Origin of the sequence: Methylobacterium sp. Leaf93 (genome assembly GCF_001422345.1) — a bacterium.
Taxonomy (GTDB): Bacteria; Pseudomonadota; Alphaproteobacteria; order Rhizobiales; family Beijerinckiaceae; genus Methylobacterium; species Methylobacterium bullatum.
In genome coordinates this window covers 1-56,961 of sequence record NZ_LMMS01000028.1, presented here as the reverse complement: position 1 = coordinate 56,961, position 56,961 = coordinate 1, and the positions used below count along the sequence as shown (strand labels likewise).

Here is a 56,961-nt window from a genome sequence, read left to right as displayed (position 1 = left end):
AGCGGATCGAGCCCGCTCCCCTCCGTGGGGCCATGCGCTTCAAGGGCGCGGCGCATCTTCGGCGTCCAGAACGCGACGATGTGCTTGTGAATGCCGGCGACCGCCTCGTCGTCCGGATAGGATCGGAAGAAGCCGGAGATCTGGTTCGCCATGCGGACGAGCTTATCGTTGGTGGTCAGGGCGCTCATGGGACTGGCTCTGGTCGACGGGTGAAGGGGGCCGCGCGCCTCTAGCGCTCGGCGGCAAGGAGAAGGCGTTCCCGGCCGGTGAAGACCGTGAGGGTGTCCGACCGGGCGATGGCGCAGAGCGTCATGTCGTGCAGGCGCGCCCGTTCGATGGCCAGCGATGTCGGGGCCGAGATCGCCACCAGGACCGCAGCACCGAAGGTCGCGGCCTTCTCGACCATCTCGAACGAACAGCGGCTGGTGATGACGACGAACCCCTCGCGCGGGTCGGTCCGCTCCCGCATCAGCGCGCCGATCAGCTTGTCGAGCCCGTTATGCCGGCCGACATCCTCGCGCACGGCGAGAAGGTTGCCCCCGGGATCCGCCCAAGCCGCCGCATGGACGGCGCGGGTCGTGTGGTTGAGAAGCTGCGCATCGCCCATTTCGAGCAGGGCGCGCTGGATCGATTCGATCCCGACCGCCTGCATAGCATGAGCACGCGGCTCCGCCTTGGGCAGGGCCGCAAGGTCGTCGATCCCGCAGACACCGCATCCGGTACGCCCGGAAATGGCGCGTTTCCGGGCAAGGTGCTCGCGCAACCGCCCCGGTGCGAGATCGACCATCAGACGCAATCCCCCGTCTCCGTCCTCGACCTGGACGGACCTGATCTCGTCGGCGGACTCGACGATTCCCTCGGTGAGGCTGAAACCGTAGGCGAAATCCACGAGGTCGGACGGGGTCGTCATCATGACCGCGTAGGGCACGCTGCCATAGACGAGGTTGACGGGCATCTCGACGGCAAGATCGCGATGCCCTTCGCGGGCCATGGGATCGTCGTAGGCCACGACCAGGGTCGGTACACGCCGGCTCGTCGGAGCCGGCGTGTCGCTATCGTTCAGATCGTTCCGTTCACTCGGCAGCATTCAATTGCGTCGCGATTCTCGTGAGCGAGAAGTCCTCCTCGAAGAACTTAGCTTGCCAATCCGACGGACGGTTGGTCCGCCGCACCTGCACCGCCGTCACCTTATACTCAGGGCAGTTGGTGGCCCAGTCCGAGAAGTCGGTGGTGATGACGTTGGCGCCGGTCTTGGCGTGGTGGAAGGTGGTGTAGACCACGCCCGGCTGCATGCGCTCGGAGACGATCGCTTTGAGGGCGATGTCGCCGGAACGGCTCTCCAGGGCCACCAGATCGCCGTGGACGATGCCGCGCACCTCCGCGTCGAACGGGTGGATCTCCAGCACGTCCTCCTCGTGCCAGCGCGAGTTCTCCGTGCGGCGGGTCTGTGCGCCGACATTGTACTGCGACAGGATGCGGCCGGTGGTGAGGATGAGCGGGAAGCGCGGGCCGGTGCGCTCCTCGGTGGCCACGTACTCGGTGATCATGAACTTGCCGAGACCGCGCACGAACCGGTCCACGTGCATCATCGGCGTGCCGTTGGGAGCGGCGTCGTTGCACGGCCACTGGATCGAGCCGAGCTCGTCGAGCTTGGCGAAGCTCACGCCCTTGAAGCTCGGGGTGAGCGAGGCGATCTCGTCCATGATCTCGCTGGGATGCGAGTAGTTCATCGGGTAGCCCAGCGCGTTGGAGAGCAGGATCGTGCCCTCCCAATCGCCGTAGCCGGCCAGCGGCGGCATCACCTTGCGGACGCGGCTGATGCGCCGCTCGGCATTGGTGAAGGTGCCGTCCTTCTCGAGGAACGACGCGCCCGGCAGGAAAACGTGGGCGTATTTCGCAGTCTCGTTCAGGAAGATGTCCTGGACGACAATGCATTCCATCGCCATCAGGCCGGCGGTGACGTGGTGCGTGTCGGGGTCGGACTGAGCGATGTCCTCGCCCTGGATGTACATGCCCTTGAAGGCGCCATCGACGGCTTCGTCGAGCATGTTGGTGATGCGCAGGCCCGGATCCTTGTCGAGCTGGACGCCCCACAGGGATTCGAAGGTCTCGCGGGTAGCATCGTCCGACACGTGGCGGTAGCCCGGCAGCTCGTGCGGGAACGAGCCCATGTCACAGGAGCCCTGGACGTTGTTCTGGCCGCGCAGCGGATTCACGCCTGCGCCCAGCATGCCGATATTGCCGGTGGCCATGGCGATGTTGGCCATGCCCATGACCATGGTCGAGCCCTGGCTGTGCTCGGTGACGCCCAGACCGTAATAGATGCCGGCTGCTCCGCCGGTGGCGTAGAGGCGGGCGGCACCCCGGATGTCCTCGGGGTTCACGCCGATCTTGTCGGCCTGTGCCTCCGGCGAATGACGCTCCTCGGCGATGAATCGAGCCCAGGATTCGAAGTCGCCGAGATCGCAGCGCTCGCGGACATAGGCCTCGTCGATGAGCCCTTCGGTGACGATGACGTGCGCCATCGCGTTGATGAAGGCGACGTTGGAGCCGGGCTTCAGCGGCAGGTGGTAATCGGCCTCGATATGGGGCGACTTCACCAGGTCGATCTTGCGCGGATCGGCGACGATGAGCTTGGCGCCCTCACGCAGGCGCTTCTTCATCCGCGAGCCGAAGACCGGGTGACCATCCGTCGGGTTCGCGCCGATGACGAGGATCACGTCGGAATGCGCCACCGAGGCGAAGTCCTGCGTGCCGGCGGAGGTGCCGAGCGTCGACATCAGGCCGTAGCCCGTGGGCGAATGGCAGACGCGGGCGCAGGTATCGACGTTGTTGTTGCCGAAGGCGGCGCGCACGAGCTTCTGGACGAGGTAGGCCTCCTCGTTGGTGCAGCGTGACGAGGTGATGCCGCCCACCGAATCCTTGCCGTACTTGGCTTGGATGCGCTTGAACTCAGACGCGGCGCGATCGATCGCGACCTCCCACGACACTTCCTGCCAGGGGTCCGTGATCTTGTCGCGGATCATCGGCTTGGTGATGCGGTCTTTGTGGGTGGCGTAACCGTAGGCGAAGCGGCCCTTGACGCAGCTATGGCCCTCGTTGGCCTTGCCGTCCTTGTATGGGACCATCCGGACGATGCGGGTACCCTGCATCTCGGCCTTGAACGAGCAACCGACGCCGCAATAGGCGCAGGTGGTGACCTCGGAATGGTCCGGCTGACCATGCTCGATGATCGACTTCTCCTGAAGCGTCGCCGTGGGGCAGGCCTGGACGCAGGCGCCACAGGACACGCATTCGGAATTGAAGAAATCGGTGGGGCCGGCAGCCACGCGGCTGTCGAAGCCACGGCCCGAAATCGTGAGCGCGAAGGTGCCCTGCGTCTCCTCGCAAGCGCGGACGCAGCGATTGCAGACGATGCACTTCGACGGATCGTAGGTGAAATACGGGTTCGACGTATCCTTGGCCAGGTACTGGTCCGAGGAGGGTTTGACGTGGTTGGCGCCGTCATAGCCGTAGCGCACGTCGCGCAGGCCGACCGCGCCGGCCATGTCCTGCAACTCGCAATCGCCGTTGGCGGCACAGGTCAGGCAGTCGAGGGGGTGATCGGAGATGTAGAGCTCCATCACGCCCTTGCGGAGCTTGGCGAGCTTGTCCGTCTGGGTCGAGACGACCATGCCGTTCTCGGCCGGGGTGGTGCAGGAGGCGGGTGTTCCGCGTCGCCCCTCGATCTCCACGAGGCAGAGGCGGCAGGAGCCGAAGGCTTCCAGCGAATCGGTGGCGCAGAGCTTGGGGATCGCCGTGCCGGCATGCATCGCCGCCGCCATCACCGAAGTGCCGGCCGGAACGGTGACGCTCATGCCGTCGATAGTGAGGGTGACGGTCTGCTCCGATATGCGGATCGGGGTGCCGTAATCGATCTCTTTGATGAGGGCCATGGGTCGCGCCTCCTTATTCAGCGGCCACGGACATCGGTCCGCGCTGCTGGAAATCCTCGGGGAAATGGGTGATCGCGCTCATGACGGGCATCGGTGTGAGGCCCCCCATGGCGCAGAGCGACCCATCGGTCATGACGTCGCAAAGGTCGGCCACGACGGCGAGATTCTCGGTGGGACGGATGCCGGCGATGACCTTGTCCATGGTCTCGACGCCGCGCGTCGCGCCGATGCGGCAGGGGGTGCACTTGCCGCAGGATTCCACCGCGCAGAACTCGAAGGCGAAGCGGGCCTGCTTGGCCATGTCCACGGTGTCGTCGAACACGACGATGCCGCCATGGCCGACGAGGCCCTTCTTGGCCGCCATCGCCTCGTAATCGAGGGGCGTGTCGAGGAGATGGTCGGGGAAGTAGGCCCCGAGCGGGCCGCCGACCTGTACGGCCCGCACCGGACGGCCGCTCTGCGTTCCGCCGCCGAAATCCTCGATGATCTCGCGCAGGGTGATGCCGAAGGCGAACTCGATGAGGCCGCCATGCTTGATGTTACCGGCGAGCTGGATCGCCAGCGTGCCGAGCGAACGGCCCATGCCGTAATCGGCATAGGCCTTGGCGCCGTGCTCCAGGATGTAGGGCACGGCGGTGAATGTCATCACGTTGTTGACGAGGGTCGGCTGACCGAGGAAGCCCTTGAGTGCCGGGATCGGCGGCTTGGCGCGGACGATGCCGCGACGACCCTCCAGGCTCTCCAGCAGAGAGGTTTCCTCGCCGCAGATATAGGCGCCGGCGCCCAAGCGCACTTCAAGATGGAAGGCCTTGCCCGAGCCCGCCACGTTCTCGCCGAGATAGCCGGCGGCCCGGGCGTTGACGATCGCTTCCTTGAGCGTCGCGAAGGCCTGGGGATATTCGGACCGCAGATAGATGTAGCCGCGCGTGGCGCCCGTCGCGATGCCCGCGATGGTCATGCCCTCGATGAGGTTGAAGGGGTCGCCCTCCATCATCATCCGGTCTGCGAAGGTGCCGGAATCGCCCTCGTCGGCATTGCAGACGACGTATTTCTGCTCGGACTGGGCGAGCATCACCGTGTTCCACTTGATGCCGGCGGGGAAGCCGGCACCACCGCGTCCGCGCAGGCCGGAATCGCGCACCTGCGCCACGATGCCGGCGGCATCGAGCTTCAGCGCGGCATCCAGCCCGTTATAGCCGCCATGCGCCCGGTAATCCTCCACCGAGACGGGATTGATCACACCGCAGCGATGGAAGGTGAGGCGCTGCTGACGGGCGAGATAGGGCATCTCCTCGGGCTTGCCGAGGCGAAGGGCATGCTCGCCGCCATTCACCAGGCCGGCATCGAGAAGGCTGTCGACATCGCCGGGCGTGACGGGACCGTAGGCGATGCGGCCCTCCGGAGTCGCGACCTCGACCATGGGCTCCAGCCACAGCATCCCGCGCGAGCCCGTGCGGACGATGGTGACGTCGAGGCCGCGGCGCTCGGCGCCGGCGAAGATCGCGCGGGCGACACGGTTGGCGCCGAGACCGAGGGCGACGGCGTCGCGCGGGACATAGATGGTGATGCTCACGACTTCATCTCCGTGAGGGCCGATTCCAGGGAATCGGCGGTGAGGCGCGCGAGCGGTTCGTCGTCAACCAACGCGCCCGGACCGTTGGCACAGAGCCCGAGGCAATAGACCGGCTCCACAGTGATCTGACCGTCCGAAGTCGTCCCGTGCCAATCGATGCCGAGGCGGGCGAGGATGTCGGCGTGGAGGGCGTCCGATCCCATGGCCTGGCAGGCCTCGGCGCGGCACAGCTTCACCTGGTGCTTGCCCGAGGGCGCGCGGCGGAAGTCGTGATAGAACGTGATGCAGCCGTGAACCTCGGCCCGGGACAGGTTCAGCGCATCCGCGATCAGCGGCACCGCGCCCTCGTCCACGTAACCGAAGGTCTCCTGCAAGGCGTGAAGAATGGGGAGCGTGGCGCCTTCGAGATGCGTATGGTCGGCGATGATGCCGGCCGCACGCTGCGCGCTCCAGGGCTCGTGCTGCAGCATTGTTCCTACCTAGTGAACTTGTTGTCGTTCCAAGGTGGTATATCTCCGAACGTGAATCAATCGCGCGGTTCGGTCGGTCGACAATGCTTTTTTGTTATAATTCTATTGTGCGCTGCAAAAGGACAGCGTGACGAGGGAGATGAGAATGCGCGTTAGAGCGAAGCGATGTCGTCGGCGACTGTGGGAGCGATCGCCTGGGCCTCGACGATGAGCGCCGCGCAAAGGGGCGTCATCGGGTCCCGTTCCGGCACCACCAGCCCGATCATATGGCTGACATCGGGCTCACCGATCGGAACGGAGCGGACGCGCTCACTGAGGCGAAAGCTGTCGGCGAGGACAGCGGGCATGACGCTCGCCCATTTCGCCGTGCGGACATGGGTGAGCAGCACGATCATGGAGTTCGACTGGAGCAGCGGCGCGGCATCCCGCCCGGCATTGTGCAAGTGCCCGTCGATGATGCGGCGGTTCTGCATGTCCGGCGTGAGCAGACACAGGGGCAGACGACCGACCTCCTCCCAGCTGACCGAATCCCTCTTGCCGTAGACGCCGTCGATGGCCGTGAGCAGGCGGTAGCGCTCGCGGTAGAGCGGCACCGCGATGACTTTCCCGAGGGGCTCGTTCTCCAGATAGGTGATTCCGGCATCGATCTCGTGGTCGGCGATCAATCGGCCGATCTCGCCGGAGGTCGTCGAGTGGACGGAGAACCGCACGTCGGGATGGCGGGCACGGAAGGGCGTCGTCAACGAGGCGACGATGGGCGTCGCGGTGGGAACCGCCGCGAGCCGCAGGGTGCCCGACAAACCCCGGCGCAAGCTGGCCACTTCTTCTCGCATGGCGCGCGCGTCGCCGACGATCCGGCGTGCCCAATCGAGGACGCGCTCACCTTCGGGGGTGAACCCCTGGAAGCGGGACCCGCGCTCCACCAATAGGACGCCGAGCCGCTCCTCGAGCTGCTTTACCCCGGCCGAGAGGGTCTGCTGAGACACGTTGCAGAATTGCGCCGCTCGGCCGAAATGCCGCTCGCGGGCCAAGGCAAGGAGGAATTCGAGACGCTCGATCACCGCCGGGACCTAATCGTGTTCATCCCCGTTCCGGCCTCCGGCGCGCTCGAAACCTGGACGAGCACACGCATCCTCGCATGGGATCAGGCCCCCTCCATAGCGGGAACGGCGCTATACTGGCGATGGATTCACCCCCGAAGACCGCCGTAAGATAAATTTAAGTTTGCCGCCGAGCAAAATCGCTTTGAACCCCGCTCGTCATTCGGGCTCCCTTCGGCCTGCACTACGGGGAAAGCCACATCCATGCGACGCTGTTGCGGTTGCGCCGCCGACCTCCATGTGGTCTGACACCGGCAATGCCAGCCCGAAATACGTGATCGAGGCTTGCCTTTCCCGTTGAGCGAGGACTTGCGCGCGACGTCAAAAGTCGCAAGACGCTGCGGGACGACGTAGAACGATACCAAGGGGAGCCACGAGAGGCACATGCGGACCACGCAGGCGCAACACCGGTCATCATGGGGACTTGCTGCGGGCGCTTTTGCTGCGCTCGGCACCGCCCTCGTATCTACAGCCGCTCTGGCGGCGGGCATCGGCCAGCCCGAGCCGTGGCAGATGGACCGTCAGGTCGCCGTCACCGAGAACGCGCGGGACATCCACACGTTCGAGCAGGGGATGCACTGGCTCTCCTTCGGCATCTCGGCCTTCGTGCTGGGCCTGATCGTCTATTGCATCATCAAGTTCAACGCGAAGGCGAACCCGGTCCCGTCCAAGACCACCCACAACACCATGATCGAGATCGCCTGGACCATCGTCCCGGTGCTGATCCTGGTGGCGGTGGCCATCCCCTCGTTCCGCCTGCTGCGCACACAGCTCTCGGACCCCAAGGCCGACGTCATCATCAAGGTGATCGGCCATGCCTGGTACTGGTCCTACGAGTACCCGGCCGTGGAGAATGGCGGCGGCTTCACCTTCGATGCCAATATCGACGAAGAGAAGCAGCCCAAGCTGCTGGGCACCGACAACGACATGGTCGTTCCGGTGAACAAGATCGTGAAGATCCAGGTGACCGCGGCCGACGTGCTGCATTCCTGGGCGATGCCATCCTTCGGCTTCAAGATCGATGCGATCCCCGGTCGCCTGAATCAGTTCTGGTTTAAGGCCGAGCGTGAGGGCACCTATCACGGCCAGTGCTCGGAGCTCTGCGGTGCCCGTCACGCCTATATGCCCATCACCGTGCAGGTCGTGAGCGACGAGGCCTATGCCGCCTGGCTCGCCGAAGGGAAGACCAAGTTCGCCCGCCTCGACGACGGTTCGAAGTTCGCAGAAGCCAAGTAGCGGCTTTTTCCGGCGCCGCCCGACGGCACCGGCTGGACCGACTCCTGATCGGGTCGGTCCATTCGCAAATCGAGAGATTTAGAGAAACCTGAACAGGGTCTGCAACGATGGCAACCGCCACAGCACAATCAGGGCATCACGACGCCCACGCCTCCCATACGCCGTCCTTCTTCGCCCGTTGGTTCCTGTCGACCAACCATAAGGACATCGGCACCCTCTACCTCCTGTTCGCGTTCTGCGCGGGCATCATCGGCGCGTTCCTTTCCTTCGGCATCCGCATGGAGATGGAAGAGCCCGGCCTGCAGTACTTCTCGAATCCCGGCACCTACAACGTGTTCGTGACCGGCCACGGCCTCATCATGGTATTCTTCATGGTGATGCCGGCGCTGATCGGCGGCTTCGGCAACTGGTTCGTGCCCCTCATGATCGGCGCGCCCGACATGGCGTTCCCGCGCATGAACAACATCTCGTTCTGGCTCACCGTCGCCGGCTTCGCGAGCCTCGTCTGCTCGCTGTTCGTCGAAGGTGCCCCCGGAACCAGCGGTGCCGGTACGGGCTGGACCGTCTACCCGCCGCTCTCCACCTCCGGCCATCCCGGTCCCTCTGTCGATTTCGCGATCTTCGCCCTCCACCTTTCCGGTGCCGGCTCGATCCTCGGCGCCATCAACTTCATCACCACCATCCTGAACATGCGCGCGCCGGGCATGACCCTGCACAAGATGCCGCTGTTCGCCTGGGCCGAGCTGGTGACCGCGTTCCTGCTGCTTCTGTCGCTCCCGGTCCTCGCCGGCGCGATCACGATGCTGCTTACGGACCGCAACTTCGGCACGACCTTCTTCGATCCGGCCGGCGGTGGTGATCCGGTGCTCTACCAGCACCTGTTCTGGTTCTTCGGCCACCCCGAAGTGTACATCATGATCCTGCCGGCCTTCGGCATCGTCTCCCACATCATCTCGACCTTCTCGCGCAAGCCCGTGTTCGGCTACCTCGCCATGGCCTACGCCATGGTCGCCATCGGCGTCGTCGGCTTCGTCGTGTGGGCTCACCACATGTACACCGTCGGCCTGTCGCTCCAGACGCAGTCCTACTTCGTCTTCGCGACCATGGTCATCGCGGTGCCCACCGGCGTGAAGATCTTCTCGTGGATCGCGACTATGTGGGGCGGCTCGATCCGCTTCACCGCCGCCATGCACTGGGCGGTCGGCTTCATCTTCCTCTTCACGGTCGGCGGCGTCACCGGCGTCGTGCTGGCGAACTCGGCGGTCGATAAGTACCTCCACGACACCTATTATGTCGTCGCGCACTTCCACTACGTGCTGTCGCTCGGCGCCGTGTTCATCATCTTCGCCGGTGTCTACTACTGGTTCCCGAAGATGACCGGCTACGTCATCCCGGAATGGGCCGGCAAGCTGCACTTCTGGCTGGCCTTCATCGGCGCGAACGTCCTGTTCTTCCCGATGCACTTCCTGGGTCTCGCCGGCATGCCGCGTCGTTACGCCGACTACCCGGAAGCCTTCGCCGGCTGGCACAAGGTCTCCACCTGGGGCGGTCATATCTTCGCTCTCGGCATGGTGGTGTTCTTCATCGGCGTCGTCCTCGCCTTCCGTTCGAAGGTCCGCGCTGCAGACAATCCGTGGGGCGAAGGCGCCACCACCCTCGAGTGGACGCTCTCCTCACCGCCGCCCTTCCACCAGTTCGAGACGCTGCCGACCATCGTCGATGACCACGGTCACTGAGGCACTGCAGTCTTCACGATCGCGATCGGCTCCGAAATTGCGATTGTTCTAAAACGACACTAGGGATTGCGAGGATCGCGTGAGCGGTCCTCGCTCTTTACCGGATGCCCCTCTTCACCGAGCGACATCCCGCAAAGGGCGGCGCCAGAGACGGCGTGATCCGAATTCCGGCCATACCGACAACAGTATCGGGACACCATGACGAGCCTGTCGAACAGCGTCTCCGCTGCCGCCGAGCCGCACGATTTCGCGCCGACCCCGATGATGGTCGGCGGTGAGGTCGCGGATTTCTTCGCACTCCTGAAGCCGCGCGTGATGGTGCTGGTGATCTTCACCGCCCTCGTCGGCATGGTGGTCTCGCACGTTCACATCCAGCCCGTCGTAGGCGTGATCTCGCTCCTGATGATCGCGGTGGGTGCCGGCGCCTCCGGCTGCCTCAACATGTGGTGGGATGCCGATATCGACGCGGTCATGACCCGCACCGCGACCCGCCCGATTCCCGGCGGCCGCATCCAACCCGGCGAGGCCCTCGCCTTCGGCGTCGTCCTGTCGGTGGGCTCGGTGCTGGTCCTCGGCCTCGCCTCGAACTGGCTCGCCGCTTCGCTCCTGGCCTTCACGATCGTCTTCTATGCGGTCGTCTATTCCATGTGGCTGAAGCGGGCGACGCCGCAGAACATCGTCATCGGCGGCGCCGCCGGCGCCCTGCCCCCGATGATCGGTCAGGCCGCCGTGTCGGGATCGGTGGGCATCGAATCGACGATCCTGTTCCTCATCATCTTCATCTGGACGCCGCCGCATTTCTGGGCGCTCGCGCTCATCAAGGCCGGCGAATACGCCAAGGCCGGCATCCCGATGATGCCCAACGTCGCCGGACCGCAATCCACCCGCCGCCAGATCATCTACTACTCGATCCTGCTGTTCCCGGTGGGCCTCGCCCCGGTGTTCCTCGGTTTCGGCGGCTGGCTTTACGGCGTCACCGCCTTCATCGGCGGTCTCGGGATGCTGGCCTTCAGCGTCCATGTCTATCGCAACCGCGAGGGCGAGGCGGAACGCAAGGCCGCCCTCGGCATGTTCGGCTTCTCCATCCTCTACCTGTTCCTGCTGTTCTCGGCGGTCCTGGCAGAGCAGGGCCTCGGCCTCTACCGCGCGGTGCTCGCGTGACCTCGATGCCGGAGAAATCCACGCCGCCGCGGCGTCTGACGTCCGAGGAGCAGCAACGCCAGCGCAGGCGTTCCATCGCCATCGCGACGGTGTTGTTCGTCCTTGTGGCCATCTTCTACGCCCTGACCATCGCCAAGCTCGGACCGCAGATCCTCAACCGCCCGCTGTGACCTGATCGACCAGACCGTTCAGCGAAGAGAGTCGGACGTCATCATGACCGACATGCCAACCAAGCGAAGCAGCACGCCGAACCGCAAGGCTTCGGTCACCGCCCTCGCCTGCGCGGGTCTGGCTTTGAGCATGATCGGCCTCGCCTTCGCGTCGGCGCCGCTCTACGACATGTTCTGCAAGGCCACCGGCTATGACGGCACGCCGCGGGTCGGGCTCGCTCCCACTCAGGTCGCTATGGACGACAGCATGGTCGTCCATTTCGACACCAACGTCGCGTCGACCCTGCCCTGGCGCTTCGTCGCGGAGACGCCGAAGATCGAAGCGCGTCTGGGCGAGACGAAGACCGTGTTCTTCCGCGTCAAGAACACGGGGACGACCCCCTCGACGGGGATCGCGACCTACAATGTCCAGCCGGGGCTCATGGGCAGCTTCTTCGTGAAGATCCAGTGCTTCTGTTTCAACGAGCAGACGTTGCAGCCCGGCGAGACGATGGATTTCCCGGTGGTGTTCTACATTGATCCGGCCGTGCGCGCCGATTCGAACACCGCCCATCTGCAGGAACTGACGCTCTCCTACACCTACTTCGCGTCGAAGAACGGCCAGCCCTCGGCCGCCCTAGCGACGACCGACGGCAAGGGTGCGAAAACCAATTTCTGAGGCGGTCAAATTATTTGGCGGGACGCGTTTTCGACGCGCCAGATTTTTGAGGTCTCAAGCGTGACAACACTGCGCCGTCCCGATTAAGGGTTCCGGTGTAGCCGAACGTTCAGAAGGTCAAAGCCGTTCGCGGCATTGGGCCCGGGGTGAGGAGAAGAGTTAAGATGGCCGAGGCGCACGCCAAGAATCACGACTTCCATATCTTGAGCCCGAGCCCTTGGCCGCTGTTGGGTGCCTTCTCCGGCTTCCTCATGGCGTTCGGCGCCGTGTTCTGGATGAAGAGCCTGCAGATCGGCACGCTCAGCCCCGGCCCCTACATCTTCGGCGCCGGCACGATCGGCGTGCTCTACGTGATGTTCGCCTGGTGGCGTGACGTCGTTCACGAGGCGAATGCCGGCGACCATACGCGTGTCGTGCAGCTCCACCACCGCTACGGCATGATCATGTTCATCGCCTCCGAGGTGATGTTCTTCGCCGCCTGGTTCTGGGCTTATTTCGAGGCGGCGCTCTACACCGCCGACCCGATCCAGACCACGCGCCTCGATTTCACCGGAGGCACCTGGCCGCCCAAGGGCATCGAGGCGTTCGATCCCTGGCATCTGCCGCTCCTCAACACCCTGATCCTGCTGACCTCCGGCACGACGATCACCTGGGCTCACCACGCTCTGCTGCACAATGACCGCAAGGGCCTGAAGTACGGCCTGTGGCTCACGATCATCCTCGGCGTGCTGTTCACGGCCTGCCAGGCCTACGAGTACAGCCACGCGCATTTTGGCTTCTCGGGCAGCATCTACTCGGCGACCTTCTTCATGGCGACGGGCTTCCACGGCGCTCACGTCATCATCGGCACGATCTTCCTCGCGATCTGCCTCTACCGGGTCTATCTCGGCCAGTTCACGGTCCAGCAGCATCTCGGCTTCGAGTTCGCCGCCTGGTACTGGCACTTCGTCGATGTGGTCTGGCTGTTCCTGTTCGCCTCGATCTACGTCTGGGGCGCCGGCACGGCGGCTCACTGACACGGGTTCCGTCTCATCGGGGCGTTGCGACACAGGTATGAGAATCAGGGCGGCGCGAGCCGCCCTTTTTCGTGCCATGACTTCCGGGAACCCCATATGGGGCGGATGGCGGATTCTCCCGTCGCCTAGGAGCAAGCATCGTGAACTCACGTCAGCCGCTACCGCCTCCGGTCCCCACCGGATTGCGCTGCCGCTGCCCCCGCTGCGGCAAGGGCGCGATGTTCGACGGCTTCCTGACGTTCCGACCGTCCTGCGAGGTCTGCAGCCTCGACTATTCGAACTTCAATTCCGGCGACGGTCCCGCCTTCTTCGTCATGTCCATCGTCGGCATCGTCGTCGTCGGGCTGGCGCTCTGGCTCGAGATCACCTTCGAGCCGCCGATCTGGGTCCATGCCGTGGTGGCCATCACCCTGTCGGTGGGGCTGAGCCTCGCCCTCGTGCGCCCGTTGAAGGGGATGCTGGCAGCACTTCAATTCGCCAATAAAGCCGAACAGGGGCGCTTTCGCTGATGCCCAAGCCTGTTCGTCCGGGCGCCGTGCGGGCGCTGGCCGCGCCCTCCATCGCCTCGCTGATCTGCTTGGCCATCCTGTTGAGCCTCGGTGTGTGGCAGTTGCATCGCAAGGGCGAGAAGGAGGCTCTGATCGGCCGCATCGTCGCCCGCTCGCGCGCCGAGCCCCCTGCCCCCCTCCCGGGCCGAAACGATTGGGATCCGGCGCGGGACGAGTTCGAGCGCGTGCGGGTGACGGGCACGCTGCTGAACGATCAGGAGACCCTGGTCCACGGTCTCGCGGCCGGTGCCGTGCCGGGTAAGGCTCTTCAGGGCTTCTACGTTCTGACACCGTTGAAGCGGGACGATGACGGCAGCGTCGTCATCGTCAACCGGGGTTTCGTGCCCACGGAGTTGAAGGATGCGGCGCGGCGCCAGCCGGGACAGGTCGCCGGATCGGTCACGATCACCGGGATGCTGCGCGGTCCTGAGATTCGGACCATGTTTGTGCCGCCGCCGGAGCCTGCCAAGGGAGAGTGGTTCCATCGCGACATCGATGGCATCGCTGCCGCAAGGGGGCTCACCGTGATGCCCTATCTCATCGAGGCGGATGCCACGCCGAACCCCGGCGGCTGGCCCAAGGGCGGACAGCTTCGAGTCGACCTTCCCAACAACCACATGCAATACGCCTTCACATGGTTCGGCATCGCCGCCTGCCTCGTCGGCGTCTTCGGCGTCTTCGCATGGAAACGTCTGTCGGAAGAGCGGGACGGCTCGGCCAGCAACCCGGCCACATAGGGAAGCCGACAGGGCTCGGGATCCGGGCTCGCTCTTGCCGACCGCACGCGTCGCGCTATCCTGATGGTGGACGCCCCCAATCGCGGAGTGTGGTCCATGCGCACCGTCCTCTCCCTGCTGATCGCTCTCACCTGTCTCGCTTCGGAACCGGCCCAGGCCACAGACGAAGCGGCGAAGCTCGCAGCCAAGGCGACTGTGGAGCGTCAGATCGAGGCGTTCCGCAAGGATGACGCGGCCACCGCCTATGCCCAGGCCGCCCCATCAATCCAGGGGATGTTCGCCTCGCCGGACACGTTCATCGAGATGGTCCGGAAGGGATACGGTGCCGTCTACCGCGCTCGCAGCTTCAACATCGACCGTGTCGAGGAAAGCGGCGAGGATGGTCTCAGCCTGGGCATGACGCTGCAGGACGAGAACGGCATCGACTGGACAGCGCTCTACAGCCTCGAAAAGCAGAGCGACGGCACTTGGAGGATCAATGGCTGCCGCCTCGTCAAGGCGCCCGGCGACACCGCATAAGTGAGGGCCAAGGCGGATGGTCTCGATCCGGCCTTTCCAGAAACTCGATAATCCGGCGGACGCGGCCGACTCGTTGACGGTCGAGCGATCACGCGCGAACTTATGATTTACGGCGAGGTCGGGAAACCCCGACGCTTCCGGATGGCAGGGCCATGTCGCTCCGGTCGAGGGGTTGGTGCAACCTCACAGTTCAGGCGGCAATTTCTCGCTTTCGACAGCGCCATCCACTTCGTGTAGACCGGCCCCCTTCCCGGAGGCCCCTTTGCTACACGTTTCGACCCGCGGCGCCGCGGCGCCCCTCAGCTTTTCCGATGCTCTCCTCGCCGGCCTCGCCCGCGACGGCGGTCTGTACCTGCCCGAGAGTTGGCCGCAGATTTCCCGTGACGAGATCGCCGGGCTCGCGGGACAGCGCTACGCCGACGCGGCCAAGCTCGTCCTGCGGCCGCTGATCGACGGCGAGATCGCAGATGCCGATCTCGACCGGATGATCGAGGAATCCTACGCCACGTTCCGCCACCCGGCGGTGTGCCCGCTGGTGCAGCTCGACGACAACCTGTTCCTGCTGGAGCTCTTCCACGGTCCGACGCTGGCGTTCAAGGACGTGGCGATGCAGCTCCTCGGCCGGCTGATGGACCATGTCCTGCGGTCCCGCCGCTCCCGCGCCACCATCGTCGGCGCCACCTCCGGCGATACCGGCAGCGCCGCCGTCGAGGCTTTTCGCGGGCTCGATCAGGTCGACATCTTCATCCTGTTCCCGCATGGCCGCGTCTCCGAAGTGCAGCGCCGCCAGATGACGTCGGTGGGCGCGGACAACGTCCACGCCATCGCCATCGATGGCAATTTCGACGATTGCCAGAACATCGTCAAAGCGCTGTTCCAGCACGCGGATTTCGCCGATGAGCTGAGGCTCTCCGGGGTCAACTCGATCAATTGGGCACGGGTCGCGGCACAGGCGGTCTATTACTTCACCAGCGCCGTGGCCCTGGGCGCACCGCACCGCCCGGTCTCCTTCGCGGTACCGACGGGCAATTTCGGCGACATCCTCGCCGGATGGGTCGCCAAGCGCATGGGCCTGCCCATCGAGCGCCTGATGATCGGCACCAACGCCAACGACATCCTGGCCCGCACCCTGGAGCACGGCGCCTACGAGGTTCGTGGCGTCCAGCCGACCACCTCGCCGTCCATGGACATCCAGATCTCCTCGAATTTCGAGCGCCTGCTGTTCGAGGCCCTAGGCCGCGACGCATCAAGTCTTTCGCGCCTGATGGCCGGGCTCAAGCAATCGGGCGGCTTCCATCTCGACGAGGCGGTGCTCAGGACCGTCCGCGACGAGTTCGACGCCGCTTCCGTGCCGGAGGAGGCCGTCATCGCCGAGATCGCGCGGGTCCACCGCGACATCGGCATGGTCATCGACCCGCATACCGCCATCGGCGTCCATGCCGGCCGGCGCCTTCTGGAAAAGGACGGCAAGACCCCCGTCGTCGCTCTCGCCACCGCCCATCCGGCGAAGTTTCCGGATGCGGTCGCACAAGCGACGGGCGGCCTTCGCCCCGTCCTGCCGCCGCACCTCGCCGATCTGCTGGATCGGAAGGAGCGTTTCACCCGCGTCGCCAACGATCAGGCGGCGGTGGAAGCTTTCATCCGCGCACATTCACGCATCACGGCGGGGAACTGAGAACCCATGAACCAGCATTTCGCGACCCATGGCACTTCTCCCGGCCTGAAGGTGTCCCGCCTCTCGAATGGCATCACCGTCACCACGGAGACGATGCCGGGTGTCGCCACCGCGACCCTGGGCGTCTGGGTCGGCGCCGGATCGCGCCACGAGCGGCCCGACGAGGGCGGCCTCAGCCACCTCATCGAGCACATGGCGTTCAAGGGGACCGAGACCCGCTCGGCCCGACGGATCGCGGAAGATATCGAGAATGTCGGCGGCGACATCAATGCCGCCACCAGCGCCGAGGGGACCAGCTACACCGCCCGCGTCCTCGGCGAGGATGCCGGCGTCGCCCTGGACGTCATCGGCGACATCCTCACCCGCTCGGTCTTCGACGCGGGCGAACTCGCCCGCGAGAAGGGCGTGATCCTGCAGGAATACGCCGCCATCGAGGATACGCCCGATGACGTGGTCTACGAGGCCTTCACCGCGGCGGCGTTTCCGGACCAGCCGATCGGCCGTCCGATCATCGGCACGCCGCAGACCATCGCGAGCTTCGACCGCAACGCCATCGAAGCCTATCTCGCCCGCGAGTACACCCCTGACCGCATCGTCGTGGCTGCGGCGGGGGCCATCTCCCACGAGGCCATCGTCGAGGCGGCGGAGCACCATTTCGGCGGGATGCCGGCGACGGTCGCCCCGGAGATGGTCCCCGGCACCTATGTCGGCGGCGAGAAGCGGATCCAGAAAAAGCTCGAACAGGCCAATCTCGTGCTGGGCCTGCCCGGCCTCTCCTTTCGCGACGAAGGCTACTACGCCCTCCATATGTTCGCGCAGGTGCTCGGCGGCGGTCTCACCTCGCGGCTCTGGCACGAGGTGCGCGAGACCCGCGGCCTCGCCTACGAGATCCAGGCGTTCCACTGGTCCTTCGTCGATTGCGGCCTGTTCGGCATCGGCGCCGGCACGTCCGGCTCGGATCTCGCCGAACTCGTCGACGTGACCCTGGCCGCCACGGCCAAGGCGGCGCGCGATGCCGATTCCGTGGAGGTCGCCCGCGCCAAGGCACAGGTGAAGGTGGCACTTCTGTCGGCCCTGGAAACCCCCGGCGGCCGGATCGAACGCAATGCCCGCCAGATGCTCGCCTGGGGCCGGGTGATCCCGCCGCAGGAGGTCATCGCCAAGATCGATGCCGTCACGGTCGACGACGTCAGGGCGGCGGGATCGCGCCTGCTGTCCGGCGCTCCGACGCTCGCCGCGATCGGCCCGATCAAGAAGCTCCCGTCCCTGGAGAAGATGAAGGGCGTGCTTCGGGCGAATTAAGGGGCGCCACCGGCCGGGCGACTCGGCGTCAGGGATAAGGCTGCCGACGACCGACCGAATGGCCGGCACATGGTCGTGGGTATGATTTCATACCGGCGATTGTCGCTCCCCGGTAGCGTTCCGGGCGAGCCGATCCACGTTTCAGAAGTGTGTCCGGCTTGTTTTGGCCGCAAAAGGACGCGATCCAAAACGTCTCGGCGCTACGCCAAGAAGCAGTGGGTGCCGCGATTGCGGGCAAGCCGCTCGCCTTGTCCGTGGACCCCCCCGCCGGTACGACTGGGCCACAAGCTGAGCCGTATTCCTCGTCAGTGCCCGCCCGGCCGGAACACTCGCCCGTTGCGCAGATCTTTCCTCGTCCTCACCGCCTTCGTCTCGGTCCTCATCGGCTTCCTCGGAACGGCGATGCCGGCTTCGGCCGTGGAAGCCGTGCGCGTCACCCTCGACGCTCCGGCGATCGACCTGACGCCAATGATCGAGCGCTATCGCTCGGACGGCGACTTGATCCAGATCTCCACCGCCCCCGGCAAGGACGGCATCGTCCGCCGCATCGTGGTGAAAGCCCGCGACAGCGGCGCGAGGCCCGACTGGATGGTGTTCGCGCTCACCAACGACACCGACGAGCAGATCGACCGGGTCCTCGTGGCGCCTCATTTCCGTCTCGTCGGCTCGGGCGTGATCTGGCCGGATCTCGGCGGCTCGCGCATCGCGGCGATCACGGCGAGCCAGGGCATCAGGCCCGAGCGGGACGAGAACCCGGAAGCCGACCAGTTCGTGATCACCCTCGATCCCGGCGCCACCGTCACCTTCGTCGCCGAGCTGAACGGGCCGAACGTGCCGCAGGTCTATCTCTGGGACCAGGAAGCCTACCGCAAGAAATCCACCGGCCTGACGCTCTACAAGGGCATCATCATCGGCATCGCCGGCCTGCTCGCCCTGTTCCTCACGATCATCTTCGTGGTGAAGGGCGCGATCATCTTTCCCGCGGCCGCCGCCCTCGCCTGGGCGGTGCTCGCCTATGCGTGCATCGATTTCGGGTTCCTGCAGCGGGTCTTTCCCGTCACCGAAGTGGCCGAGCGGGTCTACCGGGCCTCCGCCGAGGCGGTGCTGGGGGCGACGCTCCTCGTCTTCCTGTTCGCCTATCTCAACCTGAGCCGCTGGCATGTGCGCTACGGCCATGTGGCCTTCTTCTGGCTCGCGTTCCTCGCAGGCCTCGTGGGCTTGGCGGTGTTCGATCCGCCGGTGGCGGCGGGCGTTGCCCGCATCTCCATCGCCGCCGTCGCCGGCGTCGGCCTGCTGCTGATCGTCTATCTCGCCATCCATAACGGCTACGACCGGGCGATCCTGCTGGTGCCGACCTGGTTCCTGCTCCTCGTCTGGGTCGTGGCCGCGGGCTTCGCCATCACCGGCCAGATCGGTAGCGATCTCGTTCAGCCCGCCCTCATCGGAGGCCTCGTCCTCATCGTCATGCTCATCGGCTTCACGGTGATGCAGCACGCCTTCACGGGCGGCGGGATGACCCATTCCCTGGTCTCGGACACCGAACGGCGTGCCCTGGCCCTGACGGGCGCCGGCGACGTGGTCTTCGACTGGGACGTGCCGGCCGACCGGGTCTTCGCCGGACAGGAGATCGAGAATCAGCTCGGCCTCAAGCGCGGCACCCTCGAGGGGCCGGCCTCGAACTGGCTCGGCCTCGTCCACCCCTTCGACGTGGACCGCTATTCGGCCGCCCTGGACACGGTGATCGAGGAACGGCGCGGCCGCATCGTCCACGATTTCCGCCTGCGCTCAACGGAAGGCCTCTATGTCTGGTACCGGCTGAAGGCCCGGCCGGTGATCGGACCGGACGGAGAGGTCATCCGCATCGTCGGCACCATCTCGGACGTCACCGAGGTGAAGACGGCCGAGGAGCGCCTGCTCTACGACGCGATCCACGACAGCCTCACCGGCCTGCCCAATCGCGAATTGTTCAACGACCGCCTCGACGCCGCCCTCGCCTTCGCGAGCCAAGACGCGCGCCTGAAACCGACGACGATCCTCCTCGACGTGGACCGGTTCAAGGCGATCAACGACGCCATCGGTCTTTCGGCGGGCGATTCGATCCTGCTCACCCTGTCGCGCCGTCTCGGCCGGCTGCTGCGCCCGCAGGATTCCCTGGCCCGCATCGCGGGCGATGAGTTCGGCCTGATCCTGCTCTCGGAGCGCGAGCCAGACCGCATCCTTGCCTTCACGGACATGATCCGCCGGGCCATCGCCACGCCGATCACCTATGCCGACCGCGAGATCTTCCTCACCGTCTCCATCGGCATCGTCCTGCATGAGGCCGGAGCCGCCCTGAAGCGCGAGGACGTGTTCAAGAACGCCGAGATCGCGATGATCCAGGCCAAGCGCAACGGCGGCGACCGCACGGAAGTGTTCCGCGCCTCCATGCGCAACGAACGCAGCGACCGGCTGATGCTCGAAGCCGATCTGCGCCGCGCCCTGGACCGCAACGAGATGAAGGTGCTGTTCCAGCCCGTCGTCCGCCTCGAGGACCGTACGGTGGCGGGGTTCGAGACGGTTCTACGCTGGGACCACCCCAAGCTCGGCCGCATTCCGCATTCCACCTTCATGCCCATCGCCGAGGAGAGCGGGTTCGTCGTCAATCTCGGCATCTTCGCCCTAGAGCGCACGGCCCTCGAACTCGCCGCCTGGCAGCGCTCCCTCGACGTCGATCCGCCGATCTTCGCCTGCGTGAACGTGTCCTCGCGGCAGATCCTCCGGCACGACCTGCTTCACGACGTGAAGACGATCCTGGCCCGCTCGGGGGTGCTTCCTGGTTCGCTCAAGCTCGAACTCGGCGAAGGGCTGGTGATGGAGAACCCGGAATACGCGGCCCAGATGCTGAGCCGCATCCACGATCTCGGGGCGGGCCTCTCGCTAGACGATTTCGGCACCGGTTACTCGGCCCTGTCCTATCTCCAGCGTTTCCCGTTCGACACGATCAAGATCGACCCGAGCTTCGTGCGCCAGATGGCGGCCGGACACTCGGTAATGCTGCGCTCCATCGTCAAGATGGCCCAGGAACTCGGCCTCGCGATCATCGCCGACGGCGCCGAGAACGAAACCGACGCGCAGGCCCTGGCTGAGTTCGGCTGCGAGTACGCGCAAGGTCCCGCCTTTGGCGACCCGATGTCGATGCTCCAGGCCCGCCAACTGGTCGGCGCGGCACCGGAAGCGGCCTGATCGTCAAAGCACGACGGTTGAATTAAACCTCCCTTAACCATGATCGCTCATCCTGACGGTCGAGATGGATCGAGCGGCGCGGCACGGTCTGCCGTTCGACAGGAGGCGGGCGTGATGGCCGAAGCGGCATTGCGATTAGGTGACGAATTCGGCCCGGGCGAGGATTTCGGCTCGGATATCGTGAAGCGCCTCATGGCGCGACCGATCCGCACCGGCGCCACACGTCAGCGCGTGGACATCGCACCGGTGACATTGCCGGTCGAGCCGCGGGCGGAGGTGGCCGAGGAGGCCGCACCGTCCGACGACCTGGCGCGGCTGCGCTCCGAGATCATGGTGATGAAGGCGGTCCTGCGCGCCGAGCGGGAAGAAGCCGCCAGCGTCCGTGCCAGCGTCGAGCGTCTCGCTGGGCCGGCACCGCTCTCGCCGGAAGCCTGCGCGGTGCGCGACCGCTGGGCCGCTCTCGTGGATCAGTTGCTCGACGGACACCGGTGAGGTCTCCGCCATCGGCCGGCGCGCGTCATCCGACGCCGGCTTCCTTTCGACTTCTCACACCATTCGAGGCTCGACCATGAGCGCGCGCTGCTCGCTTGTCGTCAACGGCAAGGCCGTGCGGGTCTCGACCGGCGATACGCCGCTCGAAGCCGCCCTTGCCGACGGCGTGATCGCCCCCACCACCGGCCTGCACGGGTCACATCTCCTCGGCCAGGGCGCTAGCCCGTCGTCGCGCCGCGCCCAGGCTCGCCTGCACCGGGCAGAGCCCGTCAAGCTCTCCACGCCCCGCCCGTCCAAGGCCGCCGAGAGCCTCGTCTTCGCCGAGGTTAAGCCAGCCGCCCAGGCGCGCCGGGTCGGCACCGTCACGCAGATCGTTCCCCTCGGCGCCCATGTGGTCGAGGTCGTGGTCACGATCACGCGCCGTCTCGACATCGAGCCCGGCCATCAGGTCACCGCCACGTTCGAGGGGTTCGATCCGATCGACGTGAGCCCGACCCTGCGCCTCGACGGCACGACGGAGCTCAACGAACTCGTCTTCCACCTGCGTCTCGGACATGCCTGCGACGCGGTCGCCCATGCCCTCGGCGAGGAGATCCTTCTCGGGCATCCGGTCAAGATCAAGGGTCCGGTCGGTCGCGGCTATTATCGTCCCGGCGGCGGTCGTCTTCTCCTCGTCGGCCGTGAGACCGGCTTCGCGCCGATCTGGGCGATCGCCCGGGCGGCGCGCTACATCGAGCCACAGCGCGAGATCGTGGTGGTGATCGGGGCGAGCGACCCCCTCGACCTCTACATGCGCCCGTCGCTCGACTGGCTCAGGGCCACAGGCGTCTCACGGATCACCCTCGTCGCCGACAGGACGCGGCAGCGCCCCCCGGATGTTCGTCCGGGCCCCCTCACCGCGCATCTCACCGGCCTGAAGACCACCGACGTCGTGCATGTGGCAGGCGACGCCTCCACCGTGGGCGCGGTCGAGGTCCTGGCGGCGGGTGCCGGCGCGCGGTGCTACCCGATCCTGATCCCGCCGGGACTCTGACCGCGACGGCTCATACTGAGCGGCGCCGAGGCCGGCCGCCGATCAAAATCGGCGCGTTCGGCGGACGGCCGCCGCCCTGCGGTCGAACCGGCAGACGGCGATGAGAAACCCCACCGCCGTCCGATGTCAGGCGTCGTCCTCGGCAGTTTCGGCGACGGCTCCGCGAAACCCGGTCGCCAGCACGTAGAGTTCGCTCGAATCAGCGCGGCTCGCCGAGGGCTTCACGTGGCGCACCAGGGTGAAGTCGCGTTTCAGGTCGGCGAGCAGCGTGCCCTCCGTCCCGCCCTGGAAGACCTTGGCGAGATAGGTGCCGCCCGGCGCCAACACCTCGCGGGCGAATTCGGCGGCGGTCTCGGCGAGGCCGATGATGCGCAAATGGTCCGTCTGCTTGTGGCCGGTGGTGTTGGCCGCCATGTCGGACATGACGATGTCGGCCTGCCCGCCGAGAAGATCGATCAGCCGCTTCGGGGCGTCGGGATCGAGGAAGTCGAGGGTGATGAACTCGACTCCGACCATCGGCTCGATCTCGAGCAGATCGATGCCGACGATCCGCCCGCTCGGCCCGACGATCTTGGCGGCGACCTGGGACCAGCCGCCGGGTGCGGCCCCCAGGTCGATGATCTTCTGGTTCGGCTTCAGGATTTTGAAGCGCTCGTCGATCTCGAGAAGCTTAAAGGCTGCGCGGGAACGGTATCCCTCGCGCTTGGCCCGCGCCACGTAGGGATCGTTGAGCTGCCGTTCGAGCCAGCGCTTCTGAGAGGCGGTACGGCCCCGCCCCGTCTTCACCCGCTGCTTGAGATCGCCCCGCAACCCGCCGCCCGCACCACGCCTGTCGGTCAACGGTAGCCTCCGCGGCGCCAGACGCCGTCTTCGCGCATCATGTTCATCAAAAGACCTTCGCGCAGCCCCCGGTCGGCGATGCGTAGCCGTTCGGAGGGGAATGCCCGGCGGATCGCTTCCAGGATGGCGCAACCCGCGAGCACGAGATCGGCCCGATCACGGCCGATGCAGGGATTGTCTGCCCTCTGGTCGAGGCGCGTGTCGAGCAGATCGTCGATGGCGTCGCTGACTTCGCCGTCGCTCATCCACAAGCCATCGACACGGCGGCGCTCGTAGCGTGCCAGTCGCAGATGCATGGCGGCCAGCGTCGTTACCGTTCCGGACGTGCCGAGGAGATGGAAATGCCGGGCATTGGCCGCCGGCGCGGCGCGGATGGCGAAGCGCGACAGCATGTCGGCCACCTCCTCCACCATGCCCTCGAATGTCAGGCGGGTGACATCGGCAGTTCCGTGCCGCTCGGCCAGGGTGACCACCCCGACGGGGAGCGAATCCCAGGCGCGGATCCGTAAGGTGGGATCCGCCGAAGGGTTGGTGGCCGCGCCGTCGAGCCAGGCGATCTCGGTGGAGCCGCCGCCGATATCGAAGATGACCACCGATTCCGAGTAGGGGTCGGCCAGGGCGGCGCAGCCGGTGACGGCGAGGTAGGCCTCGGTCTGGCGGTCGACGATTTCGAGATCGAGCCCCACCTCGTCGCGCACGCGCGCCACGAAATCCGCCCCGTTGACGGCAAGCCGGCACGCTTCCGTGGCGATGATCTTGGCACGGGCGACGCCGCGTGATTCCATCTTGGCGCGGCAGACGCGCAAAGCCTCCAGCGTGCGCTCCACCGCGGCCTCGCTGAGACGGTCGGACGTCCCCAGCCCTTCGCCGAGCCGGACGATGCGCGAGAAGGCATCGACCACGCGAAAGCCGTGGGACGCTGGCTCGGCGATCAGAAGACGGCAATTGTTCGTGCCGAGGTCGAGGGCGGCGTAAGCGTTGCGCCGTCCGGGCCGGTAACCCACCACGGGCGACCGGGCCGCATCCGGCAAGGCGGGAGCGCTCGGTGAAGGCTGACCGGCCATGGGGCGGGCCGGCATCATGGCGGCGCTCTCTTCCCTCATCGGCCTAGCCGGCATCCTCGATCGTGGCCCGACCGGGCAGGTCGACCATCATGCGATAAGAAGCCTACAGGCCTTGGGCGTCAGTGCAAAGCCTCGATCCGTGATCGAGTCAGAAGGCTTTGCCGGCTGCCGTCATTCTCGGTACCGGACGCAGGAGGCTCTTCACCTGGGAGAACGGCCGGGGCCGGTTGATGACTTCGTCCAGGCGCGACCACAGGGTCTTGGGCGAGAACGGTTTGGCGATGATCTCGTTGACCCCGAGGGAAATGGCGCGGTCGACGACGTTGCGGCGCGGCTGCGCCAGCATCAGGATGATCGGCACGGTGGGCGACGGCGACGTGGTGGGTGTGCGGGCGAGGCGGATGAACTCCTCGCCCGACAGAATGGCGAGGTCCCAGTCGATGATCGTGATGTCCGGCTTGCTCTCGGCCAGCACACCCAGCGCCTCGGCACCGTCCGGCGCTTCGAGGACGCGCTTGATTCCCACGCGCATCAGCATGTCGCGAACGATTCGGCGGATATAGAGGCTCTCGTCCACGACGAGGGCCGAAAGATCCGGAAATGACGGGGTTGCGATCATCTGCCAGGGGTTCCGGGCCACCGGCTTTCGCAGGCGCCTGCGCGCATCCTAGTGGCCATCGATGTGCATTTTCCTAACGCGATCAGGAAAAATTGGGAACGCGAAGTCGTTCATCCGCATGGCGTTTGCGCATCCTGTACGCAATGGCCTGCGACCGGAAAGGCTGGCAGGCGACGGAACGGAGTACATAATCTGTCGCAGGAAATCAGCGGAACCTTGCAGAGACCGGCGAGAAGCACCTTGCGAGGGAGCCAAGATTCAGTCAGGACTAAGGCGTTAGTCTTGGTCACCGCTGCTGAGAGTGATGATAGTGTGGTGAAGTGCCCGTCTGGGACGGCGCGCACCCGGTATTCAAAGACAGATGGACGGCGGACGGTTTTTGCGAGCTTTCGATGGGACGTGGTCGTGATTTCAGGGGGCCGCAGAAGCGCGGCTTCGATGAGGGTGGTGCCGAGCCTCGCTGGCCCGATCAGGCACCCCCGAGCGGTGGCTTCGGCGGTGGATATGGCGGTGGCGGCGGCGGTTTCGATCGTGGTCCGGCCCGTGCGGCAGCCGCTCCCTCTGGACCGGAGCGTGACGCGACGGTCAAGTGGTTCAACAAGGAGAAGGGCTTCGGCTTCGTCGAACTGGCTGACGGTTCCGGCGACGCGTTCCTTCACATCCGCGCAGTCGAGGCTGCGGGCCATGCCGATCTGCTTCCCGGCACGCGCCTGACCGTCCATACCGCGCAGGGCCAGAAGGGTCCGCAGGTCACGGACGTGACCAGCGTCGACACCTCGACGGCCGAGGCCGAGGCCCCGCGTCGTGCGCCCGCACCCCGCGCCGGTGGTTTCGGTGGTGGTGATCGCTTCAGCGGCGGCGGCTACGGCGGCGGCAACGATCGCTTCGGCGGTGGTGCTGGCGGCGGTGGCGGTCGTTTCGCCAGCGGTCCCTCTGTCGAGATGAGCGGCACCGTGAAGTGGTACGACCCGGCCAAGGGCTTCGGCTTCGTCTCCGTCAATGACGGCGGCAAGGACGTGTTCGTGCACCGCTCGGCCCTGTCGCGGGCCGGTCTCGAGTCCCTCGCCGAAGGCCAGCAGGTCACCCTCAGCGTGATCGACGGCCAGAAGGGCCGCGAGGCTCAGAGCATCAACGCCGATTACTGATCGGTGAGAGAGCTTTTGGGGAAGACCGCGGCGACGCGGCCTTGCCCACGGAGAGACGAATCAGCGGCGGCCTTCGGGTCGCCGTTTTTCGTATCCAGCATCGTCGGAGGAAATCCTATGGCGGTCTCCCAACGATACGATCCGAAGGGACGATACCGGGTGCCGGGAGCAGCGATGCGTACCGTCTTCATGACGATGAGCCTGTGCCTGCCGATGGCTTTCGCCGGGCCAGCGCAGGCCGAGGATTTCACCGGCTTCTATGCGGGCGTGAATGCCGGCTATGCCTTCGGACGCGACAAGTCCGCGCGAACACCGGACATGCCGTTCCTGTCCTCGACACGCGGGGCGGACGACCGGGCACTTCCGCCGAGCGCCCTCCAGGCCTCGGAAGTCATGCGGGGCGCGAGACCGAAAGCGCTTACGTCGGCGACGATCCGCTGACCGCAGGGCGAGCCGCCGACAGCACGATTCTCGCTGCCTTGCGGCTCGGCTCGTCATCGCCCGCGAGGCGCATCGAGCCGTCGATGCGTTGAAGCGAGCGCACCTGCGCGTCACGCGCCGCGCCGCCCGTAAGGAGCGGAAGCAGGGCCTCGCCCAGGCGCCCGGGGGTGCATTCGGCCTGGATGAATTCGGGCATGGCATTCTCGCCGAGGATCAGGTTCGGCAGCACGATGGTCGGCACCTGGATCAGCCGCCGCGCCACGGCCTCCTCGAGGCGCGAGACCTTGTAGGCGACGACCATCGGCACGCCGGCCAGGGCGAGTTCGAGGGTGACCGTGCCCGAGGCCGCCAGGGCCGCGCGGGACCGCCGGAAGGCCGCGTATTTCGCCGCCTCGCCATGCACGATCGTCACCGGGCGGGACCAGGAGAGGGCCAATCGCTCGATCATGGCGCGATGGCGTGTGACCGCCGGGAGTACGGCATCGATGGGCCCGTATCGCTGCACGAGAAGGTCCAGGGTGGCACCGAAGACCGGCATCAGCCGCTCGATCTCGGAGCGGCGCGAGCCCGGCAGGATCACGAGGGTCGGCGGCGTCCCCTCCCGCGCCGCAGCCTCCGCGGAATCCGGGCGCAGCTCGGCCAGACGCTCGATGAGCGGATGCCCGACATAGGTGCAGTCCGGGCCGCCGAGCCGACGATGCGCCTCCGGTTCGAAGGGCAGGAGCGCCAGGACGTGGTCGATGAACGGCCGCATCTTCGCCGCACGCCAGGGCCTCCACGCCCAGACGCTGGGAGAGACGTAATCGACGATGGGCAGATCGGGCAGGCGCTTTCGCACCCGCGAGGCGACCGCATGGGTGAAACCGGGACTGTCGATGATGACGAGGACGTCCGGGCGCGCCTCCACGATGTCCCGCACCGTCTGGCGAATGCGGCGCAGAAGGGTGCGCAGGCGTGCCGCCACGGGCAGGTAGCCCATCACCGCCACGTCATCGAGGGGAAACAGGGAGACGAAGCCCTGCGCGGCCATGGCCTCGCCGCCGACCCCACCGAACGTCACCTGCCCGCCGGAGAGGTCCGACAGCGCCCGCATCAGCTTGGCGCCGAGTTGATCGCCGGAATCCTCGCCTGCGACGAGCCAGATTCGTCTGGACAGATGCATGGTCATGCCTCGATCCGCAAACCGATGAGGAACAGGCCCGCACGGTCGGCCTCGGCCACCGTGGCGTCCCTGTCGATGATGAGGGTGTAGCCCGCCTGGATGGCGATGCCGGCGCAGCCCGCCGCCGCGGCGGCCTTCACCGTACGCGGACCGATGGCCGGCAGGTCGACCCGGAGATCCTGGCCGGTCTTGGCGAGTTTCACCAGCACGGTACCGGGCTGGGCCGTGCCCAATCCAAACGGTTTCCGCCCGAGGGCACGCGCACGGGTGAGCATCCGGTCGGTGCCCTCCGGCCCCTCCACCGCCAGCGCGCGCTGTGCCGCGACGACGATCGCCTGGCCGACATCGTAGGCGGCCAATGCCGCGAGGATGCCGCAGCCCGTGGCGATGGAGGCCCGCGCCGCGAGATCCGGCGCGAGGCGGCCAAGCTGCCCCTCTGGACTCAGCAGGTCCGGCGCCACGTCGTGGATGCCGACAACGCGGTGGCCGTTATCCTCCAGAAGGACGAGGGCGCCCCGCAGCAGCCGGTCGTCCCCTCCCCCCGAAATAGCCCGGAGGGCATCGCGATTCCGCAAGGCCGCCGCCGCGTTGAGGATGGCGGCGGGGTTGGGCCGCGAGACTCCGCCCACCGGTATGACGCAGGCCGGCCCCCAGGCCTCCAGAACCTTCAACGCGCCGGCTATGTCGAGGAGATCGACCGTGGCCTCGGCGCGTGCGCGCATCGGGCGTTCAGCGAAACCACGGATGGCGAGCACCCGGAACGAGCGTCCCGCCCTGTCGAGGGATTCGGCCACGAGTTCGGGGAGCCGCCCCGCGCCGGCGACCAGAACCAGACGCTCCTCCGGATGGGGATCGACGAGGGACGCCGGCTGAAGAGAGGCGGTCAAGCCGAGCCCGGATTCTCGCGCGGGGTGCAGATCGAGCGCTTTCCGCCCTCGCGGATGAAGGCGATGATCTCGGCAACGGCACGATGCGCCTCGAACTCCGCCGCTACGTCCTCCACACGCTCCATCAGGGTGCCCTCCTGAGCAAAGAGCAGGCGATAGGCCCTGCGCAGGGCATGGATATCCTCGCGGGCGAAGCCCCGGCGCTGCAGGCCGATGATGTTGAGGCCCGAGAGATAGGCGCGGTTGCCGAGCGCCATGCCGTAGGGAATGCAATCGTTCTCCAACCCGGAGAGGCCGCCGACGAAGGCATGGGCCCCGACGCGGGCGAACTGGATCACGGCGGCTCCACCACCGAGAATCGCATAGTCGCCGACGCTGCAATGGCCGGCGAGCATGACGTTGTTGGAGAAGACGACCTCATCGCCCACCCGGCAATCGTGCCCCACATGGGAATTGGCCAGGAAGGTGCACTTGTCGCCGACGACCGTCTCGAGGCCGCCGCCGGCCGTGCCGGGATTCATCGTGACGCCTTCGCGAATCAGGCAGTCGGCCCCGATGGTCAGCGTCGACGCCTCGCCGCGAAACTTCAGATCCTGCGGTGGATGACCGATGGACGAGAAGGGGTAGAGCTTGGTGCGGGGACCGATTCCGGTGCGTCCGGCGACGACCACATGGCTGACGAGCTCGCAGCCCTCGCCCAGGACGACCTCCGGCCCGACATGGCAGAAGGGGCCGATCCGCACGCCTTCGCCGATCATGGCCCCGTCTTCGATGACGGAACTCGGATGGATCTCGGCCAAGGCGGTCATTCCGTCACCAGCATGGCGCCGATCTCGGCCTCGGCCACGAGGGTGTCGCCCACCCGCGCCTGGCCCTTGAACCACCACATGGTCCGGCGCTGGTTCATCTTCGTCATGTGGTACCGCACCGTATCGCCAGGCACGACGGGCTTGCGGAACTTACACTTGTCGATGGTCATGAAGAACACCTGCTTGGCCCGCATCTCGTCGGTCTTGATGTGCTGGCAGCAGATGGCGCCGGCAGTCTGGGCCATGCCCTCGATCAACAGGACGCCTGGGAACACCGGCAGGCCCGGAAAATGCCCGGTGAACTGCGGCTCGTTAAACGAGACGTTCTTGATCCCGATGCAGGAGCGATCTCCGTCGATCTCGATGATGCGGTCGATCATCAGAAACGGGTAGCGATGGGGCAGAAGTTCCAGGATCTTCTGGATGTCGGCCGAGCCCAGATCTTTCGGCATGTCACTCATCGATCGCACAATCCCATGGCGCCCCGGCGCCCCTGACGCCTCGCCCCGAACCTTGGAAGAAAATCGAACGTCGTCATCGGCATAAACGCCGACGGATGCAAGTCTCGGAGAGTCGTGCAACCGGTCATCCCGTGCCAGGGCCGGTTCCGGCTCAGTCCTTGGCAGGCTCACCCGTGTCGCGGCCCGACTTTTCCGCGAGGCGGGCGAGAGCGGTGAGCTCGCGGAACCAAGTGCGCACGGGCTTGGCCGGCGTACCGCCCCAGCGGCTTCCGGGCGGAACGTCGCGGTTGACGTTCGACGATCCGGCGATCTGCGAGCCCATGCCGATCCGCAGATGCCCGACCACGCCGACCTGGCCGCCGAGGACCACGTAATCCTCCAACGTGGTCGAGCCGGAAATGCCCACGCCCGAGACGATGACGCAGTGGCGGCCGATGACCACGTTATGGGCGATCTGGACGAGGTTATCGATCTTGGTCCCCTCCCCGATCACTGTATCGCGGCCTGCACCACGATCGATCGTGGTGTTGGCACCGATCTCGACATCGTCCTGCAAGATGACGCGGCCGGTCTGGGGAACCTTGAGATGCCCGCCCGGTCCCATGGCGAAGCCGAACCCATCCTGGCCGATGCGCGCGCCAGGATGAAGGATCACGCGGTTACCGACGAGGGCATAGGCCAGGGTCGCCCCTGCCCCAATCGAACAGTCGCGGCCGATGCGGACATTGGGGCCGATGACGGCGTTGGGGCCGATGACCGTCCCCGAACCGATCTCGGCACCGGGACCGATCACGGCGCCGGGATCGACGATCACGCCGTCTTCGAGACGCGCCTTGGGATGGACATGGGCTCCGGGCGAAACGCCCTCGGTAGCGAATTGCGACTGGGGTCGCATGGCTTCCGGGTGGAAGCGCGCCAGCAGGCCGGCATAGACCCGGTACGGATCACGGGTGACCAGGGCCACCGTCGTCGGTGGCACTTTAGCCGCGAAGCGGGGCGAGACGAGGCAGGCCAACGCCTTCGTCTGCGCCAGGACATCGCCGTAGCGGGCGTTGTCCATATAGGCGAGGTCGCCGGGGCCTGCGGTCTCCAAGGGAGACGCGCCGTCGACCATCGCGGCAGGGTCCGCGCCTTCTGGGAGGGAAATGCCTGCAGCCCCGGCGATGTCGCCGAGGCTGAGGGCCGTGCTGGATGCAAAGAAGATGGGATCAGACATGATGCGACAACGCACGGGCTTTGAGAAGGAAGCCCGTGCGTCTTGGCTCAGAAGCGCGAACCGCCGGAGAAGCGGAAGGCCTGGAGCTGATCTTTGCCCACGCGGCCGAGATAACCACCGTTCGAGTCGTAGATCTTCTGGCCCTCGTCCTTGGTCAGGGCGTAGGCGTAATCGAAGCGGATCGGGCCGAGCGGCGAGTTCCACAGGATGGACGCACCGATCGAGGAGCGGATCGTCATCTTGTCGCGGACGTTCAGGCATTCCGGCTCGACGGTGATCGCTCCGGCACCCAGCGCCGTGTAGGCACAGGCCCCGCCGGGTGCGATGCCGTTGATGATCGCGTCGCCGTTCACGTTGAACTGGGTGCGGCTGTTGTAGCCGAACAGCGTACCGGCATCGGCGAAGACGGCGCCCTTCAGACCGAGATCACGCGGAATACCGTAGATCGGGAACTGAACTTCGAGCGTACCGCCGAAGTAAGTCGTACCGCCGACGGCATTCGAACGGGAGTCGGCGCTGCCGACGTCGCGCGGACCGATACCGTTGGGCGCAAAGCCGCGAACGAGCGACGGGCCGAGGAAGTACTGATCGGTGATCCGCAGCTTCTCGTCGGTGAGCGGCGAGATATGGCCGCCCTGGAAGCGGGCGAAGCCGACCACGTCCTCGTAGAACTCCTTATAGTAGCGCATGTCGCCGGCCACGCGGAAGAATTTCGAGTCGCCGCCGAGACCGGCGATTTCGGGTTTCAGTTCGGCATAGAGGCCGTTCCGCGGCTGGGCGAGATTGTCCAGCGTCGAGTAGGCGAGCGTCACACCGGCGAGCGAGGTGAGCGTATTGCCGGTCGACCCCTTCAGAGCAATCGAGGCTTCACCATTGAAAGCGCAATTGTCCGGGTAGGACGCTAGACCGCCTGTGTTGAGACGGGACACGGGATCGATCGTGCCCACCGGGTTCACGTTAGTGAAACCGGGGATCGGGTTCGAACAGTCGTTATACGGCCGCTTGGTGCTGTTCGGGATCGTCAACTCGGTGTTGTAGAGCGAGTAGCGCAAGGTGACGCCGAACTCTTCCGTAATCGGCAGGCCGACGCGGATCTGGCCACCGTAGACGGTCGTCTCGTAGCGCGAGTAGCGGGTCAGATCACTGTACTTGTAGAAGGCGTCGAAGCCGGCGGCGAGGCGGTAACCGAGGAAGTACGGCTCGGTGAAGGAGAAGTCGACGCCGCGGGAGTACTGGCCGCCGGTGCCGGCGACGCGGACATACTGGCCGCGACCGAGGAAGTTCGACTCGGAGACCGAGACTTCGCCGATGATGCCGTCCTGGGTGGAGTAACCGCCCGCCACCGAGAACGAACCCGTGGGCTGATCCTCGACGTCGATGTTGATGATCACGCGGTCGGCCGACGAGCCCGGCTCGTTGGAGAAACGGACCTTCTTGAAGAAGCCGAGACCGTTCAGGCGACGCTCGGCGCGATCGGTGAGAACGCGGTTATAGGCATCACCCTCGGTGAGATCGAGCTCGCGGCGGATGACGTAGTCGCGGGTGCGGGTGTTGCCGCGGATGTTGATGCGCTCGACATAGACGCGCGGGCCGTCCTCGACGACGAAGCCGAGGGCCACGGTGTGGGAGGCGCGGTCGCGCTGGCCGGTCGGGCGAACCTGCGCGAAGGGGAAGCCCTGGCGGGCGACCTGATTGGTCACGCCGGAGAGGGTCTTCTCCACGTCCTCGGCGTTGTAGACGTCGCCCACGGCGGCGCGGACCTCGCCGTCGAGGATCTGGGTGTCGACACCCGGCAGGCGCGAATCGATGGCCACCGCGCCGACGGTGTATTGCTGGCCCTCGTCCACGGTCACGGTGATGACCCAGCCGGCATCGCCCTCGCCTTCCACGTAGCGCGCATCGGCATTCACCACCCGGAAGTCGGCATAGCCGTTCTTCAGGTAATAGCGGCGCACGAGGTCGAGATCGTTGGTGATCCGGTCGGGATCGTAGACGTCCGAGGTCTTGATGAACGAGAGGAAGTTCATCTCCGAGGAGCTCATCAGCTCGCGCAGCTTGCTTTCGGAATAGGCGCTGTTGCCGACGAAGTTGATCGCCTTGATGCCGGTCTTGTCGCCTTCCTCGATCACGTAGATCAGGTCGATGCGGCCGTTGGGCAGATCGACGGTGCGGAAGCTCACCTTGGCGGTGCCGCGGCCGGCGCGGCGGTAGATCTCGCGGATACGCTGAAGATCGGCCTGGACGATGCCCTCGCTGAAGCCGCCGCGGGCTTTGGCCTCGACCTCGGCTTCCAGCGTCCCCTTCTCGACCTTCTTGTTCCCCTCGAACACGACCCGGTTGATGAGGTTATTCTCGCGTACCGTCACCACCGTCCCGGCACCGCTGCGCGAGACCTTGACGTCGGAGAACATGCCGCTCGCCAGCAGGTTGCGGCGGGCCTCTTCGGGAGATCCCGAGGCCGTCCCGGTCACGTAGGACCGGATCGTGTCGGCATCGACGCGCTTGTTACCCTGGACGACGATCTGCTGCGCCTGAGCCGTGCCGCCCAGAACCAGCCCTGCGGCCGCGGCAGCGACTAGGACGATGGTCCGTTCGGCCGACTTACGCCGGCGCTTCCCCGTCATCGACATCATGTAATCGCCCGTCTCTATTTATTAACAGTCCGGGTTTGCACCCGCAGACAGGCGGTCGTTATCCGACCGTCCCGTCACCTGGTCCCAAGCTCAGCTTCTACCGAGTTTCCCGAGCGAAGCAAACGCTCGGGCCTGGGCTGTAGGGGGGATTTTGGGGAGACGTGGCCTTCCGGTCACTTAACGGTTCCCGTTCATCACTCGATAAGGTGAATCAATCGTCAATTTGCAGCAAAAAGCCCGCCCCGAGAACCGGGCGGGCTTTTCGATTGTCGAGTTCGATCAGGGCGTTACGGAGAAATCCACAACCTTGCAAGAGGCGCGCTCCGCACCGCCGCAAAGACGATGGCGCCGGGTCAGGAACCCCGCCCGGACCAGGACGCGCCGAGATTCAGGATGTCGTTCCAGGCGGCGAACAGCATCAGGAACAGGACCAGGGCGAGCCCGATCCGGAAGCCGATCTCCTGGGTCTTCTCGCTCAGGGGACGGCCGCGAACGGCCTCGAACGCGTAGAACAACAGGTGCCCGCCATCGAGGAGGGGGACCGGGAAAAGGTTAAGCAGGCCGATCGAGACAGACAGGAGCGCCACGAGACCGATGAGGCCGCCGACACCGCCGACCTTGGCGACCTCGCCCGAAACGCGGGCGATCCCGATGGGACCGGAGAGCTGATCGGCGGATTCGCGCCCCGTCACCAGCTTGCCGAGGTAATTCATGGTCCGGTCGACCACGAAATAGGTCTCCGACACGCCGAGCCCGAGGGATTGGACGAGGCCGTAATGCCGGACCTGGGCGTCGGCGCCGTTCGGTCCCTTGATGCCGAGGCGGCCAAGGCGGTGCTTGCCGAACGGCGTGCGCTCCTCCACCGCGTCGGGAATCGCGGTCAGGGTCTTTGTCTCGCCGCCGCGGTCGACGGTGACGGCGAGGCTGGCGCCGGCGCTGCCGGAGACGGTGCGCTGCATGTCGAGGAAATTGGTCACCTGCGTCCCGTCGATGGACGTGACGAGGTCGCCGGGCTGGAAGCCTGCCCGCTCGGCGGCACTGCCCGGCATCACGCCGTCGATGCGCGGCGGAAGCTCGTAGCGGCCGGAGACATAGATCGCCCCGGCAAAGAGCGCGATGGCGAGGAGGAAGTTGGCGATGGGTCCGGCGGCGACGATGGCCGCGCGCTTGCCCAGGCTCTGGGCCGGGAAACTCGTGGCGCGCTCCTCCGGCGTCATCCGCGCGAGGGCGGCGGGATCGGCCACGCTGGCGCCGTTGGCGTCGCCGTGGAACTTGACGTAGCCGCCCAGCGGGATCGCCGACACCTTCCAGCGGGTGCCGTGGCGGTCGTTGAAGCCGAAGAGTTCGGGGCCGAACCCGAGGGAGAAGGCATGGACGCCGACCCCGCACCAGCGGCCGACGAGGAAGTGGCCCATCTCGTGGACGAACACCACGATGCTGAGCACGATGACGAAGGGGATCACCGACCCGAAGAAGCCGGAGGCCGTCCCCCCCATCGAAGCTAGAAAGTCCATTCGTCGATCCTCAGGGCCCCGCGAGGGGCCAACACACGTCCATAGCAGATCGGATCGCGGTGGAGCGAACGCAAACCGGGCGAGGCCGGCGAGATCGTCGCATGCGGCTCGCCCGTCCCCGAATTCCTCGGTGGACGGTTAAGGGCTCGGCCGGAGCCGTGGTCTCAATGGCCGCTGCCCGCCGGTGCGGCGGCGCGCGGCCGGCGGATCAACGGCGTCGCGCAGGCCATGGCGAGGAACAGGAAGGTCAGAACCAGGAAGACGTCGGTGAAACCCATCACCAGACCCTGCATCCGCACCGTGTTCATCATTGCCTTGAGGGCCATGGCGTTGCCGTCGAGGCCCAGCGCATCGAACTGGCGGCGCGTCATGTCGAGCCGCTCCAGCACGGTGTTGTTCGTCCAGGTGAAGCGCTCGTGCAGACGGGCGAGATGCAGGTCCCAGCGGTCGTTGAGGACGGTGTTGATGAGGGCGAGGCCCACCGCCCCGCCGAGGTTGCGGGTGAGGTTGTAGAGGCCGGAGGCGTTCTTCATCCGCGCCGGCGGAAGCGTGCCGAGCGCGATGTTGTTGATCGGGATCATGCACAGCATCAGCGAGCAGCCGCGCAGGACCTGGGGCAGCAGCAATTCCCAGAAATCCCAGTCCTTGGTCAGCCCGGTGACGATCCAGGTGCCGGCGGCGAAGCCGGTGAAGCCGATCCCCATCAGGATGCGTGGATCGACCTTGCCCGAGAACCGACCGGCGATGGGCGCGGTGGCGAACATGCACAGACCGGAGACGAACATCGTCTCGCCGATCTGCAGGGCCGAGTAGCCGCGCACCCGCCCGAGATAGACGGGGTAGAGGTAGGTCAGGCCGTAGAGCCCGATGCCGAGGACGAAACTGAAGACGCAGCCCGCCGCGAAGTTGCGGTCGGAGAAGGCGCGCAGGTCGACGATGGGCTCGGCCGCCGTGAGTGCTCGCCAGAAGAAGGCGACACCGCCCACGACGCAGACGATGGCGCAGGCGAAGACCGCCTCGTCCTGGAGCCAGTCGTGGTTCGGCCCCTCTTCGAGCACGTATTCGAGGCAGCCGAGGAAGGCGGCCATGAAGGCGAGACCGAACCAGTCGAAGCGCTTGAACAGGTCGAGGTTGGGCTCGTCGAAATCCACGAGCAGGTAGGTCGAGACGGTGACGACGATGCCCGGCACCACGTTGATGAGAAATAGCCAGTGCCAGTCGAAGGCGTCCGTGAGGTAGCCGCCCACCGTCGGGCCGATCGTGGGGGCGAGCGTCGCCACGAGGCCGATCATCGGCGAGACGATGGGGCGCTTCGAGGGCGGGAAGATCGTGAAGGCGGAGGCGAAGACTGTGGGGATCATGCCGCCGCCGATGAAGCCTTGCAGCGCCCGCCACAGGATCATCTCGTTGATCGAGGTCGAGGTCGCGCACATCAGGCTCATCAGGGTGAAGCCGCCGGCCGAGACCACGAACATCCAGCGGGTCGAGATCACCCGCGACAGAAAGCCGGAGAGCGGGATCGCAATGACCTCGGCGATGAGATAGCTGGTCTGGACCCAGGGGATCTCGTCGCCCGAGGCCGAGAGCCCGGCCTGGATCTCGGCAAGCGACGCCGAGACGATCTGGATGTCCAGGATCGCCATGAACATCCCGAACACCATGCAGACGAAGGCCACCATGCGGCGGCGATCGAGAGGCGGCTCGGCGGCGGGTGCTGGCGCGATGGTGGCGGTAGCGGCCATGATAGCCCCCTAATGCCGCCACGCCGTGCGGACGGGCTCTCCCCCGTCGCGGGTATCGACACGCACGGTGACGGAGAGGCCCGGACGCAGGAGCCCCTCACTGGCAACGTCCGCCGGCACGTGGATACGCACCGGCAGGCGCTGCACGATCTTGGTGAAATTGCCGGTGGCGTTGTCCGGCGGCAGCAGGCTGAAGACAGAGCCCGAGGCCGGCGACAGGGATTCGACCGCGCCGACGATGTCCCGACCGGGATAGGCGTCTACCGCGATATGGACCTGCTGGCCGGCATGCATCCGCTCGACTTGCGTCTCCTTGAAGTTCGCGTCGATCCGGACGCTCTCAAGGGGGACTAGAGCGGCGATGCGCGACCCCGGCGCAACATAGGCGCCCGCCTCCACCGCCTTGTTGCCCACGACGCCGTCGAAAGGCGCATGGATCACCGTGAAGGCGAGGTCGCGGTCGGCCCTGTCCTCGGCGGTCTTCAACTCGGCCGCGAGCCCTTCGGCCTCCCGGCCCTGAGCCCGCAGTACCTCGACATTGGCCTTCATCATGGCCAGATTCGCCTCGGCCCCTTTCACCGTGGCCTCGGTGCGGTTGCGATCGGCCAGGGCCTGCTCGATCCGCGATTTGGCGACGAAATCGACTTTCTCCAGCTGCTGCTGGCGGGCGTAATCGGCGGCGGCGCGAATGGAATCGGCCTTGGCCGCATCGATCTGCGCGGCGCTCTGAAGGATCTGGGCCTGCGCGGCCTCCATCTGCCGGCCGATGCGGGCGATGGTCGCCTGCTGCGTCGCAAGCTTGTCATGTGCGGCTTGGGCGGCGAGGCGATAATCACCGTCGTCGAGACGCGCGATCACATCGCCCTTCTTTACCGCCTGCCCGTTCATTACCGGCACGGCGGCGAGATAGCCCGGCACCTTGGCGGCGAGGATCGAGATGTCGGCCTGGACGTAGGCATCGTCGGTGGAGACGAAGAAGCGCCCGACCGTCCACCATTCGTAGCCCTTGTAACCGCCGCCCGCGAGTCCGAGAACGACGAGGCTCGCCAGGATGGCCTTGCGCAGAGGACGTCGCTTCGGTGGCGACACGTTCGCTGCGGCCGGTGGCGCGACCGGTGGTTCGGCCACGACAGGAATTGCCGGCGACGCCACGGCATCGTCGGAATGGACCGCACCGGAGGACACGTCGCGGTGCCCATCATCGTCACGCAGAGACATGATCCCGTCCCGAAACAAGTGAAATGACCGAACCGTTCGGTCATTTTCGGCGTCGGATTGACCGAAGCCGTCGATTGCACCTAGGTATGATGACTGAACGGTTCGGTCAATCGGAGGAAGAGGTGGTGACAGGCGGAGGGGACGTTCCGACGTCGGACAGGACGGGCGCGCGAAACCCGGCGGAGACCGACAAGCGCCGGCAGATCCTCGACGGCGCGCGCTCGGTCTTCATGGCATCCGGCTTCGACGGCGCAAGCATGGGCGAGATCGCCAAGTCCGCCGGCGTCTCGAAAGGCACGCTCTACGTCTATTTCGACAGCAAGGAGGCTCTGTTCGAGGCGTTGACGCTGGAGGAGAAGCGCGGCCTCGCCGAGGCCCTGTTCCAGCTCGATGCCGACGATCCGGACGTGCGCGGGGTCCTCACCCGGCTGGGCGAGACCTACCTTGTCCACATGATCCGTCCGGACCACGTGGCGATCATCCGCATGGTGATCGGGGCGACGGAGAAGTTTCCGCGCTTCGGCCAGGCCTTCTACGAGGCCGGCCCGGCGCAGGGGGTGACGCGGCTCACCGCCTATCTCGACCGCCAGGTGGCGGCGGGTCGCCTGCGCCGAGCGGATACGGAACTCGCTGCCAAGCACTTTCTTCACCTGTGCCAGGCCGGGCTACTGACGCGCCTGCTCTTCGCGGCGGGCGGTCCGGTGACGCAAGGCGAGATCGCCCCCCGCGTGAGCGAGGCCATCCGCGTGTTCTTCGCGGCCTACGGACCCGAGGATTGACGGGTCTCCGCCTCGCGAACGGTCACGCTTGATTCAGGCAAAGCTGGCAAGGGTGGCCCGAGACGCGATCGGAGCGGCGGATCACCGAGAGATGCGAATCCTGGTTCTGGGAGGCTACGGCCTCATCGGCTCGACGGTGGTCTCCCGCTGCCTCGCCGCCGGGCACGCGGTCACGGGCCTGGGGCGGGACGTCCGGTCAGCGCGATGGCGTCACCCCGACGCCGACTGGATCGAACGCGATATCGCGAAACTTGCAGAGCCGGCGGATTGGGCCACGATCCTCACTAGATTCGACGCCGTGGTGAACTGCTCGGGCGCCCTGCAGGACGGTCCGCGTGACGATGTCCGCGCCGTCCAGGCAGTTGCCATACGCGCCCTGTTCGACTGCTGCCGGCAGATGGGCGTCCGGCGAATCGTTCAGGTCTCGGCCGTGGGAGCCTCGTCCGATGCCCCCACCGAGTTCCTGCGCAGTAAGGCCGAGGCCGATGCGGCCCTTTCCGCCCTCGATCTCGACTGGGTGATCCTGAGGCCCGGCCTCGTCCTCGCGCCTGTCTCCTACGGCGCCACCGGCCTGATCCGCGGGTTTGCATCGCTTCCGGTGGCCTTCACGGGGATGCCCTCTCTCCGGCCCATCCAGACCGTCCATGTGCAGGACGTGGCGCAGGCGGTCCTCCTCGCGGTGGAGGGAGGGATCGCCGTGCGGGCGCACTACGACCTCGTCGAGGAGCAAGGCCACACCCTGCCGGACATCGTCGCGGCCTACCGGGCCTGGCTCGGGCGCCCTCCGGCCCGGCTCGCGCTGCCGGTCCCGTCCTGGCTCCTTTGGGCCGGTTTCCGCATGGGCGATCTCGTCGGCCGACTCGGCTGGCGGACTCCCATCCGCACCACGGCACTGCGCCAGATCGAGGCCGGCATCGACGGAGATCCGACCGCCTGGGAGCGGGTCGCGGGCTCACCGCTCTCCTCCCTGTCGGAAAGCCTTCGGCGGATGCCGTCCGGGGTGCAGGAACGCTGGTTCGGGCGGTTGTGGCTCCTGAAGCCAGCGATCCTTGCCACGCTCTCGCTGTTCTGGCTGCTCTCGGGGCTGATCGCCCTGACGCATCTCGACGCCGCCATGGCGGCGATGACCGCCCACGGCATCGATGTAGCGACCGCGCGCGTCACGGTGCTCGCCGGCATCCTCGTCGACTTGGTACTGGGGGGAGCGATCCTAATGAGGCGCACCATGCCGCTCGCCGCGCTCGGCATGGCGGCCATGACGGGGATCTACCTCTTCTTCGGCTCGGCCATCGCCGCCGGCCTCTGGCTCGATCCCCTCGGCGCCTATCTCAAGACCCTGCCCGGGGCGATGCTGGCCCTCGTGGCCTATGCGCTGGCCGACGAGCGCTGATCCCGATGGAGTACGTCGATCTCCTGCGCTGGCTGCACCTCATCGGCGCGACGATCCTGCTGGGCACCGGGGCCGGCATCGCCTTCTTCATGACGATGGCGCACCGCACGGGACGGCCCGACCTGATCGCCCATGTGGCGGGGACAGTGGTCGTCGCCGACACGCTCTTCACGGCGACGGCGGCGGTCATCCAGCCGGTGACGGGCTGGCTGCTGGCACGCGCGGTGGGCTGGCCCCTCACCGAAGGGTGGATCGCCCTGTCGCTGATTCTCTACGTCGTCATCGGCTTGTTCTGGCTGCCGGTGGTCAGAATCCAGATGATCCTGCGCGACCTCGCCAGGGGAGCGGCCCAATCGGAAATGCCCCTGCCGCCGCGCTATCACAGGCTGTACCGGATCTGGTTCGCCTGCGGTTTTCCCGCCTTCGCCGCCATGCTCGGCATCGTCTGGCTGATGACGGCGAAACCGCGATTCGCCCTGTTCTGAGCGGGCCTCAGGCGGCGGACGGCAGCGCCTTGGCGCTCCAGGCGCGGACATGGGCGTCGATGGCCAGAGCCTCGTCCACGTCGGCCGGCGCGCGGCGATACTCGGGGGCGAAATGCTCGCAGGCCCGCTCCACCAGTTCGGCGATCCCGTAGAAGCCGATCTCGCCGCTGATGAAGGCGGCCACCGCGATCTCGTTGGCGGCATTCATCACCGTTGGGGCGGCGCCGCCCTCCGCGAGCGCGGCGCGGGCGATGCGCAGGCAGGGGAAACGCGCCTCGTCCGCCGCCTCGAAGGTGAGGCTGCCGACGGCGGCGAGATCGAGGGAGCGTCCCCGCTCGATGGTCAGACGGTCGCCGAGGCCGAGGCAATGGGCGATGGGGACGCGCATGTCCGGCATGGCGAGGCCCGCCGTCACGGCGCCGTCGCGCCAGGTGATGAGGCCGTGCACGATGGATTGCGGATGCACGATCACGTCGAGGCGCTCGGCCTCGATGGAGAACAGGTGATGCGCCTCGATGAGTTCGAGGCCCTTGTTCATGAGCGAGGCCGAATCGATGTTGATCTTCATCCCCATCGACCACGTCGGATGAGCCGCGGCTTCCGTGGGCGAGGCCGCCGCGATGCGCTCCCGCGTCCAGGTGCGGAACGGACCGCCGGAAGCGGTGATGGTCATCTTGGTCACGTCCGAGACGCGGCCATCGCCGAGAGCCTGGGCCAGGGCGTTGTGCTCGGAATCGACCGGCAGCAGCGTCGCCTTGAACCGCGCGGCGTCGCGCATGAAGGCGTCGCCGGCGCAGACGAGACTCTCCTTGTTGGCGAGCGCCACCGTGCGGCCGAGGCGCAGGGCCGCATGGGTCGGGCGCAGACCCGCCGCACCGCTCACCGCCGCCACGACGATGTCGGCGTCACGGGCCACCGCCTCGAGGACGGCGCTATCGCCTGCCCCATTGGCGATGCCGGTGCCGGAAAGGGCCTCGCGCAGGGCCGGCCCCTGGCTCTCGTCGGCGAGCGCGGCGAAATCGGCCCCGATCTCGCGGGCGAGCGTTGCCAAAGCGGCGGCGTCGCGACCGCCGACGAGGGCGCCGATCTGGAACCGCCCGGGGTGCTGGGCCAGCAGATCCGTGGTGGAACGACCGATGGACCCGGTGGCGCCGAGGATGGTGACGGTATGGGTCAACGAATCGATTCCTTCAGACCACGCCGAAGCGGTGGGCGATGAGATAGAGGCCGGCGAGTACGGCCACGGCGAAGAAGCCGTCGAGCCGATCCATGACACCCCCATGGCCCGGGATCGAACGGCCCGAATCCTTGACGCCGTAATGACGCTTGAGCCCCGATTCGGCGAGATCGCCGGCCTGACTCAGGATGGATGCGAGGGCGCTCGTGATGGCGACCGCGACGAGAGGTGCATTCGCCAGACTGCTCCACCCCTGCGAGCGCGCGGCCATCACCAGCAGGGTGCCGGCGGCGATGCCCGCCGCGAGACCACCAAGCGAGCCGGACCACGTCTTCTTGGGGCTCACCGACGGCATCAGCTTCGGACCGCCGAAGGTCCGGCCGGTGATGTAGGCGACGATGTCCGTGGACCAGACCACGGCGAACATCCAGGCCGGACCGAAGATACCGATGGCGGGGTCGTCGCGCAGGGCCGGGGGAACCAGGGCCAGCACGGCGGCGCTGAGGAAACCGATGACGACGCGGCCCCGCCCGCCCGAATCCCGCACCGTGGCGACGAGTGCCACCAAGGCGGCGCCGGTGACCGCGAGCCAGACCGGTGGCGATGCATCCAGGCGCAGGCAGAGGGCGAGGCCGGCCAGCCCCAGGCCCGTGATCGCAACGGTAGGCCTGAGCGGCGCGATCCGGCTGATCGTGATCCATTCGCCCGCGAAGACGATGCCGGCGATGAGCCAGATGGCGGCGAAGGCCCAGCCGCCGAGGAACAGCGTGGTGAGCACGATGGTCGCCAGCACGATGGCTGAGGCGGTCCGCAGCTGGAACTCGCGGCCGCCGAGGGGGCCACGCCTCGGCGCAGACGCCGCGTCGCCGGGCGAGACCATCACCCGGCCTTGCCGCTGAGGCCACCGAAGCGGCGGTCGCGGCGATGATACTCGTCGATGGCCGCATGGAAGCAGGCGTGATCGAAATCCGGCCAGAATTCCGGCACGATCACGTATTCGGCGTAGGCCGTCTGCCACGTGAGGAAGTTCGACAGGCGCTGCTCGCCGGAGGTCCGGATGACGAGGTCGGGATCGGGAATGCCGGTGGTGTCGAGGGCTTGGGAGATGGCTTCGAGGCCAATCTCGGCGGGGCTCATCCGCCCGTCGGCCACGGCCTGGGCCAGGGTCCGGACCGCCCGCAGGATTTCCTGGCGCCCGCCATAATTGAAGGCGATCACCAGGGTGAGCCCGGTATTGCCCCGGGTCCGCGACTCGGCCTCGTCGAGCAGCGCGGCGATATCGGGGCTCAGGCCCTCGCGGGCGCCGATGATCTTGACGCGCACGTTGTTGCCGTGGAGCTCGGCGAGGTCGCGACGCACGAACAGCTTCAGCAGGCCCATGAGATCGGCGATCTCGGCCAGCGGCCGGCGCCAGTTCTCGGAGGAGAAGCTGTAGATCGTCAGATAGGAGACGCCGAGTTCGATCGCGGAACGGACCGCGCGGCGGACGGCCTCGACGCCGCGGCGATGCCCCTCCACGCGCGGCAGACCACGGCGCGCAGCCCAGCGGCCGTTGCCATCCATGATGATGGCCACATGGGCGGGCGCCGCCGGACGGGTGACGGGAGACGGGCCGGACCCCGACGGCGCGGCATCGCGCGAGGCGAGGCCGACCGTGGCAGCGGCCGCATCCCTATCCCCGGCCGCAGATACCTCGATTTGACGCGCGCCCTCTGAGCGACCCAACGCGCTTCTCCCCGTCCCTGATTCCGTCGATTCCATACCTGTCCGAAACCTAGACCTGCATAATTTCCTTTTCCTTCGAGGCGAGAACGCCGTCGATCTCGGCGATGTGCTGGTCGGTCACCTTCTGCACCTCGGTGGCCTGACGCTTCTCGTCGTCCTCGCTGATGGCGCTTTCCTTCTCGAGCTTCTTGAGATGGTCGAGCGCATCGCGGCGGACGTGGCGGACCGCGACGCGGGCCTCCTCGGTGTATTTATGAGCGACCTTGACCATTTCCTTGCGGCGCTGCTCGTTCATCTCCGGCACGCGCAGACGGATGGTCTGGCCTTCGGTCTGGGGGTTCAGCCCGAGATCGGATTCGCGGATGGCCTTCTCCACGGCAGCGACCATGCTGCGGTCCCAGACCGAGATCGACAGGAGGCGCGGTTCGGGAACGCTCACCGTGGCGACCTGGGCCATCGGCATCGACGACCCGTAGGCATCGACGTTGATCGGATCGAGGATGCTCGGAGTGGCGCGTCCGGTGCGCAGGGAGCCGAGATCCTTCGACAAGGCGCTCACGGCGCCCTGCATCCGGCGCTTGATATCGTTCAGGTCGAACTCTGGGGTCGCCATACTGTGTGTCCCGACGAAATTAGGGAGAAAGGGCGTTGGGCCGCCGGGGCCCGTGCGTGCGGCCTCAATGAACCAAAATCCGACAGGTCGCAAATGGCGTTCGCAGCTGCGGCGGATCAAATCGCCGGTGCGAGCCGGGTTCGCGATCGGCCTATCGCGCGACCGGCTTCATCGGCACGATCCCCGGCTGGCCGGAGCGCTGCACGAAATGGCTCGCATCCAGCTCGGTGAACGCCCGGAGCAGGGCGATGACGGACGTCGCGGACATCTCCGTGGGGTCGAACTTCGCGGTGGGACCGTATTGGAGATAGAGGGCGTTGAGGGCCTCCGAACGGCCGGCATAGCCCACCGTCCATCCCCCAACGAACGCTGCTGCACCGGGGCGGCCGAGACGAGGACCATGCCGCTGTGACGGCGGTCCGCCGCCAGAGTCCAGAGCTGCTCCGAGATCGTCGATGCCTCGCCCTCCATGGCCTGGAGGAAGAAATCCTCGTTGAACACGAGGGCCCCGGTCATGCCGGACGCGCGATCGTAGCGGCTGCAGGAGGCCAGGATGTCCCGGACCATGTCGCGCATCGAACCACCCGTTAGCTTGACGAGATTCCGGCTATAGAAAACGATCTGCGACAAGGGCATCGACTATGCTCGGTAGCCGCTTCGGGCGTGCGGCAGGCGTTCCCTTTCCCAGGACGACCTAAAATCCTCAAGAAACCCTGAGGACAGAAGCATCGATCGACTGACAGACCGCCGCACATCAACTCGGCACGGCCAATCCGATACTTGAGACAGGGTGCCGTCAGGGCACGACATGCGTCGAAGGGGCGTTCCCGGTGAGGATCGCGGTCACCGAACTCGGCGCGTGGACCGAGCCGACGACGATGGAGATGCGGCTCTCGCGGGCGAGAGCGAAGGCGGCGGTATCCATGATCTTGAGATCGCGGGCGATGGCATCGTCATGGGTCAGGCGATCGAACCGCACCGCCGACGGGTCCTTCTTCGGATCGGCCGAATAGACACCGTCCACCTGGGTCGCCTTGAGCACGGCTCCGCAGCGCAGTTCGGCCGCGCGCAGGACGGCGGCGGTGTCGGTGGTGAAATACGGGTTGCCGGTGCCGCCGGCGAGGACAACCACCTGGCCCTTGTCGAGATGGTGAAGGGCCGGCTGGCGCGCATAGGTCTCGCAGATGGTCGGCATCGACACGGCGGACATGGTGCGGGCGGGCACGCCGGCAGCATTCAGCGCCGTCTCCAGGGCGAGGGAATTCATCACCGTGGCGATCATGCCCAGCGAGTCGCCGGTGGCGCGATCGATCCAGCCCGCCGACGAGATGCGCGCGCCCCGGATCATGTTGCCGCCGCCGACGACGAGAGCGACCTGGAAGCCAGCCTCCAGGGTCTTGGCGATATCGTCCGCCAGGGCCGCGAGAAGAGGGGGATGCAGCCAATACCCGTCCGGGGCGGCCAGGGCCTCGCCCGACAGTTTCACGAGCACGCGGCGAAATGGTTTGGTCATCGACATGGCGCCAGTCCCCTCGAGCACCGGCACAAGGCCGAACGATCCAATCGGAATTGTCCGCTGTCTATCGCAAGGCGGTCGCGAAGGTCGAGGGGCAGGACGCCGTTAGCGCGTCATCCCCCATTACGCCCCCAAAGCTGTGGAGAAACGCCACGAGGCCGGAGACCGGAAACGCGAAACGGGCGGCGGCATCGCTGCCGCCGCCCGTTTCACAGGGAGACCCGTCTCGGATCGAAGGCCGTATCAGCCGCGGGCGGCGGCGGCGACTTCGGTGGCGAAATCGGGGGCTTCTTCCTTCTCGATGCCCTCGCCGAGGGCGTAGCGCACGAAGGCCGTGAGCTTGACCGGCGCGCCGGCCTTGCCCTCGGCTTCCTTCAGCACCTGCGTGATCGTCTTGGAGCCGTCATGGACGAAGGGCTGCTCCAGGAGGGTGACCTCCTTGTAGTAGCTCTTCAGGCCGCTCTCGACGATCTTGGCGAGCACGTGGTCCGGCTTGCCGGCGTTCTTCTCGCGCAGGATGTTGCTCTCACGCTCCAGCACGGCCTGATCAACGCCCGCTGCGTCGAGGGCCACCGGGTTGGTGGCCGCGACGTGCATGGCGATCTGACGGCCGAGGGTGGAGAGAACCTCCACATCGCCCTCCGATTCGAGAGCCACCAGCACGCCGATCTTGCCGAGGCCGTCGGCGACCTGGGCGTGGACGTAGGACGCGATCACGCCCTTGGTCACGTCGAGCTTGGCGACGCGGCGCAGGGTCATGTTCTCGCCGATGGTGGCGATGAGGCTGGAGAGCGTCTCCTTGATCGTCGTGGAGCCGCCGGGGAAGTGCGCGGCCTCGAGGCCTTCGAGGGTGCCGTCGGTGTCGAGGGCGAGCTTGGCGGCCTCGCGAGCGAAGCCCTGGAAGCTGTCGTTGCGGGCGACGAAGTCGGTCTCGGAATTCACCTCGACGATGGCGGCGTGATGGCCCGACGATTCGACGGCCACGAGGCCCTCGGCGGCGACGCGGCCGGCCTTCTTGGCGGCCTTGGCGAGGCCCTTCTTACGCAGCCAGTCGACGGCGGCTTCGATGTCGCCGTCCGTCTCGTTGAGTGCGCCCTTGCAGTCCATCATGCCCGCGCCGGTCTTTTCGCGGAGCTCTTTCACCAATGCGGCGGTGATGTTGGCCATGGCGAGTCCTCTCTTCGGGTCTGTCTCAAATGATAAAGGAGCCCGACGCTAGGGTCAGCGCCGGGCTTCGGGGATGGTTTCGACGTCAGCGGCGGCGTCCCGTCACCGGGATGCCTGTGCGATCAAACGGCGGCAGCGGCCTCGGCGAAGCCACGGGCCTGATCGACCCAGCCGTCGCGGCTGATACGGCCGTTGAGCTTCAGGTCGGCATCGACCTTCGCGACTTCCGCGTCGGTCATCGCGGCGATCTGCCAGTAATGGTAGACGCCGGCATCGTTGAGCTTCTGCACGATCTGCGGGCCGGCACCGTGGAGCTTGGACAGGTCGTCCGGAGCGCCGCGGGGAGCGGAGAGCAGTTCGAAATGCTCGGTGGACTCGACGAGTGCGGCCACGTCGGCCGGGTCGAGAGCACCGGATTCCACCGAGATGGCAGCCTCTTCCTGCGGGAGTTCCTCGGGGACGGGAGCCTCGGAGGCGCCGAGATCGATGCCGCTGGAGCCCTGGCCACGCGAGATGCCGTCGATGGCGGCGCGGGCGATGAGGTCGCAATAGAGCGAGATCGCGCGGCCGGCATCGTCGTTGGCCGGGACGACATAGGTGATGCCGTCGGGGTTGCAGTTGGTGTCGACGATGGCCGCCACCGGGATCCCGAGGCGCTGGGCCTCCTTGATCGCGAGCTGCTCCTTGTTGGTGTCGATCACGAACAGCAGGTCGGGCACGCCGCCCATGTCCTTGATGCCGCCGAGAGCCTTCTCGAGCTTGTCCTTCTCACGGGACAGCATCAGGCGCTCCTTCTTGGTGAGGCCCTGGCCACCACCTTCGAGGGTCTCGTCGACCTTGCGCAGACGGGCGATCGAGCCCGAGATGGTCTTCCAGTTGGTCAGCATGCCGCCGAGCCAGCGGGAGTTGACGTAGTACTGGGCCGAACGCTTGGCGGCTTCCGCGATCGTGTCGGCGGCCTGACGCTTGGTACCGACGAACAGCACGCGGCCGCCCTTGGCCACGGTGTCGCTCACGGCCTGGAGGGCCTGGTGAAGAGCCGGCACGGTCTGGGCCAGATCGATGATGTGGATGTTGTTGCGGGTACCGAAGATGTAGGTCTGCATCTTCGGGTTCCAGCGGTGGGACTGGTGTCCGAAATGGGCGCCCGCTTCGAGGAGCTGACGCATCGTGAAATCAACGGCCATGATCGTTTTCTCTTCCGGTTGATGCCGCCGCGGAGGAAGCGACCGCCCCCCGAAAGGAACGATCACCGGAAACGCCTCATTCAGGCATGAGGCCGGCTCCGCGTGTGGAATGGGCGGGGCCTTAGCAGAGGATATCCACCGAGGCAAGACGATGGGAGTTCAGTCGCGCTCGCGGCGCTCCTCAATCGATCAGGAGACCGAGGGCGCGCCCAGGACGGCACGAATGTCTTCCTGGGTGAGGATGCGGTAAGCGCCGGCTTCGAGGTCGGCCGGCAGGGTCAGGCCGCCGATCCGGTCGCGATGCAGGGCGGTGACGTGGTTGCCCAGCGCCGCGAACATGCGGCGGACCTGATGATAGCGGCCCTCATGCAGAGTCACGACCACATGGGTCTCGTCTTCGACCTCCATCTCCACCGGAAGGAGCGGCTTGTCCTCGCCGTCGAGCAGCATCGATCCGCTCCCCAGCACCATGACCTCGTCGCCCTTGAGCGGACGGTCGAGCACCACGCGGTAGCGCTTGGCCACGTTCGATTTCGGCGCGATCACCTTGTGCAGGAACGCCCCGTCATCGGTGAGCAGCAGGAGGCCGGAGGTCTCCTTGTCGAGGCGGCCGATGGTTGACAAGGCCGGGTCGCGCCGGCGCCAGCGCTCCGGCAGCAGGCCGTAGACCAGGGGGCCGGCCTCCTTGTGGGAGCAGGTCACGCCCAGCGGCTTGTGCATCATCAAAGCGAGGCCCGGCGGCGGGTCGAGGGGATCGCCGTCCACGACCATGCGCTCGGACAGGTCGGGAGTCACGGCGATGCGCTGGTTGGCGTCGCGCAGGGGCGCCCCGTCGAGCACGATGAGACCGGCCTTGGCGAGAAGGCCGATCTCCCGGCGCGAGCCGTAACCGAGATTCGCCAGCAGGCGATCGAGCCTGAGGCTCGGGCTCTTGCTCACGAAGGCACGCTCACTTGCGCGCTTCGTAGATCTTGTAGCCGCCGGCCGAGGCCTTCAGCGTGACGGCCTTGAAGGCGGCTTTCAGGGGCGCCTCGTAGGGCAGGTGCGCGTTGGCCGTGAGCCAGAGCGTGCCACCCGGCCTCAACGTCTCGGCGGCGCGACGGATGAAGACCTCGCCGAGGAAGCGATCCTCGATCCCGCCATCGTGGAAGGGCGGGTTCATCACCACGAAGTCCAGGCGCTCCAGGGTGACGTCGGTGGAGCGGATGTCGGCCCAGCGGATGTCGGCGCGGGGATCACCCACGTTGCGGCGGGCCATCTCCACGGCGCGCCGGTCGATGTCGATCAGGGTCAGCCCGGTCACGCCCTGGGAGGCGAGGACGGCACGGGCGAGGATGCCAATGCCGCAGCCGAAATCGGCGCCCCGGCCGGACAGGGCCGGCAGGTTGGCCAGGAGCAGCGCCGTGCCCGGATCGAGCCGGTCCCAGGAGAAGACGCCGGGCTGCGTGCACAGGGCGAGGTTGTCGATATGGCGGGGGGCGCCTTCCTGGATCACCTCGTCGAGGTCGATGATCGCGGCGGGCCGGGCGACGTCGCAGATCCGGTGATGCCGCTTGGCGGTCTCGGCCGGCTCGCAGCCGAACTCCTTCAGCTCGCGGCCGAGGCGGGCGCCGCCCTTGTCCTTCGGCGCCAGGGCACGCAGACGACCGCCCGGACGCAGGGCGCGCAACGACAGGGAGAGCGCGTAGCGCCGCTCGATGGTCCCCGCCGGGGCCAGCATGGTCACGCTCTCGAGGCTGCCCTCGGCGATGTCCTCGAGCCGGACCGACCCGGGGATCAGCGGCGAGAGTTGGGCCGCTCCTGCGGACACGTCGGCCAGTTCGGCGGGAGGTGAACCATAGACGGCATCCGGGACGGTGGGAGAAGGCATCATTGATGGATCCGGCGCGACAGCACGCGCGCCTCGAGAGTTGGGCGTTAAGAGGAGGATAGAGAGGTCCGCGACTCGGAATCGAGTGCGGCCTCATGATTGGTAGCCGGCGATGGCCTCGTTGGAAAGGTTATCTTCGCGGCATCCGCCAAATTCGCAAAATCGAGCGAATCGGTTGGCAACAGCCTGTCAAGTCATTGCCAAGCTATTCTGTACGGAATCATTCAAAGCAGGCCATTCAATTGAAACTCCGCCTTGAGAACCCCAACCTTCCGCGAAACGATACTGTGGTTTATGCGGCGGCGCAGCATGACACGAGTATCCGATACCTCGAACATGCCGTGCGACATAGGGCCTGCCTTCACCCGCGCGGGAATTCGAGTCCCATTTCGCGATAGCGCGCCGGGTCGTCGGCCCAGTTCTCGCGCACCTTGACGTGCAGGAACAGGTGGACGGGCTGATCGGCCGCCTCGGCGATCTCGCGCCGCGCCGCCTGCCCGATCGCCTTGATGGTCTGGCCGCCCTTGCCGAGCACGATGGAGCGCTGGCTCTCGCGCTCCACGAAGATCGTCTGCTCGATCCGGACAGAGCCATCGGTCTTGGCCACCCACTGGTCGGTCTCGACGGTGGAGCGGTAAGGCAGTTCCTCGTGAAGCCTGTCGTAGAGCTTCTCGCGGGTGATCTCGGCGGCAAGCATGCGGAGCGGCGCGTCCGAGACCTGGTCCTCCGGGTAGAGCCAGGGGCCGGGCTGCATCATCCCGGCCAGGGTCTTGCGCAGCGTGTCGATGCCGTCGCCGTTGAGCGCGGAGATCATGAAGGTATGGGCGAAGGCGATGCGCTCGTTAAGCGAGGCGGCAAGGGCCAGCAACCGGTCGCGCGGGATCAGGTCGATCTTGTTGAGGATCAGCGCCTTGGGGCGGCGCACCTCGGGCAGACGGGCGAGGATCGCCTCGACCTCCTCGGTGACGCCCTTGCGGGCATCGACCAGCAGGCAGATCGCGTCGGCATCGGCGGCCCCGCTCCAGGCGGAATGCACCATCGCCCGATCGAGGCGGCGCTTGGGCGCGAAGATGCCGGGCGTGTCCACCAGGATGATCTGGGCGCTGCCCTCCATGACGATGCCGCGCACCAGCGCCCGCGTCGTCTGGACCTTGCGGGAGACGATGGAGACCTTGGTGCCCACGAGGCTGTTGAGCAGGGTCGACTTGCCGGCATTGGGAACGCCGATCAGGGCGACGAAGCCCGCGCTCGAATCCGCCGGAATGACCGGCAGCGGCTTGATCTCGGGCATCGGGGCCTGAGGGGGCAGATCGTCCTCGTCGTCGAAATCGTTGTGGTCGTCAGGCATCGGAGTCGCTTTCTTCACCGACGCCCGCCGACGTCTCCATTCCGTTGAGGGGGCGCGCGCCGGCCTGCTGGCTCACACCGTGGACCTCGCGGTCGAGGACGAGGCGGGCGGCCTCCTGCTCGGCGAGGCGTTTCGAAGGGCCGGTGCCGTATCCGGGCTCCAGGCCCTCGACACGCGCGGCGATCCTGAAGACGGGGGCGTGGTCCGGACCGGACCGCTCCACGACGTCGTAGACCGGGATCGGCAGAGCGCGGCCCATCGCCCATTCCTGAAGGGCGGATTTCGCGTCGCGTCCGCGCGGCGCCGCCGTGTCGGTGCCGGGCGCGAAGGCCGTCAGGACGATGGCTTTGGCCGCCTCGTATCCGGCATCGAGGAAGATCGCGCCGAGGATCGATTCGCAGGCATCCGCCAGGATCGTCTGGTTGCGGCGGCCGCCGCTCTGGATCTCGCCCGGGCCGAGGGCAAGATGCGGCCCGACATCCCAGGCCGTCGCCACGGCGGCGCAGGTCTCCCGGCGCACGAGCCCGGCGAGACGCCGCGACAGGTCACCCTCATCCGCCTGGGGAAACGCTTCGTAGAGGAGGTCCGCGATGGCGAGGCCGAGCACCCGGTCACCGAGGAACTCGAGGCGCTGGTAGCTTCCCACCCGTCCGCCGCCACCGGCCTTGCTGACATGGGTCAGGGCCAGGGACAGCAGGCTGCGGTCGGCAAAGACATGGCCGATCCGCTCTTCGAGCACGTTCAGGCCGGGCTTGGGTCGCGGTGCGCGCCGCGCCCGGCTGGAAGGACGCGCCTCCTCATCCACGATCGATCGTCCTAATGGATGCTGCTGAAGATGCGGCCCCACCGCACCTTCGTCGGCCATTGCCAAATCTGCCAGGCGGGCGTGCCCTCGTCGATGGAGAAGAAGATCATTTCGGCGCGGCCGACGAAATTCTCGAACGGCACGAAGCCGACATTGGCGAGATCGCGCGAATCCGTGGAATTGTCGCGGTTGTCGCCCATCATGAAGTAACGGCCCGGCGGCACCAGATAAGGCTCGGTATTGTCCCAGTAGCCGTTGTCGCCCTCGCGCTCGATCACCTGATGCACCACGCCGTTGGGCAGGGTCTCGGTATATTGCTCGACCTTCGTCTCCTCGCCGTACGGACCGGTGGTCTCGTAGGGGGCGATGCGCTCGCGCTTCACCGCCACGTCGTTAATGTACAGGATGCCGGCCTTCATCTGGATCTTGTCGCCGGGCAGGCCGATGACGCGCTTGATGTAATCGGTGGCATTGTCCTTCGGCAGCTTGAACACGGCGATGTCGCCGCGCTTGGGCTCCGCCGCCCAGATCCGACCGTCGGCCTTGAAGGGCAGGTACTCACTCAGGGGGAGAGAGTACTTGGAATATCCGTAGGAGTACTTGGACACGAACAGGTAGTCGCCCACGAGAAGCGTCGGAACCAGCGACCCCGAGGGGATGTTGAACGGCTGGAAGAGCAGCGTGCGCACCACGAGGGCGATCAGCAGCGCCTGGACGCCGACCTTGACCGTCTCCTTGATGCTCGCCCAGGCGCCGGTATCGGCCGCCCTCAGGTCTCGCTTCGTCTGGTGATCCACGCGCGCTCGTTCCATCTGTCTGCAATCTCCGGCTCGACGCGCGAACCCGATCGACTGTCGGTGAAGACCGGCGGTCTAGACCATGCGGTCGGGGGCCGCAACGCGAGCGGTCGCCGGCTCAGCATGCGCGGCCGGAAGGGGCAAGGCTTCGATGATCACGAATGCTTGCGCCATGGGCGGATCGTCGGTGAGCGTCACGTGGATCTTCGCGGCATGCCCGGCGGGAATCATCGCCCGCAGGCGCTCCGCCGCGCCCCCGGTGAGGCACAGGGTCGGCGCCCCGCCCGGCAGGCTCACCACCTCCATGTCGCGCCAGAACACGCCGTGGCTCATGCCGGTGCCAAGGGCCTTGGCACAGGCCTCCTTGGCGGCGAAGCGCCTCGCATAGGACGGGGCGCGGGCGGCGCGGCCCTCCGACTTCGCGCGCTCGCCATCGGTATAAACCCGATGGGTGAAGCGCTCGCCGTAGCGCTCGAGGGACCGCTCGATCCGGCGGATGTCGCAGAGGTCCGAGCCGATGCCGACGATCATGCCGCGATCCCCGCCCGCGCCCGGTCCATCGCGGCGCGCATGTCGCGGATCGCCTGGCCGAGCCCCCAGAAGATGGCCTCGCCGATGAGCGAGTGGCCGATATTGAGTTCGGCGAGTTGCCGAAGGGCCGCCACCGGCCCGACGCTGTCGAGGGCGAGACCGTGCCCGGCATGGATTTCGAGGCCGATCCGCGAGCCGTAATCGGCAGCCCGCGCGATGCGGGCGAGTTCATGCGCCACCCGCCTGCCATCGCCCTCAGCGACGGCCTCGCAATAGCTCCCCGTATGCAACTCGACCACGGGTGCTTCGAGACGGACAGCCGCGTCCATCACCGCCTCGTCGGGCTCGACGAAAAGCGAAACGCGGATGCCGGCGGCCGACAGGGCGGCGATCCGGGGGGCGAGGTGCGCCGCCTGCCCGACGATGTCGAGGCCGCCCTCGGTGGTGCGCTCCTCGCGCTTCTCGGGAACGAGGCAGGAGGCGTGCGGCCGGAGGCGGGTCGCGATCCCCACCATCTCGTCGGTCGCTGCCATCTCGAAATTGAGCGGCACGGAGAGCTTCGCCATCAGCGCCTCGATATCGGCGTCGCGGATATGCCGGCGGTCCTCGCGCAGATGCGCGGTGATGCCGTCCGCCCCGGCTTCCACCGCGAGCAGGGCGGCGGCGACGGGATCGGGATGGATGCCGCCGCGAGCGTTACGCACGGTGGCGACGTGGTCGATATTCACCCCGAGGCGCAGGGGAACGGGGGTTGTAGCGGACATCATGCAGCTCCGGACGGCAGACGGGTCCCGAGAAAAAGGACGACCGGCGGAGGATGTGCCGGGCCGGCTCGTCCCTAGATAGGGGCAAGGCGGCATTTTCGGGATAGGCGGCGCAATGGGAATTCTCGACGGCCTGTTCGGCCATGGCAGCGACCTCTCTCCGCAGGAGGTGAACGACAGCCTCGCGGGAATCCTCACCCAGGGCGAGACGGTGCAGGTCGCCTTCCGGGTGATCCGCGACCTCATCGTCTTCACCGACCGGCGGCTGATCCTCGTGGACAAGCAGGGCATGACCGGGCGCAAGGTCGCCTACATGACCGTGCCCTATCGGGCAATCACCTGCTTCTCGGTGGAGACGGCGGGCAGTTTCGACTTCGATTCGGAACTGGCGATCTGGGTCTCCGGCCGGCCGGAGCCGATCAGGAAGACGCTCAAGCGCGGCGCCGACATCCTCGGCATCCAGCAGGCGATTGCCGCCTCCCTCAGGTGATTTGCCTCCGGAACCGGAAAACCAGGGCAGATGTTTGCTTTTAGACGGCAAACGAAATCTTGGAGGAACCCATGAGTGTCCTGAAACCCGCGCTCCTCGCCCTGCTCCTCACCGCCGGGTCCGCCGGCATCGCTCTCGCCGACAAGCCCGGTGCGGACTGGATGCCGGCCGAGCAGGTCAAGCAGAAGCTGATGGCCGCCGGCTATACCGACATCACCGAATTCGAGGCGGATGACGGCCATTGGGAGGGCGAGGGCATGAAGAACGGCGTGAAGATGGAATTCCACGCCGATCCGAAGACCGGCGCAATCATTTCCGAGAAGCCCGACAAATAGGCCCGTCGACGGGTGAACAGGGACGGCGGCAGGATTGTCGCCGTTCTCGTCTCTGCTTAGGAGCGACCGACTGGCTCTGAGCGGATGGACTGCACATGATCGGCAATTTCGAGATCCTGGGCCGTCTCCTGCTCGCGGCGCTGCTCGGCAGCGCCGTGGGTTTCGAGCGCGAGCGCCTCGTCTGGGCGGCGGGGATGCGGACGCACATGCTCGTCTGCGTCGGGTCCTGCCTGATCGTCATCGTCTCGGCCTTCGGCTTTTCGGACATTCTCGGTACGCCGAACGTCTCTCTGGATCCGTCGCGCATGGCGGCACAGGTTGTGTCCGGCATCGGCTTTCTCGGTGCCGGCACGATCATGCTGCGCGGAGAAATGGTGAAGGGCCTCACCACGGCGGCGGGATTGTGGGCCGTGGCCGCCATCGGCTTGGCTGCGGGAACGGGCCTCTACGTGGCGGCGATCGCGACCACCGCCATCGTTCTCCTGATCCTGGCGGGAATGAAGCCGCTGGAGAAGCGCTACCGCGAGCGGGCGCAGACACGGACGCTCACCATCACGGCCAGGCGCGGCGCGGTCACCATCGAGAGCCTGCGGACGATGTCCGGTTCCTTCGCCTCCCGCCTCATACAATTCGTGGCGCAGCCGACGGCGGAGGATGGCATCGACACAATCGACGTGTCCTATGTCCACATCCCGGAGAAGAGCTTCGACGAGATCGTGGCCGCCCTTCGGGCCCACGACGGCGTGACGAGCGTCTCCTGAAGCATCAGTCCCGCGTTTCGGGAAGAGCGAAGACCGTGAGTTGTCCGCCCAGCGCCGTGTAGCGCGAGAGCGCCGCATAGCCGCCCACCGCGCCGGCCCCGTCCGCCGGATCGGTGAGACCGGCCGCGAGCCCGATCCCCGCCCAGCCTCCGACGCCCGAGAGCACGGCGACGTATTGCCTGCCGCGATGGAGGTAGGTCGTCACGTTGCCGATGATGCCCGACGGCGTCTTGAACCGGTAGAGCTCGCGGCCCGTGCTTGCATCGACGGCCTTCAGGTAACCTTCCAGCGTTCCATAGAACACCACGCCGCCGGCCGTGGCGAGGGCGCCGGACCAGACTGAGAACGGCTCGGTGTTCGACCAGACGACCTTTCCGGCAACGCCGTCCCAAGCGATGAACCGACCCGTCTCGGGCCCGTCCTCGGTCGGTTGCAGGGTCACGGTGGCGCCGACGTAGGGGATGCCGGGCGTATAGGTGACGTGGAACGGCTCGTAGCTCATGCAGATGTGGTTGGTCGGCACATAGAACAGCCGGGTGATCGGCGAATACGCCGCCGGTTGCTCGTTCTTGGCGCCGATGGCACCGGGGCAGATGCCGGTGGTGGTCTCGTCCTCTCCCGTTTTATCGGGTGAACGGCGCGGATCGACCAGGGGGCGCCCGTAACGGCTTGAGCCCTTGTCCATGTCGATCCCGGTGGCCCAGTTCACTACCGGATCGAATTTTTTCGCCACCAAGAGTTCGCCGGTGCTCCGGTCCAGCGTGTAGCCAAACCCGTTGCGGTCGAAATGGGTGGAGGCTGTGTGAAAAGAGCGTCTGGTGATTAGGCCGGCCTGACATCGCGGAAGGTTGCCCTGAGGTTTTGCAGGACACGCGGGTCGTTGGTGG

General features: G+C 66.6%; 55 protein-coding genes and 1 pseudogene (1 of these 56 only partly in view). 22 read left to right on the top strand and 34 right to left on the bottom strand.

Translation table 11 applies throughout. The features are described 5' to 3' along the window. From ASF26_RS18010 to ASF26_RS17985, 6 genes are all read right to left on the bottom strand, one after another. Positions 1-188 carry the 5' portion of a formate dehydrogenase subunit delta gene (locus ASF26_RS18010; RefSeq protein WP_056257145.1) on the bottom strand. It extends 106 nt beyond the left edge of the window, so 188 of the gene's 294 nt are visible here — the first part of the coding sequence; the start codon lies at positions 186-188; the stop codon falls past the left edge of the window. Between the two features lie 41 nt (positions 189-229). Then, positions 230-1,087, bottom strand: a complete 858-nt coding sequence (gene fdhD, locus ASF26_RS18005) for a formate dehydrogenase accessory sulfurtransferase FdhD (RefSeq protein WP_056257142.1) — start codon at positions 1,085-1,087, stop codon at positions 230-232. Beyond that, positions 1,074-3,935 carry a formate dehydrogenase subunit alpha gene (fdhF, locus tag ASF26_RS18000; RefSeq protein WP_056257139.1) on the bottom strand — a complete coding sequence of 954 codons (2,862 nt, stop codon included), beginning with the start codon at positions 3,933-3,935 and terminating at the stop codon, positions 1,074-1,076. The genes fdhD and fdhF overlap by 14 nt, the downstream gene beginning before the upstream one ends. Before the next feature lie 13 nt (positions 3,936-3,948). Next, a complete protein-coding gene (locus ASF26_RS17995; protein ID WP_056257135.1) occupies positions 3,949-5,508 on the bottom strand; it encodes a formate dehydrogenase beta subunit in 1,560 nt (519 codons plus the stop codon). After that, positions 5,505-5,978 carry a formate dehydrogenase subunit gamma gene (locus ASF26_RS17990; protein WP_056257132.1) on the bottom strand — a complete coding sequence of 158 codons (474 nt, stop codon included), beginning with the start codon at positions 5,976-5,978 and terminating at the stop codon, positions 5,505-5,507. The genes ASF26_RS17995 and ASF26_RS17990 overlap by 4 nt, the downstream gene beginning before the upstream one ends. A 152-nt stretch (positions 5,979-6,130) precedes the next feature. Next, positions 6,131-7,039 carry a LysR family transcriptional regulator gene (locus ASF26_RS17985; protein ID WP_018044995.1) on the bottom strand — a complete coding sequence of 303 codons (909 nt, stop codon included), beginning with the start codon at positions 7,037-7,039 and terminating at the stop codon, positions 6,131-6,133. Positions 7,040-7,462: 423 nt separating this feature from the next. Here ASF26_RS17985 and coxB point away from each other — a divergent pair, with 423 nt between their 5' ends. From coxB to ASF26_RS17915, 14 genes are all read left to right on the top strand, one after another. Then, complete coding sequence (gene coxB / locus ASF26_RS17980; RefSeq protein WP_056257123.1) at positions 7,463-8,314, top strand: cytochrome c oxidase subunit II; 852 nt, start codon at positions 7,463-7,465, stop codon at positions 8,312-8,314. Between the two features lie 107 nt (positions 8,315-8,421). Beyond that, positions 8,422-10,050, top strand: a complete 1,629-nt coding sequence (gene ctaD / locus ASF26_RS17975; RefSeq protein ID WP_027172193.1) for a cytochrome c oxidase subunit I — start codon at positions 8,422-8,424, stop codon at positions 10,048-10,050. Positions 10,051-10,248: 198 nt separating this feature from the next. Further along, a complete protein-coding gene (locus ASF26_RS17970) occupies positions 10,249-11,211 on the top strand; it encodes a heme o synthase (RefSeq protein ID WP_056257119.1) in 963 nt (320 codons plus the stop codon). Positions 11,212-11,216: 5 nt separating this feature from the next. Then, on the top strand, positions 11,217-11,381 hold the full coding sequence (locus tag ASF26_RS22960; RefSeq protein ID WP_162240230.1) for a hypothetical protein: 165 nt from the start codon (positions 11,217-11,219) through the stop codon (positions 11,379-11,381). 43 nt (positions 11,382-11,424) lie between these two features. Continuing rightward, positions 11,425-12,039: a cytochrome c oxidase assembly protein gene (locus ASF26_RS17960; RefSeq protein WP_056257114.1), complete on the top strand. Its 615-nt coding sequence runs from the start codon at positions 11,425-11,427 to the stop codon at positions 12,037-12,039. A 164-nt stretch (positions 12,040-12,203) separates the two neighbouring features. Beyond that, entirely contained in the window at positions 12,204-13,055 is an 852-nt protein-coding gene (locus ASF26_RS17955) for a cytochrome c oxidase subunit 3 (protein ID WP_056257111.1), read from the top strand. A 140-nt stretch (positions 13,056-13,195) separates the two neighbouring features. Then, positions 13,196-13,564 (top strand): DUF983 domain-containing protein, encoded by a 369-nt coding sequence (locus ASF26_RS17950; RefSeq protein ID WP_056257108.1) that lies wholly within the window; start codon positions 13,196-13,198, stop codon positions 13,562-13,564. Continuing rightward, positions 13,564-14,340 (top strand): SURF1 family protein, encoded by a 777-nt coding sequence (locus ASF26_RS17945; protein WP_056257102.1) that lies wholly within the window; start codon positions 13,564-13,566, stop codon positions 14,338-14,340. Before ASF26_RS17950 ends, ASF26_RS17945 begins: the two co-directional genes overlap by 1 nt. Before the next feature lie 96 nt (positions 14,341-14,436). Beyond that, positions 14,437-14,859 carry a DUF4864 domain-containing protein gene (locus tag ASF26_RS17940; RefSeq protein WP_056257098.1) on the top strand — a complete coding sequence of 141 codons (423 nt, stop codon included), beginning with the start codon at positions 14,437-14,439 and terminating at the stop codon, positions 14,857-14,859. A gap of 262 nt (positions 14,860-15,121) precedes the next feature. Next, positions 15,122-16,534, top strand: coding sequence for a threonine synthase (thrC, locus tag ASF26_RS17935; protein ID WP_056257095.1), 1,413 nt, complete (start codon positions 15,122-15,124; stop codon positions 16,532-16,534). A 6-nt stretch (positions 16,535-16,540) separates the two neighbouring features. After that, positions 16,541-17,836, top strand: coding sequence for a pitrilysin family protein (locus tag ASF26_RS17930; RefSeq protein ID WP_056257092.1), 1,296 nt, complete (start codon positions 16,541-16,543; stop codon positions 17,834-17,836). 402 nt (positions 17,837-18,238) lie between these two features. Continuing rightward, positions 18,239-21,058, top strand: a complete 2,820-nt coding sequence (locus ASF26_RS17925; protein WP_244475991.1) for an EAL domain-containing protein — start codon at positions 18,239-18,241, stop codon at positions 21,056-21,058. A gap of 114 nt (positions 21,059-21,172) precedes the next feature. Then, a complete protein-coding gene (locus ASF26_RS17920) occupies positions 21,173-21,550 on the top strand; it encodes a hypothetical protein (RefSeq protein WP_056257079.1) in 378 nt (125 codons plus the stop codon). A gap of 76 nt (positions 21,551-21,626) precedes the next feature. Beyond that, on the top strand, positions 21,627-22,583 hold the full coding sequence (locus ASF26_RS17915; RefSeq protein WP_200925963.1) for a ferredoxin--NAD(+) reductase: 957 nt from the start codon (positions 21,627-21,629) through the stop codon (positions 22,581-22,583). Positions 22,584-22,709: 126 nt separating this feature from the next. Here the strand turns inward: ASF26_RS17915 and ASF26_RS17910 are convergent, their stop codons facing one another. The 3 genes from ASF26_RS17910 to ASF26_RS17900 form a co-directional block, all read right to left on the bottom strand. Beyond that, positions 22,710-23,423, bottom strand: coding sequence for an RlmE family RNA methyltransferase (locus tag ASF26_RS17910; protein ID WP_056140564.1), 714 nt, complete (start codon positions 23,421-23,423; stop codon positions 22,710-22,712). Next, positions 23,420-24,526: a Ppx/GppA phosphatase family protein gene (locus ASF26_RS17905; RefSeq protein WP_056257076.1), complete on the bottom strand. Its 1,107-nt coding sequence runs from the start codon at positions 24,524-24,526 to the stop codon at positions 23,420-23,422. The genes ASF26_RS17910 and ASF26_RS17905 overlap by 4 nt, the downstream gene beginning before the upstream one ends. Before the next feature lie 109 nt (positions 24,527-24,635). Continuing rightward, on the bottom strand, positions 24,636-25,106 hold the full coding sequence (locus ASF26_RS17900) for a response regulator (protein WP_056257072.1): 471 nt from the start codon (positions 25,104-25,106) through the stop codon (positions 24,636-24,638). A gap of 392 nt (positions 25,107-25,498) precedes the next feature. Here ASF26_RS17900 and ASF26_RS17895 point away from each other — a divergent pair, with 392 nt between their 5' ends. Both ASF26_RS17895 and ASF26_RS17890 read left to right on the top strand, forming a co-directional pair. Beyond that, positions 25,499-26,251: a cold-shock protein gene (locus ASF26_RS17895; protein ID WP_056257068.1), complete on the top strand. Its 753-nt coding sequence runs from the start codon at positions 25,499-25,501 to the stop codon at positions 26,249-26,251. A gap of 174 nt (positions 26,252-26,425) precedes the next feature. Then, complete coding sequence (locus ASF26_RS17890) at positions 26,426-26,692, top strand: hypothetical protein (protein ID WP_056257065.1); 267 nt, start codon at positions 26,426-26,428, stop codon at positions 26,690-26,692. Here the strand turns inward: ASF26_RS17890 and lpxB are convergent. From lpxB to ASF26_RS17845, 9 genes are all read right to left on the bottom strand, one after another. Continuing rightward, positions 26,670-27,860, bottom strand: coding sequence for a lipid-A-disaccharide synthase (gene lpxB / locus ASF26_RS17885; RefSeq protein WP_200925962.1), 1,191 nt, complete (start codon positions 27,858-27,860; stop codon positions 26,670-26,672). The genes ASF26_RS17890 and lpxB overlap by 23 nt on opposite strands. Next, complete coding sequence (gene lpxI, locus ASF26_RS17880) at positions 27,857-28,741, bottom strand: UDP-2,3-diacylglucosamine diphosphatase LpxI (RefSeq protein ID WP_056257060.1); 885 nt, start codon at positions 28,739-28,741, stop codon at positions 27,857-27,859. The genes lpxB and lpxI overlap by 4 nt, the downstream gene beginning before the upstream one ends. Next, positions 28,738-29,550, bottom strand: a complete 813-nt coding sequence (gene lpxA / locus ASF26_RS17875; RefSeq protein WP_056257057.1) for an acyl-ACP--UDP-N-acetylglucosamine O-acyltransferase — start codon at positions 29,548-29,550, stop codon at positions 28,738-28,740. The genes lpxI and lpxA overlap by 4 nt, the downstream gene beginning before the upstream one ends. Beyond that, positions 29,547-30,011 (bottom strand): 3-hydroxyacyl-ACP dehydratase FabZ, encoded by a 465-nt coding sequence (gene fabZ, locus ASF26_RS17870; RefSeq protein WP_056140547.1) that lies wholly within the window; start codon positions 30,009-30,011, stop codon positions 29,547-29,549. Before fabZ ends, lpxA begins: the two co-directional genes overlap by 4 nt. 151 nt (positions 30,012-30,162) lie before the next feature. Beyond that, a complete protein-coding gene (gene lpxD / locus ASF26_RS17865) occupies positions 30,163-31,227 on the bottom strand; it encodes a UDP-3-O-(3-hydroxymyristoyl)glucosamine N-acyltransferase (RefSeq protein ID WP_056257054.1) in 1,065 nt (354 codons plus the stop codon). Between the two features lie 47 nt (positions 31,228-31,274). Continuing rightward, positions 31,275-33,860, bottom strand: a complete 2,586-nt coding sequence (gene bamA, locus ASF26_RS17860) for an outer membrane protein assembly factor BamA (protein ID WP_056257052.1) — start codon at positions 33,858-33,860, stop codon at positions 31,275-31,277. Between the two features lie 353 nt (positions 33,861-34,213). Next, positions 34,214-35,374 (bottom strand): RIP metalloprotease RseP, encoded by a 1,161-nt coding sequence (gene rseP, locus ASF26_RS17855; protein ID WP_026176144.1) that lies wholly within the window; start codon positions 35,372-35,374, stop codon positions 34,214-34,216. A gap of 164 nt (positions 35,375-35,538) precedes the next feature. Beyond that, positions 35,539-37,116, bottom strand: coding sequence for a DHA2 family efflux MFS transporter permease subunit (locus ASF26_RS17850; protein ID WP_056257049.1), 1,578 nt, complete (start codon positions 37,114-37,116; stop codon positions 35,539-35,541). A gap of 9 nt (positions 37,117-37,125) precedes the next feature. Further along, the gene (locus ASF26_RS17845; protein ID WP_056257555.1) at positions 37,126-38,334 is read right to left on the bottom strand and encodes an HlyD family secretion protein; all 1,209 of its coding nucleotides are present in this window, start codon (positions 38,332-38,334) and stop codon (positions 37,126-37,128) included. 89 nt (positions 38,335-38,423) lie between these two features. Here ASF26_RS17845 and ASF26_RS17840 point away from each other — a divergent pair, with 89 nt between their 5' ends. From ASF26_RS17840 to ASF26_RS17830, 3 genes are all read left to right on the top strand, one after another. Continuing rightward, the gene (locus ASF26_RS17840) at positions 38,424-39,113 is read left to right on the top strand and encodes a TetR/AcrR family transcriptional regulator (protein ID WP_244475990.1); all 690 of its coding nucleotides are present in this window, start codon (positions 38,424-38,426) and stop codon (positions 39,111-39,113) included. A gap of 91 nt (positions 39,114-39,204) precedes the next feature. Further along, complete coding sequence (locus ASF26_RS17835; protein ID WP_056257045.1) at positions 39,205-40,503, top strand: SDR family oxidoreductase; 1,299 nt, start codon at positions 39,205-39,207, stop codon at positions 40,501-40,503. Positions 40,504-40,508: 5 nt separating this feature from the next. Next, positions 40,509-40,988: a DUF2269 domain-containing protein gene (locus tag ASF26_RS17830; RefSeq protein WP_056257042.1), complete on the top strand. Its 480-nt coding sequence runs from the start codon at positions 40,509-40,511 to the stop codon at positions 40,986-40,988. 7 nt (positions 40,989-40,995) lie between these two features. Here ASF26_RS17830 and dxr read toward each other — a convergent pair whose 3' ends face one another. The 15 genes from dxr to ASF26_RS17755 form a co-directional block, all read right to left on the bottom strand. Continuing rightward, a complete protein-coding gene (dxr, locus tag ASF26_RS17825) occupies positions 40,996-42,165 on the bottom strand; it encodes a 1-deoxy-D-xylulose-5-phosphate reductoisomerase (protein WP_056257037.1) in 1,170 nt (389 codons plus the stop codon). Positions 42,166-42,178: 13 nt separating this feature from the next. Beyond that, positions 42,179-43,045, bottom strand: coding sequence for a phosphatidate cytidylyltransferase (locus ASF26_RS17820; RefSeq protein WP_056257034.1), 867 nt, complete (start codon positions 43,043-43,045; stop codon positions 42,179-42,181). After that, entirely contained in the window at positions 43,045-43,890 is an 846-nt protein-coding gene (locus tag ASF26_RS17815) for an isoprenyl transferase (RefSeq protein WP_056257029.1), read from the bottom strand. The genes ASF26_RS17820 and ASF26_RS17815 overlap by 1 nt, the downstream gene beginning before the upstream one ends. A 49-nt stretch (positions 43,891-43,939) precedes the next feature. Then, the gene (gene frr / locus ASF26_RS17810; RefSeq protein ID WP_056257026.1) at positions 43,940-44,503 is read right to left on the bottom strand and encodes a ribosome recycling factor; all 564 of its coding nucleotides are present in this window, start codon (positions 44,501-44,503) and stop codon (positions 43,940-43,942) included. A gap of 151 nt (positions 44,504-44,654) precedes the next feature. Next, positions 44,655-44,852 (bottom strand): hypothetical protein, encoded by a 198-nt coding sequence (locus tag ASF26_RS23550; protein ID WP_056257022.1) that lies wholly within the window; start codon positions 44,850-44,852, stop codon positions 44,655-44,657. 447 nt (positions 44,853-45,299) lie between these two features. Then, entirely contained in the window at positions 45,300-46,022 is a 723-nt protein-coding gene (gene pyrH, locus ASF26_RS17800) for a UMP kinase (RefSeq protein ID WP_056257018.1), read from the bottom strand. A 240-nt stretch (positions 46,023-46,262) separates the two neighbouring features. Then, positions 46,263-47,186: a translation elongation factor Ts gene (gene tsf, locus ASF26_RS17795; protein ID WP_056140520.1), complete on the bottom strand. Its 924-nt coding sequence runs from the start codon at positions 47,184-47,186 to the stop codon at positions 46,263-46,265. Between the two features lie 122 nt (positions 47,187-47,308). Further along, complete coding sequence (locus ASF26_RS17790; protein ID WP_056257015.1) at positions 47,309-48,373, bottom strand: 30S ribosomal protein S2; 1,065 nt, start codon at positions 48,371-48,373, stop codon at positions 47,309-47,311. 189 nt (positions 48,374-48,562) lie between these two features. Further along, positions 48,563-49,312 carry a 16S rRNA pseudouridine(516) synthase gene (locus ASF26_RS17785; RefSeq protein WP_056257011.1) on the bottom strand — a complete coding sequence of 250 codons (750 nt, stop codon included), beginning with the start codon at positions 49,310-49,312 and terminating at the stop codon, positions 48,563-48,565. A 10-nt stretch (positions 49,313-49,322) separates the two neighbouring features. Continuing rightward, a complete protein-coding gene (locus ASF26_RS17780; RefSeq protein ID WP_156463039.1) occupies positions 49,323-50,246 on the bottom strand; it encodes a methyltransferase in 924 nt (307 codons plus the stop codon). 358 nt (positions 50,247-50,604) lie between these two features. Continuing rightward, the gene (gene era, locus ASF26_RS17775) at positions 50,605-51,534 is read right to left on the bottom strand and encodes a GTPase Era (RefSeq protein WP_085984279.1); all 930 of its coding nucleotides are present in this window, start codon (positions 51,532-51,534) and stop codon (positions 50,605-50,607) included. 49 nt (positions 51,535-51,583) lie between these two features. After that, the gene (gene rnc, locus ASF26_RS17770) at positions 51,584-52,396 is read right to left on the bottom strand and encodes a ribonuclease III (protein WP_056257008.1); all 813 of its coding nucleotides are present in this window, start codon (positions 52,394-52,396) and stop codon (positions 51,584-51,586) included. An 11-nt stretch (positions 52,397-52,407) separates the two neighbouring features. Then, complete coding sequence (lepB, locus tag ASF26_RS17765) at positions 52,408-53,208, bottom strand: signal peptidase I (protein WP_027172155.1); 801 nt, start codon at positions 53,206-53,208, stop codon at positions 52,408-52,410. A 60-nt stretch (positions 53,209-53,268) separates the two neighbouring features. Further along, positions 53,269-53,724, bottom strand: coding sequence for a holo-ACP synthase (gene acpS, locus ASF26_RS17760; protein WP_056257003.1), 456 nt, complete (start codon positions 53,722-53,724; stop codon positions 53,269-53,271). Continuing rightward, positions 53,721-54,488 (bottom strand): pyridoxine 5'-phosphate synthase, encoded by a 768-nt coding sequence (locus ASF26_RS17755; RefSeq protein WP_056257548.1) that lies wholly within the window; start codon positions 54,486-54,488, stop codon positions 53,721-53,723. The genes acpS and ASF26_RS17755 overlap by 4 nt, the downstream gene beginning before the upstream one ends. A gap of 115 nt (positions 54,489-54,603) precedes the next feature. Between ASF26_RS17755 and ASF26_RS17750 the strand changes: the two genes are divergently transcribed. From ASF26_RS17750 to ASF26_RS17740, 3 genes are all read left to right on the top strand, one after another. Continuing rightward, positions 54,604-54,978: a PH domain-containing protein gene (locus ASF26_RS17750; RefSeq protein ID WP_018045043.1), complete on the top strand. Its 375-nt coding sequence runs from the start codon at positions 54,604-54,606 to the stop codon at positions 54,976-54,978. Positions 54,979-55,049: 71 nt separating this feature from the next. Continuing rightward, complete coding sequence (locus ASF26_RS17745; protein ID WP_147829098.1) at positions 55,050-55,313, top strand: PepSY domain-containing protein; 264 nt, start codon at positions 55,050-55,052, stop codon at positions 55,311-55,313. Between the two features lie 95 nt (positions 55,314-55,408). Next, a complete protein-coding gene (locus tag ASF26_RS17740) occupies positions 55,409-56,074 on the top strand; it encodes an MgtC/SapB family protein (RefSeq protein WP_056257000.1) in 666 nt (221 codons plus the stop codon). Positions 56,075-56,078: 4 nt separating this feature from the next. Here the strand turns inward: ASF26_RS17740 and ASF26_RS17735 are convergent. Further along, positions 56,079-56,867: pseudogene (locus ASF26_RS17735) on the bottom strand (PQQ-binding-like beta-propeller repeat protein); the annotation flags it as partial. Between the last annotated feature and the right edge of the window lie 94 nt (positions 56,868-56,961).

Bases quoted from the DNA above. Each gene is read 5' to 3' on its own strand.
- lpxD (WP_056257054.1), bottom strand. From the start codon at position 31,227: ATGTCTGATCCCATCTTCTTTGCATCCAGCACGGCCCTCAGCCTCGGC.
- fdhD (WP_056257142.1), bottom strand. From the start codon at position 1,087: ATGCTGCCGAGTGAACGGAACGATCTGAACGATAGCGACACGCCGGCT.
- rseP (WP_026176144.1), bottom strand. From the start codon at position 35,374: ATGGACTTTCTAGCTTCGATGGGGGGGACGGCCTCCGGCTTCTTCGGG.
- tsf (WP_056140520.1), bottom strand. From the start codon at position 47,186: ATGGCCAACATCACCGCCGCATTGGTGAAAGAGCTCCGCGAAAAGACC.
- ASF26_RS17900 (WP_056257072.1), bottom strand. From the start codon at position 25,106: ATGATCGCAACCCCGTCATTTCCGGATCTTTCGGCCCTCGTCGTGGAC.
- pyrH (WP_056257018.1), bottom strand. From the start codon at position 46,022: ATGTCGATGACCAAACCATTTCGCCGCGTGCTCGTGAAACTGTCGGGC.
- ASF26_RS17970 (WP_056257119.1), top strand. From the start codon at position 10,249: ATGACGAGCCTGTCGAACAGCGTCTCCGCTGCCGCCGAGCCGCACGAT.
- lepB (WP_027172155.1), bottom strand. From the start codon at position 53,208: ATGGAACGAGCGCGCGTGGATCACCAGACGAAGCGAGACCTGAGGGCG.
- ASF26_RS17890 (WP_056257065.1), top strand. From the start codon at position 26,426: ATGCGTACCGTCTTCATGACGATGAGCCTGTGCCTGCCGATGGCTTTC.
- ASF26_RS22960 (WP_162240230.1), top strand. From the start codon at position 11,217: ATGCCGGAGAAATCCACGCCGCCGCGGCGTCTGACGTCCGAGGAGCAG.
- ASF26_RS17940 (WP_056257098.1), top strand. From the start codon at position 14,437: ATGCGCACCGTCCTCTCCCTGCTGATCGCTCTCACCTGTCTCGCTTCG.
- fabZ (WP_056140547.1), bottom strand. From the start codon at position 30,011: ATGAGTGACATGCCGAAAGATCTGGGCTCGGCCGACATCCAGAAGATC.
- frr (WP_056257026.1), bottom strand. From the start codon at position 44,503: ATGGCGACCCCAGAGTTCGACCTGAACGATATCAAGCGCCGGATGCAG.
- ASF26_RS17740 (WP_056257000.1), top strand. From the start codon at position 55,409: ATGATCGGCAATTTCGAGATCCTGGGCCGTCTCCTGCTCGCGGCGCTG.
- ASF26_RS17960 (WP_056257114.1), top strand. From the start codon at position 11,425: ATGACCGACATGCCAACCAAGCGAAGCAGCACGCCGAACCGCAAGGCT.
- ctaD (WP_027172193.1), top strand. From the start codon at position 8,422: ATGGCAACCGCCACAGCACAATCAGGGCATCACGACGCCCACGCCTCC.
- ASF26_RS17840 (WP_244475990.1), top strand. From the start codon at position 38,424: ATGACTGAACGGTTCGGTCAATCGGAGGAAGAGGTGGTGACAGGCGGA.
- ASF26_RS17850 (WP_056257049.1), bottom strand. From the start codon at position 37,116: ATGGCCGCTACCGCCACCATCGCGCCAGCACCCGCCGCCGAGCCGCCT.
- acpS (WP_056257003.1), bottom strand. From the start codon at position 53,724: ATGATCGTCGGCATCGGCTCGGACCTCTGCGACATCCGCCGGATCGAG.
- lpxB (WP_200925962.1), bottom strand. From the start codon at position 27,860: ATGACCATGCATCTGTCCAGACGAATCTGGCTCGTCGCAGGCGAGGAT.
- ASF26_RS17930 (WP_056257092.1), top strand. From the start codon at position 16,541: ATGAACCAGCATTTCGCGACCCATGGCACTTCTCCCGGCCTGAAGGTG.
- ASF26_RS17925 (WP_244475991.1), top strand. From the start codon at position 18,239: ATGCCGGCTTCGGCCGTGGAAGCCGTGCGCGTCACCCTCGACGCTCCG.
- bamA (WP_056257052.1), bottom strand. From the start codon at position 33,860: ATGATGTCGATGACGGGGAAGCGCCGGCGTAAGTCGGCCGAACGGACC.
- ASF26_RS17895 (WP_056257068.1), top strand. From the start codon at position 25,499: ATGGGACGTGGTCGTGATTTCAGGGGGCCGCAGAAGCGCGGCTTCGAT.
- ASF26_RS17745 (WP_147829098.1), top strand. From the start codon at position 55,050: ATGAGTGTCCTGAAACCCGCGCTCCTCGCCCTGCTCCTCACCGCCGGG.
- ASF26_RS17845 (WP_056257555.1), bottom strand. From the start codon at position 38,334: ATGTCTCTGCGTGACGATGATGGGCACCGCGACGTGTCCTCCGGTGCG.
- ASF26_RS17945 (WP_056257102.1), top strand. From the start codon at position 13,564: ATGCCCAAGCCTGTTCGTCCGGGCGCCGTGCGGGCGCTGGCCGCGCCC.
- ASF26_RS17990 (WP_056257132.1), bottom strand. From the start codon at position 5,978: ATGCTGCAGCACGAGCCCTGGAGCGCGCAGCGTGCGGCCGGCATCATC.
- coxB (WP_056257123.1), top strand. From the start codon at position 7,463: ATGCGGACCACGCAGGCGCAACACCGGTCATCATGGGGACTTGCTGCG.
- era (WP_085984279.1), bottom strand. From the start codon at position 51,534: ATGCCCGAGATCAAGCCGCTGCCGGTCATTCCGGCGGATTCGAGCGCG.
- ASF26_RS17955 (WP_056257111.1), top strand. From the start codon at position 12,204: ATGGCCGAGGCGCACGCCAAGAATCACGACTTCCATATCTTGAGCCCG.
- ASF26_RS17755 (WP_056257548.1), bottom strand. From the start codon at position 54,488: ATGTCCGCTACAACCCCCGTTCCCCTGCGCCTCGGGGTGAATATCGAC.
- ASF26_RS17820 (WP_056257034.1), bottom strand. From the start codon at position 43,045: ATGGTCTCGCCCGGCGACGCGGCGTCTGCGCCGAGGCGTGGCCCCCTC.
- lpxA (WP_056257057.1), bottom strand. From the start codon at position 29,550: ATGACCGCCTTGGCCGAGATCCATCCGAGTTCCGTCATCGAAGACGGG.
- ASF26_RS17790 (WP_056257015.1), bottom strand. From the start codon at position 48,373: ATGGCCGTTGATTTCACGATGCGTCAGCTCCTCGAAGCGGGCGCCCAT.
- ASF26_RS17750 (WP_018045043.1), top strand. From the start codon at position 54,604: ATGGGAATTCTCGACGGCCTGTTCGGCCATGGCAGCGACCTCTCTCCG.
- ASF26_RS17835 (WP_056257045.1), top strand. From the start codon at position 39,205: ATGCGAATCCTGGTTCTGGGAGGCTACGGCCTCATCGGCTCGACGGTG.
- ASF26_RS17915 (WP_200925963.1), top strand. From the start codon at position 21,627: ATGAGCGCGCGCTGCTCGCTTGTCGTCAACGGCAAGGCCGTGCGGGTC.
- ASF26_RS17920 (WP_056257079.1), top strand. From the start codon at position 21,173: ATGGCCGAAGCGGCATTGCGATTAGGTGACGAATTCGGCCCGGGCGAG.
- ASF26_RS17830 (WP_056257042.1), top strand. From the start codon at position 40,509: ATGGAGTACGTCGATCTCCTGCGCTGGCTGCACCTCATCGGCGCGACG.
- ASF26_RS17905 (WP_056257076.1), bottom strand. From the start codon at position 24,526: ATGAGGGAAGAGAGCGCCGCCATGATGCCGGCCCGCCCCATGGCCGGT.
- fdhF (WP_056257139.1), bottom strand. From the start codon at position 3,935: ATGGCCCTCATCAAAGAGATCGATTACGGCACCCCGATCCGCATATCG.
- ASF26_RS17780 (WP_156463039.1), bottom strand. From the start codon at position 50,246: ATGATGCCTTCTCCCACCGTCCCGGATGCCGTCTATGGTTCACCTCCC.